This window comes from Streptomyces sp. NPDC030862 (assembly GCF_055571835.1).
In genome coordinates, this window is record NZ_JBVIEN010000015.1 from 1 (window position 1) to 55,074 (window position 55,074).

Annotated in this window: 56 protein-coding genes (1 of these 56 only partly in view); 40 read left to right on the forward strand and 16 right to left on the reverse strand. The window is 71.4% G+C overall.

From position 1 onward, the window contains the following. Positions 1-117 precede the first annotated feature (117 nt). The 8 genes from ACZ42X_RS31015 (at position 118) to ACZ42X_RS31050 (ending at position 6,963) form a co-directional block, all read left to right on the forward strand. Positions 118-762: an HAD family hydrolase gene (locus ACZ42X_RS31015; RefSeq protein ID WP_468297064.1), complete on the forward strand. Its 645-nt coding sequence runs from the start codon at positions 118-120 to the stop codon at positions 760-762. A gap of 56 nt (positions 763-818) precedes the next feature. Further along, entirely contained in the window at positions 819-1,997 is a 1,179-nt protein-coding gene (locus tag ACZ42X_RS31020; RefSeq protein WP_468297066.1) for an MFS transporter, read from the forward strand. Then, positions 1,966-3,141 carry an acetoin utilization protein AcuC gene (locus tag ACZ42X_RS31025; RefSeq protein WP_468297068.1) on the forward strand — a complete coding sequence of 392 codons (1,176 nt, stop codon included), beginning with the start codon at positions 1,966-1,968 and terminating at the stop codon, positions 3,139-3,141. Before ACZ42X_RS31020 ends, ACZ42X_RS31025 begins: the two co-directional genes overlap by 32 nt. A gap of 90 nt (positions 3,142-3,231) precedes the next feature. Then, positions 3,232-4,047, forward strand: a complete 816-nt coding sequence (locus ACZ42X_RS31030; protein WP_468297069.1) for a phosphatase — start codon at positions 3,232-3,234, stop codon at positions 4,045-4,047. 128 nt (positions 4,048-4,175) lie between these two features. Next, on the forward strand, positions 4,176-4,388 hold the full coding sequence (locus ACZ42X_RS31035; RefSeq protein WP_160159783.1) for a helix-turn-helix domain-containing protein: 213 nt from the start codon (positions 4,176-4,178) through the stop codon (positions 4,386-4,388). 151 nt (positions 4,389-4,539) lie between these two features. Beyond that, positions 4,540-4,638, forward strand: coding sequence for a 30S ribosomal protein bS22 (locus ACZ42X_RS31040; RefSeq protein WP_003948845.1), 99 nt, complete (start codon positions 4,540-4,542; stop codon positions 4,636-4,638). A gap of 162 nt (positions 4,639-4,800) precedes the next feature. Then, positions 4,801-5,895, forward strand: a complete 1,095-nt coding sequence (locus ACZ42X_RS31045; RefSeq protein WP_468297072.1) for an NAD-dependent epimerase/dehydratase family protein — start codon at positions 4,801-4,803, stop codon at positions 5,893-5,895. 15 nt (positions 5,896-5,910) lie between these two features. Beyond that, positions 5,911-6,963 (forward strand): lysophospholipid acyltransferase family protein, encoded by a 1,053-nt coding sequence (locus tag ACZ42X_RS31050; protein ID WP_468297075.1) that lies wholly within the window; start codon positions 5,911-5,913, stop codon positions 6,961-6,963. 82 nt (positions 6,964-7,045) lie between these two features. Here the strand turns inward: ACZ42X_RS31050 and ACZ42X_RS31055 are convergent, their stop codons facing one another. From ACZ42X_RS31055 to ACZ42X_RS31065, 3 genes are all read right to left on the reverse strand, one after another. After that, positions 7,046-8,233 carry a DUF5667 domain-containing protein gene (locus ACZ42X_RS31055; RefSeq protein WP_468297077.1) on the reverse strand — a complete coding sequence of 396 codons (1,188 nt, stop codon included), beginning with the start codon at positions 8,231-8,233 and terminating at the stop codon, positions 7,046-7,048. Positions 8,234-8,448: 215 nt separating this feature from the next. Then, the gene (locus tag ACZ42X_RS31060) at positions 8,449-9,228 is read right to left on the reverse strand and encodes an ECF subfamily RNA polymerase sigma factor, BldN family (RefSeq protein ID WP_468297080.1); all 780 of its coding nucleotides are present in this window, start codon (positions 9,226-9,228) and stop codon (positions 8,449-8,451) included. Between the two features lie 628 nt (positions 9,229-9,856). Next, on the reverse strand, positions 9,857-10,747 hold the full coding sequence (locus ACZ42X_RS31065; protein ID WP_468297083.1) for an HAD family hydrolase: 891 nt from the start codon (positions 10,745-10,747) through the stop codon (positions 9,857-9,859). 71 nt (positions 10,748-10,818) lie between these two features. Here ACZ42X_RS31065 and ACZ42X_RS31070 point away from each other — a divergent pair, with 71 nt between their 5' ends. From ACZ42X_RS31070 to ACZ42X_RS31100, 7 genes are all read left to right on the forward strand, one after another. Beyond that, positions 10,819-11,097 (forward strand): glutaredoxin family protein, encoded by a 279-nt coding sequence (locus tag ACZ42X_RS31070; protein ID WP_468297086.1) that lies wholly within the window; start codon positions 10,819-10,821, stop codon positions 11,095-11,097. A gap of 298 nt (positions 11,098-11,395) precedes the next feature. Then, the gene (locus ACZ42X_RS31075) at positions 11,396-12,169 is read left to right on the forward strand and encodes a redox-sensing transcriptional repressor Rex (RefSeq protein WP_468297089.1); all 774 of its coding nucleotides are present in this window, start codon (positions 11,396-11,398) and stop codon (positions 12,167-12,169) included. Next, entirely contained in the window at positions 12,166-13,524 is a 1,359-nt protein-coding gene (locus tag ACZ42X_RS31080; protein ID WP_468297091.1) for a glutamyl-tRNA reductase, read from the forward strand. Before ACZ42X_RS31075 ends, ACZ42X_RS31080 begins: the two co-directional genes overlap by 4 nt. Continuing rightward, complete coding sequence (gene hemC, locus ACZ42X_RS31085; RefSeq protein ID WP_468297095.1) at positions 13,521-14,489, forward strand: hydroxymethylbilane synthase; 969 nt, start codon at positions 13,521-13,523, stop codon at positions 14,487-14,489. The genes ACZ42X_RS31080 and hemC overlap by 4 nt, the downstream gene beginning before the upstream one ends. After that, positions 14,486-16,150: a bifunctional uroporphyrinogen-III C-methyltransferase/uroporphyrinogen-III synthase gene (locus ACZ42X_RS31090; protein WP_468297098.1), complete on the forward strand. Its 1,665-nt coding sequence runs from the start codon at positions 14,486-14,488 to the stop codon at positions 16,148-16,150. Before hemC ends, ACZ42X_RS31090 begins: the two co-directional genes overlap by 4 nt. Before the next feature lie 352 nt (positions 16,151-16,502). After that, on the forward strand, positions 16,503-17,495 hold the full coding sequence (gene hemB, locus ACZ42X_RS31095; RefSeq protein WP_468297101.1) for a porphobilinogen synthase: 993 nt from the start codon (positions 16,503-16,505) through the stop codon (positions 17,493-17,495). 285 nt (positions 17,496-17,780) lie between these two features. Next, on the forward strand, positions 17,781-19,073 hold the full coding sequence (locus ACZ42X_RS31100; RefSeq protein WP_468297104.1) for an NlpC/P60 family protein: 1,293 nt from the start codon (positions 17,781-17,783) through the stop codon (positions 19,071-19,073). A gap of 84 nt (positions 19,074-19,157) precedes the next feature. On the opposite strand, the gene argS is transcribed toward ACZ42X_RS31100, so the two are convergent. Then, positions 19,158-20,924 (reverse strand): arginine--tRNA ligase, encoded by a 1,767-nt coding sequence (gene argS, locus ACZ42X_RS31105; protein ID WP_468297107.1) that lies wholly within the window; start codon positions 20,922-20,924, stop codon positions 19,158-19,160. Between the two features lie 216 nt (positions 20,925-21,140). Here argS and lysS point away from each other — a divergent pair, with 216 nt between their 5' ends. Continuing rightward, positions 21,141-22,913 carry a lysine--tRNA ligase gene (lysS, locus tag ACZ42X_RS31110; RefSeq protein ID WP_468297110.1) on the forward strand — a complete coding sequence of 591 codons (1,773 nt, stop codon included), beginning with the start codon at positions 21,141-21,143 and terminating at the stop codon, positions 22,911-22,913. A gap of 100 nt (positions 22,914-23,013) precedes the next feature. Here the strand turns inward: lysS and ACZ42X_RS31115 are convergent, their stop codons facing one another. The 3 genes from ACZ42X_RS31115 to ACZ42X_RS31125 all read right to left on the reverse strand — a co-directional run bounded on the left by ACZ42X_RS31115 (position 23,014) and on the right by ACZ42X_RS31125 (position 26,200). Then, entirely contained in the window at positions 23,014-24,351 is a 1,338-nt protein-coding gene (locus ACZ42X_RS31115) for a DUF2637 domain-containing protein (protein WP_468297112.1), read from the reverse strand. A 118-nt stretch (positions 24,352-24,469) separates the two neighbouring features. Next, positions 24,470-25,207, reverse strand: coding sequence for a DUF3558 family protein (locus ACZ42X_RS31120; protein WP_468297115.1), 738 nt, complete (start codon positions 25,205-25,207; stop codon positions 24,470-24,472). Between the two features lie 132 nt (positions 25,208-25,339). Further along, positions 25,340-26,200 carry a DUF3558 domain-containing protein gene (locus ACZ42X_RS31125; protein WP_468297118.1) on the reverse strand — a complete coding sequence of 287 codons (861 nt, stop codon included), beginning with the start codon at positions 26,198-26,200 and terminating at the stop codon, positions 25,340-25,342. Between the two features lie 175 nt (positions 26,201-26,375). On the opposite strand from ACZ42X_RS31125, the gene ACZ42X_RS31130 reads away from it, so the two are divergent. After that, positions 26,376-27,569: an RtcB family protein gene (locus tag ACZ42X_RS31130; RefSeq protein WP_468297121.1), complete on the forward strand. Its 1,194-nt coding sequence runs from the start codon at positions 26,376-26,378 to the stop codon at positions 27,567-27,569. 74 nt (positions 27,570-27,643) lie between these two features. On the opposite strand, the gene ACZ42X_RS31135 is transcribed toward ACZ42X_RS31130, so the two are convergent. Both ACZ42X_RS31135 and ACZ42X_RS31140 read right to left on the reverse strand, forming a co-directional pair. Further along, a complete protein-coding gene (locus ACZ42X_RS31135) occupies positions 27,644-28,414 on the reverse strand; it encodes an SDR family NAD(P)-dependent oxidoreductase (RefSeq protein WP_468297123.1) in 771 nt (256 codons plus the stop codon). A 72-nt stretch (positions 28,415-28,486) separates the two neighbouring features. Continuing rightward, a complete protein-coding gene (locus tag ACZ42X_RS31140; protein ID WP_468297126.1) occupies positions 28,487-28,822 on the reverse strand; it encodes a YnfA family protein in 336 nt (111 codons plus the stop codon). 42 nt (positions 28,823-28,864) lie between these two features. Here ACZ42X_RS31140 and ACZ42X_RS31145 point away from each other — a divergent pair, with 42 nt between their 5' ends. Next, complete coding sequence (locus ACZ42X_RS31145) at positions 28,865-29,377, forward strand: hypothetical protein (protein WP_468297129.1); 513 nt, start codon at positions 28,865-28,867, stop codon at positions 29,375-29,377. Between the two features lies 1 nt (position 29,378). Here ACZ42X_RS31145 and ACZ42X_RS31150 read toward each other — a convergent pair whose 3' ends face one another. Next, a complete protein-coding gene (locus ACZ42X_RS31150; protein ID WP_468297132.1) occupies positions 29,379-30,803 on the reverse strand; it encodes an FAD-dependent oxidoreductase in 1,425 nt (474 codons plus the stop codon). Positions 30,804-30,924: 121 nt separating this feature from the next. On the opposite strand from ACZ42X_RS31150, the gene ACZ42X_RS31155 reads away from it, so the two are divergent. Then, a complete protein-coding gene (locus tag ACZ42X_RS31155) occupies positions 30,925-31,518 on the forward strand; it encodes a TetR/AcrR family transcriptional regulator (RefSeq protein WP_468297134.1) in 594 nt (197 codons plus the stop codon). Positions 31,519-31,591: 73 nt separating this feature from the next. On the opposite strand, the gene ACZ42X_RS31160 is transcribed toward ACZ42X_RS31155, so the two are convergent. From ACZ42X_RS31160 to ACZ42X_RS31170, 3 genes are all read right to left on the reverse strand, one after another. Next, entirely contained in the window at positions 31,592-32,326 is a 735-nt protein-coding gene (locus ACZ42X_RS31160; protein WP_468297137.1) for a Mut7-C RNAse domain-containing protein, read from the reverse strand. 88 nt (positions 32,327-32,414) lie between these two features. Then, positions 32,415-32,945 carry a GNAT family N-acetyltransferase gene (locus tag ACZ42X_RS31165; protein ID WP_468297140.1) on the reverse strand — a complete coding sequence of 177 codons (531 nt, stop codon included), beginning with the start codon at positions 32,943-32,945 and terminating at the stop codon, positions 32,415-32,417. 22 nt (positions 32,946-32,967) lie between these two features. Then, entirely contained in the window at positions 32,968-33,627 is a 660-nt protein-coding gene (locus ACZ42X_RS31170) for a hypothetical protein (protein WP_468297142.1), read from the reverse strand. A 324-nt stretch (positions 33,628-33,951) separates the two neighbouring features. Here ACZ42X_RS31170 and hemL point away from each other — a divergent pair, with 324 nt between their 5' ends. From hemL to ACZ42X_RS31210, 8 genes are all read left to right on the forward strand, one after another. Further along, positions 33,952-35,259 (forward strand): glutamate-1-semialdehyde 2,1-aminomutase, encoded by a 1,308-nt coding sequence (gene hemL / locus ACZ42X_RS31175; RefSeq protein WP_468297145.1) that lies wholly within the window; start codon positions 33,952-33,954, stop codon positions 35,257-35,259. Further along, positions 35,256-35,972: a histidine phosphatase family protein gene (locus tag ACZ42X_RS31180; protein WP_468297148.1), complete on the forward strand. Its 717-nt coding sequence runs from the start codon at positions 35,256-35,258 to the stop codon at positions 35,970-35,972. Before hemL ends, ACZ42X_RS31180 begins: the two co-directional genes overlap by 4 nt. A 129-nt stretch (positions 35,973-36,101) precedes the next feature. After that, positions 36,102-37,343 (forward strand): polysaccharide deacetylase family protein, encoded by a 1,242-nt coding sequence (locus tag ACZ42X_RS31185; protein WP_468297151.1) that lies wholly within the window; start codon positions 36,102-36,104, stop codon positions 37,341-37,343. Positions 37,344-37,442: 99 nt separating this feature from the next. Then, the gene (locus tag ACZ42X_RS31190) at positions 37,443-38,048 is read left to right on the forward strand and encodes a TlpA family protein disulfide reductase (protein ID WP_468297154.1); all 606 of its coding nucleotides are present in this window, start codon (positions 37,443-37,445) and stop codon (positions 38,046-38,048) included. Between the two features lie 3 nt (positions 38,049-38,051). Further along, positions 38,052-38,789: a cytochrome c biogenesis CcdA family protein gene (locus tag ACZ42X_RS31195; RefSeq protein WP_468297156.1), complete on the forward strand. Its 738-nt coding sequence runs from the start codon at positions 38,052-38,054 to the stop codon at positions 38,787-38,789. A 4-nt stretch (positions 38,790-38,793) separates the two neighbouring features. After that, positions 38,794-40,563, forward strand: coding sequence for a cytochrome c biogenesis protein ResB (gene resB, locus ACZ42X_RS31200; RefSeq protein WP_468297158.1), 1,770 nt, complete (start codon positions 38,794-38,796; stop codon positions 40,561-40,563). Continuing rightward, complete coding sequence (gene ccsB / locus ACZ42X_RS31205) at positions 40,560-41,639, forward strand: c-type cytochrome biogenesis protein CcsB (protein ID WP_468297160.1); 1,080 nt, start codon at positions 40,560-40,562, stop codon at positions 41,637-41,639. Before resB ends, ccsB begins: the two co-directional genes overlap by 4 nt. A 49-nt stretch (positions 41,640-41,688) precedes the next feature. Continuing rightward, positions 41,689-42,201 carry an SRPBCC family protein gene (locus ACZ42X_RS31210; protein ID WP_468297163.1) on the forward strand — a complete coding sequence of 171 codons (513 nt, stop codon included), beginning with the start codon at positions 41,689-41,691 and terminating at the stop codon, positions 42,199-42,201. Position 42,202: 1 nt separating this feature from the next. Here the strand turns inward: ACZ42X_RS31210 and ACZ42X_RS31215 are convergent, their stop codons facing one another. Then, positions 42,203-42,598 carry a PLD nuclease N-terminal domain-containing protein gene (locus ACZ42X_RS31215; RefSeq protein WP_468297166.1) on the reverse strand — a complete coding sequence of 132 codons (396 nt, stop codon included), beginning with the start codon at positions 42,596-42,598 and terminating at the stop codon, positions 42,203-42,205. Positions 42,599-42,686: 88 nt separating this feature from the next. On the opposite strand from ACZ42X_RS31215, the gene ACZ42X_RS31220 reads away from it, so the two are divergent. From ACZ42X_RS31220 to mqnP, 3 genes are read left to right on the forward strand one after another with little or no spacing between them, the layout of a single operon-like run. Next, complete coding sequence (locus tag ACZ42X_RS31220) at positions 42,687-44,138, forward strand: menaquinone biosynthesis decarboxylase (RefSeq protein ID WP_361428243.1); 1,452 nt, start codon at positions 42,687-42,689, stop codon at positions 44,136-44,138. Next, entirely contained in the window at positions 44,135-44,608 is a 474-nt protein-coding gene (locus tag ACZ42X_RS31225) for a hypothetical protein (RefSeq protein WP_468297168.1), read from the forward strand. The genes ACZ42X_RS31220 and ACZ42X_RS31225 overlap by 4 nt, the downstream gene beginning before the upstream one ends. Next, on the forward strand, positions 44,608-45,504 hold the full coding sequence (gene mqnP, locus ACZ42X_RS31230) for a menaquinone biosynthesis prenyltransferase MqnP (protein ID WP_468297171.1): 897 nt from the start codon (positions 44,608-44,610) through the stop codon (positions 45,502-45,504). Before ACZ42X_RS31225 ends, mqnP begins: the two co-directional genes overlap by 1 nt. Here the strand turns inward: mqnP and ACZ42X_RS31235 are convergent. Next, entirely contained in the window at positions 45,494-46,132 is a 639-nt protein-coding gene (locus tag ACZ42X_RS31235; protein ID WP_468297174.1) for a rhomboid family intramembrane serine protease, read from the reverse strand. The two genes, mqnP and ACZ42X_RS31235, sit on opposite strands and share 11 nt — an antisense overlap. A 95-nt stretch (positions 46,133-46,227) precedes the next feature. Here ACZ42X_RS31235 and ACZ42X_RS31240 point away from each other — a divergent pair, with 95 nt between their 5' ends. From ACZ42X_RS31240 to ACZ42X_RS31285, 10 genes are all read left to right on the forward strand, one after another. Beyond that, positions 46,228-46,902 carry a UbiX family flavin prenyltransferase gene (locus ACZ42X_RS31240; protein ID WP_361428251.1) on the forward strand — a complete coding sequence of 225 codons (675 nt, stop codon included), beginning with the start codon at positions 46,228-46,230 and terminating at the stop codon, positions 46,900-46,902. Between the two features lie 105 nt (positions 46,903-47,007). Beyond that, the gene (locus ACZ42X_RS31245; RefSeq protein ID WP_468297177.1) at positions 47,008-47,463 is read left to right on the forward strand and encodes an Lrp/AsnC family transcriptional regulator; all 456 of its coding nucleotides are present in this window, start codon (positions 47,008-47,010) and stop codon (positions 47,461-47,463) included. A gap of 90 nt (positions 47,464-47,553) precedes the next feature. After that, positions 47,554-48,717 (forward strand): aminofutalosine synthase MqnE, encoded by a 1,164-nt coding sequence (gene mqnE / locus ACZ42X_RS31250; protein WP_403556413.1) that lies wholly within the window; start codon positions 47,554-47,556, stop codon positions 48,715-48,717. A 28-nt stretch (positions 48,718-48,745) separates the two neighbouring features. Continuing rightward, on the forward strand, positions 48,746-49,393 hold the full coding sequence (locus ACZ42X_RS31255; protein ID WP_468297180.1) for a UdgX family uracil-DNA binding protein: 648 nt from the start codon (positions 48,746-48,748) through the stop codon (positions 49,391-49,393). A gap of 19 nt (positions 49,394-49,412) precedes the next feature. Next, complete coding sequence (locus tag ACZ42X_RS31260) at positions 49,413-49,970, forward strand: GNAT family N-acetyltransferase (protein WP_468297183.1); 558 nt, start codon at positions 49,413-49,415, stop codon at positions 49,968-49,970. 122 nt (positions 49,971-50,092) lie between these two features. Beyond that, positions 50,093-50,347 carry a DUF4229 domain-containing protein gene (locus ACZ42X_RS31265; protein WP_468297276.1) on the forward strand — a complete coding sequence of 85 codons (255 nt, stop codon included), beginning with the start codon at positions 50,093-50,095 and terminating at the stop codon, positions 50,345-50,347. 360 nt (positions 50,348-50,707) lie between these two features. Next, on the forward strand, positions 50,708-52,048 hold the full coding sequence (locus tag ACZ42X_RS31270; RefSeq protein ID WP_468297185.1) for a dicarboxylate/amino acid:cation symporter: 1,341 nt from the start codon (positions 50,708-50,710) through the stop codon (positions 52,046-52,048). 119 nt (positions 52,049-52,167) lie between these two features. Next, complete coding sequence (locus ACZ42X_RS31275) at positions 52,168-52,785, forward strand: TetR/AcrR family transcriptional regulator (RefSeq protein ID WP_468297279.1); 618 nt, start codon at positions 52,168-52,170, stop codon at positions 52,783-52,785. A gap of 302 nt (positions 52,786-53,087) precedes the next feature. Continuing rightward, positions 53,088-53,660: an AMIN-like domain-containing (lipo)protein gene (locus ACZ42X_RS31280; protein ID WP_468297187.1), complete on the forward strand. Its 573-nt coding sequence runs from the start codon at positions 53,088-53,090 to the stop codon at positions 53,658-53,660. A gap of 180 nt (positions 53,661-53,840) precedes the next feature. Continuing rightward, the gene (locus tag ACZ42X_RS31285) at positions 53,841-54,455 is read left to right on the forward strand and encodes an antibiotic biosynthesis monooxygenase (RefSeq protein ID WP_468297189.1); all 615 of its coding nucleotides are present in this window, start codon (positions 53,841-53,843) and stop codon (positions 54,453-54,455) included. A 14-nt stretch (positions 54,456-54,469) separates the two neighbouring features. Here ACZ42X_RS31285 and ACZ42X_RS31290 read toward each other — a convergent pair whose 3' ends face one another. After that, positions 54,470-55,074: the 3' portion of a class I SAM-dependent methyltransferase gene (locus ACZ42X_RS31290; protein WP_468297282.1), read on the reverse strand. It continues 139 nt past the right edge of the window; only the last 605 of its 744 coding nucleotides appear in the window; the start codon falls outside the window, past its right edge — the gene reads right to left on this strand; its stop codon occupies positions 54,470-54,472.

Sequence of the window (55,074 nt, forward strand, 5' to 3'; positions counted from 1 at the left end):
TGGTACTGCAGGGGGGACCCTGTGGGAGAGTAGGACGCCGCCGAACAATTTTTGGGGAAAGCCCCGCACCTTCTGGTGCGGGGCTTTTCTGCGTTTACGGCCTTCTAAGGTGGCTCCATGCGCTATGAACTGGTCATCTTCGACAACGACGGTGTACTCGTCGACAGTGAGTACCTCTCCAACACCATCCTCGCCGGCTACCTGACCGAGCTCGGGCACCCGACCTCCTACGAGGACTCGCTCAGGGACTACATGGGGGCCGCCGTGCACCGCGTGCATGACGTGATCCTGGAGCGGACCGGACAGCAGCTGCCGGAAGAGTTCGACGCGACGTTGCATGCCCGCGTCTTCGCGGCCTTCGAGCGCGAGTTGGAGGCGGTCGCCGGTGTGACGGAGGTGCTGGGGAAGCTCGTGGCGGACGGGGTGCGGTACTGCGTGGCATCGTCCGGGAGCCATGAGCGGATCCGGGTCGGGCACCGGAAGACGGGGCTGGACCTCTGGTTCCCGGAGGACAGCGTCTTCAGCGCGCAGGACGTGGGACAGGGCAAGCCGGCGCCGGACCTCTTCCTGTACGCCGCCGAGCGGATGGGTGTCGCCCCCGAGCGGTGCGTCGTGGTGGAGGACAGCCCCCTCGGAGTGCAGGCGGCGCTTGCGGCCGGGATGGACGTGTACGGGTTCACCGCGATGACCCCCGCGGAGCGGCTGGCGGGGGTCAAGGGCTGCTTCGACGACATGAGCCGGCTGCCCGCGCTCCTCGTATGACCTCCTGGTGTGCGCGATCTACCCAGCGGTAGGAGGGCGCCCTAGGCTGTGCCGCCATGGCGGACAGGGGATCGACGCGGTTACGGCGCGGGCGCGGCTCGCTCGCGGTCTGCTTCTTCGTGCAGGGAGTGACCTTCGCGCTGCTGGTGACGCGTATCCCCGCCATCCAGGACCGGTACGGGATATCCGACGCCCTGCTCCCGCTCTTCCTGGCGGCCGTCCCCGTCCTCGCCGGGGTGGGCAGCGTGGCCACGGGCGCGCTGGTGCGGCGCGCGGCGACGCCGGCCGTCGTGCTCCGGTGGGTGCAGCCGGTGGTGCTGTCGGCGCTCGTCGCCGTCGGGGCCGGGGACCGGATGTGGCACGTCGCCGTCGCGCTCGGGGTGTTCGGGCTGGCGGTCGGCGCGTTGGACGCCTCCATGAACATGCTGGGCGTCAGCCTCCAGCGCGCGTACGGCCGCAGCATCATGCTCGGCTTCCACGCGGCGTACAGCCTCGGCGGGATCGTGGGCGCCTCGCTCGCGTGGGTCTCGGTGCGCCGGGGGCTGGAGCTGGGGCCAGCGTACGGGTCCGTGGTGGCCGTGCTGCTGCCCGCGGCGCTGACGGCGAGCCGGTGGTACGTGGACGGGAAGCGGCAGGCCGACAGCGGCGCGACAGGCCGGCCGACGGGGCTCCTGGTGCCGCTGTGCCTGGTGATGACGTTCGCGTACATCGGGGACGCCACGGTGGCGAACTGGAGCGCCAAGTATCTGACGGACGTGCTGGGTGGTTCGGAGGCGCTGGCGACCGTTCCGTACAACGCCTACATGGTGACGACGCTGCTCGGACGGGCGGTCGGGGACCTCGGGGTGCGGCGGTTCGGGGCCGTGGGCGTGGTGCGGGGCGGCGTGCTGCTCGCGGCGGTCGGCTTCGGGCTGGTGGCCGGGGCGCCCGGTGCGTGGGCCGGGGTGGCCGGGTTCACGGTGCTGGGGCTGGGCCTGAGCGTGGTGGTGCCGCAGACGTTCGCGGCCGCGCGGGGGGACGCGGAGGTGGCGCGGCTCAACGTCTTCAACTACGTAGGGTTCCTGGTCGGTTCGCCGCTGGTCGGGGCCCTCGGCGAGGCCTGGACGTACCGCGGGGCGATGCTGGTGCCGATGGTGTTGGTGCTGGTGACGCTCCGGTATGCCCGGTCGTTCGGCGTTGAACGGGACCGATACGGTGGCGGGCATGAGCGGCCGCGCACTGTTGATGTGGGATGACGCAGTAACCCGTTACGACTTCGGGCCGAGCCACCCGATGGACCCGGTGCGGCTCGCGCTGACCATGGGCCTGGTGCGGGCGTACGGCCTGGACCGGGCAGCGGACGTGGTGGCGGCCAAGCCGGCCGGGGACTCCACGCTGCGGCTGGTGCACCGCGAGGACTACGTGGCGGCCGTACGGGCGGCGTCGGCGGACCCGAAGGCGGCGGACCAGGCGTACGGGCTCGGCACCATGGACGATCCGGCGTTCGCGGGGATGCACGAGGCGTCGGCGCTGATCGCCGGCCAGTCGGTGGGCGCGGCGGAGGCGGTGTGGCGGGGCGAGGCCGCGCACGCGGTGAACTTCGCGGGCGGCCTGCACCACGCGATGCCGGGCTCCGCGGCGGGTTTCTGCATCTACAACGACGCGTCGCTCGCCATCGCCCGGCTGCTGGAGCTGGGGGCGGAGCGGGTCGCGTACGTGGACGTGGACGTGCATCACGGGGACGGCGTACAGGCCGCCTTCCGGGACGACCCGCGGGTGCTGACCATCTCGCTGCACGAGCACCCGCGGACGCTGTTCCCGGGGACCGGATGGCCTGAGGAGACCGGTGGGACCGGCGAGGCGGAGGGGACCGCGGTGAACGTGGCGCTGCCGGCCGGGACCGGGGACGCGGGCTGGCTGCGGGCCTTCCACGCGGTGGTGCCGGAGCTGCTGGCGGACTTCCGGCCGCAGGTGCTGGTGACGCAGCACGGGGCCGATACGCACTTCGAGGACCCGCTGGCGCACCTGGCGGTGTCGCTGGACGCGCAGCGGGCGGTGCAGGCCGCCTGCCACGACCTGGCGCACGCGTACGCCGAGGGGCGGTGGGTCGCGCTCGGCGGAGGCGGTTACGCGGTGGTGGACGTGGTGCCGCGGTCGTGGACGCACCTGGTGGGCATCGCGGCGGGGACGCCGGTGGAGCCGGAGTCGGTCATCCCGTCGTCGTGGCGGGACGAGGTGTACGCGCGGACGCGTCAGTTGGCGCCGGGGCGGATGACGGACGGCCGGTGGCCGGTGGAGTGGCGCTCCTGGGACGAGGGGTACGACCCGGCGGACCGGCTGGACCAGGCGGTGCTGGCGACGCGGCGCGCGGTGTTCCCGCTGCGGGGGCTGCTGGCGTAGGAGCGCCTCGGCGTGGCGGGGTTACGCCAACGGTGGGAGCCCGGGTGCTTTTCGGTGCTCGGGTGACCGGGGTGCGGCAGCATCGGGAGGGTGCTGAGTGTGGAGGCGCTCCAGGCGCATCTGGTGGCTTCGGGGCTGGCCGGGACGGTGGCCACCGCGCGGGAGCGGAGTCTGCGCAACTACCGGCTGTTCGCGGCCCGGGACCCGCGCGTCACGCTTGGGCTCGACCCCGACGGCGGGTGGAGCGAGCGCGAGGTGCTGCGGCTCATGGCGGACAGGTGCGGGGTCTCCGCGGATCCTGCTCACCGGTCCGGGCTCGACGTCATCGATCCGGAGCGGACGCTGAGCGCGCTGGACGCGTTCGCGGCGCGGATCGCGGAGGTGGCCGCCCGGCGGGGCGCGGTGCTGTTCGGGACCGGGCACCCACACCGTCTGCTCGGGTTCTACGCCGGGTTGGCAGACGCTTTGTCGGCGGCGGGATGCACCGTTCTCACCCCCGCGCAGGGGAGATGTGTCGACATAACGACCCGGTTTGGCGTACGTACGTGCACCGTGGACTACGTACGGGGAGTCGGGCTGGTGCGGGAACCCGGGGCCGAAGGCGCCGGTTGTGAGACCGGCGCACACACGCACTCCCCCCTCCCCGTCAGGGCCGCTCTGGAGGCCGCGGCGGACGGCGGAAGGGGGCTGCCGGACCTGGTCGTCGGGGACCACGGATGGGTCTGCGGAGCAGGTCAGCTGGGGTTCGAGGCCATCGGCCTGGCCGATACGGACGACCCCGCGCTGTTCGTCGGAGAAGCGGAGGGACGGGTGTCCGTGACCGTTCCGCTCGATGACGGTGTGCGGTCCGCTTACTACCGGCCGCTTACTCGCTATGTACTCAATCGGGCGTGTCTGTCACAGTAGGGGACCGATGGCAGCTCCTCTTCCCCACTCGCATCACCCGCCCCTACTCTGGGGAGTGAGCGCACAACGACGAAGAGTCACCGGAGGGGAAGCCGGTGGGCGTCGTGTGCGGAAGGTACAGGTGGGTCATGGCTGCTGCTGGCGAAAGGCCTCTCAACGAGGTCAAGTTCCTGACCGTGGCGGAAGTCGCCGCGGTGATGCGAGTGTCGAAGATGACCGTGTACCGCTTGGTGCACAGCGGTCATCTGCCGGCCATCCGGGTGGGCAGGTCTTTCCGGGTGCCGGAGCAAGCGGTTCACGAGTACCTGCGAGAGTCTTTCGTGGGGGTGGAAACCGCGTAGCGGGGCGCGAGAGGCATTCCACGAGCCCTCGGATTACAAGCTCGTCGCTCGGCCGGGTAGGCTAGGCCGACGTAGGTCGTGTGGGCCCAGACGCCCCGCACCGAGATCCCCGCTGGCGCGGGGGTGTTCCGAGAAGTGAGCGAGGGTAGTCGTGGGCTCTGTTATCAAGAAGCGGCGTAAGCGGATGGCCAAGAAGAAGCACCGCAAGCTGCTCAAGCGCACCCGCGTTCAGCGTCGCAACAAGAAGTAAGCGACGGCTGTACGTGCGGCATTCGCGGCCCTCCCACCGGTTCCGGTGGGAGGGCCGCGGTGTTTTCGGCCGTGGGCGGGAGAGTGCGGCGGTCGTCACACCGCGAGGGTGAAACGCTACGGTGGCGCGTAGGCGAACAGGACCGAACGGAAGGCGCTGATCTTGGGGAAGGTCGTGCTCGTCACCGGGGTGGCCCGGAAGCTCGGCGGCCGCTTCGTACGGCGCATCCAGCAGGACCCCGGCGTGGAGCGGGTGATCGGCGTCGACGCCGTGGATCCTCCGCACCGGCTGGGCGCGGCGGAGTTCGTCCGCGCCGACATCCGGCAGCCCGGCATCGGGCGCGTACTGGCCGAGCACGCGGTCGACACCGTCGTCCATCTGGACGTCACGGGCCAACCGCTGGGCAGTGGGGGTCGGACGGCGGTCAAGGAGACCAACGTCATCGGCACGATGCAGCTGCTCGGCGCGTGCCAGAAGTCGCCGACGATCCGTCGGCTGGTGGTGAAGTCCAGCACGAGCGTGTACGGCTCGGCGCCCCGCGACCCGGCGGTCTTCACCGAGACGACGCCGCCGAAGTCGCTCCCGAGCGGAGGCTTCGCCAAGGACGTCGTCGAGGTCGAGGGGTACGTGCGCGGCTTCGCGCGGCGGCGCCCGGACGTGGCGGTGTGCGTGCTGCGCTTCGCGAACATCCTGGGTCCCGGCGCGGACTCGCCGCTCGCCGAGTACTTCTCGCTGCCCGTCCTGCCCACGGTCTTCGGTTACGACCCGAGGCTCCAGTTCGTCCACGAGGAGGACGTCATCGACGTCCTGCGGATCGCCTCGCACGAGCCGCGGCGGGCCACGCTGAACAGCGGGACGTTCAACATCGCCGGCGACGGCGTACTGACGCTCTCTCAGTGCTCGCGGCGGCTGGGGCGGCCCACCGTGCCGGTACTGCTGCCTGCCGTCAGGTGGGTCGGTACGGCGCTGCGCACGGTGGGTGTGACGGACTTCTCACCGGAGCAGATCCGGCTGCTGACGCACGGCAGGGTGGTCAGTACGGCGCAGATGCGCGAGACGCTCGGGTTCGAGCCCGCGTACACCACCGCCCAGGCCTTCGCGGACTTCGCGCGCAGCCGGGGCCCTGGGCTGCTGCCGCCGGAGGCCGTGGCCGGTGCGGTGGACCGGATCGCCGCGTCGCCGCTCCTGAGCGGTGCGCGGACGGGGACGCAGACGCAGACGCAGAAGCAGACGACGACAAGCGCCGAGGCCGAATAAGGAGCGCGAGCAACCATGGCGGACGCCAAGGTCATTCCCTTCGACGACGACCGGCCGCGCGCGGGTGCGGCCCCCCGGCCGGCGCGCCGCCGGCCGCTGCTGGGCAGTGGCGCCCGGGGGAGGGGCGAGCCGGCCCCGGTGAGCCCGCTGCCGGGGTCGTACGGGCCAGAGGCAGCCGGCGAGGCAGCCGAGGAGGCGGCTACGGCTCCGGGGGGCTCGGCGGCCGGTGGCGACTGGGAGCGGCGGCTCGCGGGCGGGCTGGCCTTCCTGCGGCGGCGCATCACCGGTGAGTACGAGGTCGACGAGTTCGGTTTCGACGAGGAGCTGACGGACCAGGTCCTGATGTCGCTTCTCCGGCCGCTGTACGAGAAGTACTTCCGCGTCGAGGTGAAGGGCGTGGAGAACATCCCGGCCGAAGGCGGAGCCCTGGTGGTGGCGAACCACTCGGGGGTGCTCCCGCTGGACGGTCTGATGATGCAGGTCGCCGTCCACGACCACCACCCGGCCGGGCGCCATCTGCGGCTGCTCGCCGCCGACCTGGTGTTCGTGCTGCCGGTCGTGAACGAGCTGGCCCGGAAGGCCGGGCACACGCTGGCGTGCGCGGAGGACGCCGAGCGGCTGCTGCGGCGCGGCGAGGTCGTCGGGGTGATGCCGGAGGGCTTCAAGGGCATCGGGAAGCCCTTCGGCGAGCGGTACAAGCTGCAGCGGTTCGGGCGGGGCGGCTTCGTGTCGACGGCACTGCGGGCCGGGGTGCCGATCGTGCCGTGCTCGATCGTGGGCGCGGAGGAGATCTACCCGATGATCGGCAACGCGAAGACGCTCGCGCGGCTGCTCGGCTTCCCGTACTTCCCGCTCACGCCGACGTTCCCCTGGCTGGGGCCGCTGGGTGCGCTGCCCCTGCCGACGAAGTGGACGATCCAGTTCGGCGAGCCGATCCCGACCGACGGCTATCCCCCGGAGGCGGCGGAGGACCCGATGCTGATGTTCAACCTGACGGACCAGGTCCGGGAGCAGATCCAGCACACGCTGTACAAGCTCCTGGTGCAGCGGCGGTCGGTGTTCTTCTAGCGCGTACGCGCGTACGCGCGTACGTACGAGAGTGGGGCGCCTCGTGTCCGAGAGGCGCCCCACCTTCGTCCTATCGCGCGTCCTAACGCGCGCCCTCCTCGTCGATGCCGAGGCCCGGGAGGATGCCTGGCAGCAGCGGGGGGATGGTGACGTCGGGAGCCGGTGCGGGTGGCTCCTGGCTCGCGTCGGGTGGCGGTGTCGTCGGGTCGGGATCCAGGAGCCCGCCCGTGTTGCCGCCGAGCAGGCCGTCGTCCTGCGCGGAGCCCGAGCCGGAGCCCGACGGACCCGGCTTGCCGGGGCTGCCCGAGGGGCGGGATTCCGGCGCGGACGGGGACTCGTGCGACGGGCTGCCGGGGCGGGTCGAGTCCTGGGGGCCGCTTTGGGTGCCCGAGGGAGCGCGGCCGTCCTTCTCCTCCGGGACGCGCGGCAGCTTGGACTGCAGCGGGCCGACCTCTTCGTCTATGGCGGCGAAGACCGAACTCACCTGGTCGCGTACGTCGGTGAGCTGGGGAGGGAGCCGGTCGCGCAGGCCGTGCCACGCCTCGCGGTGGTTGCGGGCGAACGAGTCGAGCGTGGCCATCGGCGCGATGGTGCCGTCCCGTTCGTACGCGATGCGCAGCAGGCGGTGGCCCTCGGCGGCGTCGTGCTGCATGCCGTTGAGGGCGCGGCGGATCTCGTTCAGCGACTCGTGGTCCAGGACGCCGGAGCGGCCCCGCTCCATGAGGCGGCGGGCCTCGCTGAGGCGGGTGGACGCCTGGTCCAGGTAGAGCTCGCCGCGGTCGGCCTCGTCGTCGGCGAGGCCGAGCTTGAGGTCCTCCATGCCACGCTTCAGCCCGTACAGCGAATCACCGGGGAGGGCGTCGGAACTGGCAGCGGCGACCCCGCTGAAGGCCCCCGCGGCCACTCCGACCGTGAGGCCGCCGGCGGCGAGCCCCTTCGACCAGCGGGAGCGCGGGCGCAACTTCCGGAGCGCGGTGGCCCGGTGGGCCCCCCGCCCCGACGACGTCCGCTGCTCCGGCACGGTAGGGCCCGCGGACGCACCCCCCTCGGCGACCATCGCCTCCATGGCGGCGACCAGCTGGGCTCGCTGCACGGTTTTGACTTCGGGGTCCAACTCCGGCTTCGGCAGCTTGCCGAGACCGCTCGCCAGGGCCAACAGCCGCCCACGCTCGGTCGGTTCGGCCGACGCGTCGGGCTGCTCGGCCGCCTGATCTTCCAGGGCCTGGGCGAAGGCGTTCGCCCGCCGGTGCGCCGATACGTTCGCGATCACTGGCGGCACCTCCTCTCGTCATCACGGTCGACTCCCAGGAAGGGCGGGAAGGTTGCACACCTTGAGCGCATCCACACGAACGAGTGAGTGGGTGCGGTCAGGGTGTGACCACAGGGAGCCTGCATCCCGCACAACGAGCGTCGCGGCACCTGGGTTACGGACGAAAGATGATCCGACCAGTGCGTGTTCGCGCCCTCACGGAGGGTGTCGTGCGGTCAGCGGGCGTCGTCGGGGAGCAGGCGCGCGAGGGTGCGCACCGCGCGGTACTGGAGGGTCTTGATCGCGCCTTCGTTCTTGCCCATCGCGCGCGCGGTCTCGGCGACCGAGAGGCCCTGGAGGAAGCGCAGGGTGACGCATTCCTGCTGCTGGGGGTTCAGCTTACGGACGGCCTCCAGGAGCGCGGCGTTGGAGAGGGACTCCAGGACGGAGTCCTCCGGGCTGCGCTCGACCTCGTTGGCGTCGAGCATTTCGCCTGTGGTCACTTCGAGCCTGAATCGGCTCGACTTGAAGTGGTCGGCGACCAGATTGCGAGCGATGGTGACCAGCCAGGCTCCGAAGTCGCGCCCCTGCCAGGTGAAGGTCGAGATACGGCGCAGGGCGCGGAGGAACGTCTCGCTGGTCAGGTCTTCGGCCGTCGCCTTTCCGCCGACGCGGTAGTAGATGTAGCGGTAGACGGTGTCGCTGTACTGGTCGTACAGGCGGCCGAATGCCTCGGCCTCGCCGGCCTGGGCGCGTTCGACCAGGTCCATCATGCGGGCGCTGTCGCTGTCGGCGGTGGGCCGGCGCGCGGTGGTCGAGGTGCCCGCTCCGCCCCGGCCACCCCTTCTGCCGACGACGGGACCGCCGTCGGCGAGGGCATAGCAGGGGCCGGCGGGTGCCGGTGCGGCGAAGGCGGGGACGGCGTACGCGGTGGGGACGAAGCCGCGCAGGTGGTCGAGGACCGTTGCGCGGAGCGTAGCCAGGCCCGAGGCGTCAACCCCGACGTGTGGGTACACGGGACTCCCAGAGGCAGAGCTTCCATCACGTGCAGTGCGGAACCGTTCACCCGTCGTAGCGACGTGTGAGGGTCCCGTATGCGTCTGAGGAGAATAACGCTTCGTGCAGGGAGCGCTACACCGAGTTGCTCAAATCATCGATTCAGTCGCTTCTGTGACGTCTAGGGGGCTGATCAAGTCGCACTTGGTGACCGTTAATTGATCGGATCGGTTTCGGATGTGGGTGGGGTGGGGGTGTGTTGTGGTCGAGTGCGGGGGTGGGGGACTGGGGTGGGGGCGGCGGGGGTAAGACCCCGGTTTGGCCGCGACTCGCGCGGCCCCGGGGGTCGGCGCCCCGGCGCCCTCGCCGGCGGACGTTCGCTTCGCGCCGCCGGAGGGCCGCACCTCGCGCCCGGTAGCCGGCAGCTCCGGGCCGCCGGGGTCGGGGGCAGGGGGGCATCCGGTAGCCGGCGGCTCCGCGCCGCCGGGGTCAGGGGCACGGGGGCATCCGGTAGCCGGCGGCTTCGCGCCGCTGGGGTCGGGCCGGGGGCATCCGGCAGGCGGGCGTGTCTCGGGCACCTGGCAGGTGGCGGCTTCGCGCCGCCAGGTCAGGGGGTGCGGGTCCCGCCGCGCCGGGGCGGGCGGTGGGTCAGCGGCGGCGGCGGCTCAGGGCCACCGCGGCGGCGGTGCCGCCGGCGAGGGCGCCGACGCCCGCGGCCGCGGGGATGCCGACCTTCGCGGCCTTGCGGCCCGTGCGGTAGTCGCGCAGGCGCCACTCGCGCTCGCGCGCGTACCTGCGCAGCTTGGTGTCGGGGTTGATCGCGTACGGGTGCCCGACCAGCGAGAGCATCGGGATGTCGTTGTGGCTGTCGCTGTACGCGGCGCAGCGCGAGAGGTCCAGGCCCTCCGCGGCGGCCAGGGCGCGGACCGCCTCGGCCTTGGCGGGGCCGTGGAGGGGCTCGCCGACGAGCTTGCCGGTGTAGACGCCGTCGACGGACTCGGCGACCGTGCCGAGCGCGCCGGTCAGGCCCAGGCGGCGGGCGATGATCGTCGCCGTTTCGACGGGGGCGGCCGTGACCAGCCAGACCTTCTGGCCGGCGTCGAGGTGCGCCTGGGCCAGGGCGCGGGTGCCGGGCCAGATGCGGTCGGCCATGTACTCGTCGTAGATCTCCTCGCCGATGGTCATCAGCTCGGAGACGCGGTGGCCCTTGACGATGGACAGCGCGCTGTCGCGGGCGTCCTGCATGTGCTCGGGGTCCTCGACCCCGGCGAGCCGGAACCAGGCCTGCTGCCAGGCGAACCGGGCCAGCTCGCGGCGCTGGAAGAACTTGCGCTTGTACAGGCCCCGGCCGAAGTGGAAGAGGGCGGCGCCCTGCATCACGGTGTTGTCGAGGTCGAAGAAGGCCGCCGCGTGCACGTCCCCGTGGACGGGGAACTCCTGTGAGGTCTTACGGGCGGCCTCGGCCGACGCTTCGCCTGCCAGCACACTGCGCGCGGTGGCGGAGCGCCTGCGAGGGGTGAGCCATCCCAGTGCGGCCATGCCGTGAGCATAGCCACTGTGTTCGGTCCTTCCCGCCTTGTGGGGGCCGCCACGGAGTGAACGGAAGGAGAATGGGGGGCATGTTCGGGCGACGTACGAAGAAGGCCGGCGGTCCGCGGACGGTGACGCTGATCGGGAAGCCCGGGTGTCATCTCTGTGATGACGCGCGGGCGGTGATCGAGCGGGTCTGCGCCGAGACGGGCGCCGTGTGGGAGGAGAAGGACATCCTCCAGGACGAGGAGCTCCACCGCGCCTACTGGGAGCAGATCCCGGTGGTGCTGGTGGACGGTGAGCAGCACACCTTCTGGAAGGTGGACGCGGCGCGGCTGCGGCGCGAGCTCGAAGGGTGACGGAAGGTGAAGCACGGGGGGTGACCGGAAAGGGCGGTTACCATCGTGTGCGTTTTGTTGGGTTTCGGGGGCGGAGCCGTGAGGAGTGTGAACCGTCTTGCCCCCTTCGTGTTCCCAACGGGCTGAGCGCGCCCTCGGTTCCGGGGCGGCGCGATCGGATCGCGTGACCCCGGTCACTTTGGCCGGACAAAAGGGACACCATCTTTGTGCACGCGTTCACAAAGACATAGCCTGCTGTCGACGGGGCGGCCTCGGTACGCATGGCCGCCTGCAGCCCCGCTCATCCCGCAGGAGCACCGTGGCAACTGGCCGAACACACCGACCGGCGACCCGTAGCCGAGGAATCCCCGAGGCCACCGTCGCCAGGCTTCCGCTGTATCTGCGGGCGCTCACCGCACTGTCGGAGCGCTCCGTACCGACGGTCTCCTCCGAGGAGCTCGCGGCGGCGGCGGGGGTCAATTCCGCGAAGCTGCGCAAGGACTTCTCCTACCTCGGTTCGTACGGGACGCGCGGTGTCGGGTACGACGTCGAGTACCTCGTCTACCAGATCTCCCGCGAGCTCGGGCTCACCCAGGACTGGCCGATCGTCATGGTCGGCATCGGTAACCTCGGCGCCGCCCTCGCCAACTACGGCGGCTTCGCCTCCCGTGGCTTCCGCGTCGCCGCGCTGATCGACGCCGACCCGGCCATGGTCGGCAAGCCGGTCGCGGGCATCGCCGTGCAGCACATCGACGACCTGGAGAAGATCGTCGACGAGAACGGCGTGTCGATCGGTGTCATCGCCACGCCCGCGGGCGCGGCCCAGCAGGTCTGCGACCGGCTCGTCGCGGCCGGGGTGACCTCCATCCTGAACTTCGCGCCGACCGTGCTGTCGGTGCCCGACGGCGTGGACGTGCGCAAGGTGGACCTCTCCATCGAGCTGCAGATCCTCGCCTTCCACGAGCAGCGCAAGGCCGGCGAGGAGCCGGGCGCGCCGGTGCCCCCCGTGGTGCGCGGTGCCGCCGGCGCCACCGCCGCGGCCGACGGACGCAAGGGACCTGACGGGGACATGCCCGCCGTGATGCCGGCATGAGCCTCCTCGTCGTCGGACTCAGCCACCGCAGCGCGCCCGTCAGCGTGCTGGAGCGGGCCGCCCTGGCCCCCGACACGCAGAGCAAGCTGCTCCAGGACACCCTCGCCGCCGAACCGGCCGTCGAGGCCGCGGTCCTGGCCACCTGCAACCGCATCGAGCTCTACGCCGACGTGGACAAGTTCCACGCGGGCGTCGCCGAGCTGTCCACGCTGCTCGCCCAGCACAGCGGGGTGGGGCTGGAGGAGCTCACCCCCTACCTGTACGTGCACTACGAGGACCGGGCCGTCCACCACCTCTTCTCGGTGGCGTGCGGGCTGGACTCCATGGTCGTCGGCGAGGGGCAGATCCTCGGCCAGATCAAGGACGCCCTCGCGCGCGGCCAGGAGCTGCACACCGCCGGGCGGCTGCTGAACGACCTGTTCCAGCAGGCGCTGCGGGTCGGCAAGCGGGCGCACAGCGAGACCGGTATCGACCGGGCGGGGCAGTCGCTCGTCACCTTCGGCCTCGAGCAGCTGGCGGCCGGCACTCCGGTGGACGCCTGGGCCAAGGGCAAGCGGGCGCTGGTCATCGGCGCCGGTTCGATGTCCTCGCTCGCCGCCGCCACGCTCGCGCGGTCCGGCGTCGACGAGATCGTCATCGCCAACCGGACGTCCGAGCGCGCCGAGCGCCTCGTGCAGATCCTCACCGAGCCCGGAGGCACGGGCGTGGCCGCGCGAGCCGTGGCCATGGCCTCCGTGAGCGACGAACTGACACGTGCCGACGTCGTCGTGTCCTGCACCGGCGCCACCGGCCTCGTGCTGACCGGCGCGGCCGTCGAGGCCGCCGTGGCCGGGCGTACGGGCGCGCCGCTCGCGCTGCTCGACCTCGCCATGCCGCGTGACATCGACGCCGCCGTGCACCGGCTCATGGGCGTCCGGCTCGTCGACATCGAGTCGCTCGCCGAGGCGTCGGCGGACGCGCCGATGGCCGCCGACGTGGACCAGGTGCGGGGCATCGTCGCCGACGAGGTCGCCGCCTTCGGCGCCGCTCAGCGGGCCGCGCACATCACCCCGACCGTCGTCGCCCTGCGCACCATGGCCGCCGACGTGGTGGCCGGGGAGATGGCCCGGCTGGAGGGGCGGCTGCCCGGTCTCGACGAGAAGCAGCGCGCCGAGATCACCCAGACCGTGCGCCGCGTGGTGGACAAGCTGCTCCACGCGCCGACCGTGCGGGTCAAGCAGCTCGCCAGCGAGCCCGGCGGCGCCGGCTACGCGGACGCGCTGCGCACACTCTTCGACCTCGACCCGGAGGCGGTCGCCTCCGTCAGCCGGGCCGACGTGAACGACGCCGATCTCAAGAACCGAGGGCGAGTATGACCGAGAGGGCCCAGAGGGCATTGAGGCTGGGGACCAGGCGCAGCAAGCTCGCCATGGCCCAGTCCGGGCAGGTCGCGGAGGCGGTGCGGCAGCTGACCGGGCGTCCCGTGGAGCTCGTGGAGATCACCACGTACGGCGACGTCTCCCGCGAGAACCTGGCGCAGATCGGCGGGACGGGCGTCTTCGTCACGGCGCTGCGCGAGGCGCTGCTCGCCGGGGACGTGGACTTCGCCGTGCACTCGCTGAAGGACCTGCCGACCGCGCAGCCGGACGACCTGGTGCTCGCCGCGATCCCGCTCCGCGAGGACCCGCGCGACGTGCTGGTCGCGCGCGACGGGCTGCGGTTCGAGCAGCTGCCGGCCGGGGCCCGCGTGGGCACCGGTTCGCCGCGGCGCATGGCGCAGCTCAACGCGTACGCGCGCGCCCACGGCATGAAGATCGAGTGTGTCGCCATTCGGGGGAACATCGACACGCGCGTCGGTTACGTGCGGAGCGGTGAGCTGGACGCGGTGGTTCTCGCCGCGGCCGGGCTGAACCGCATCGGGCGTATCGACGAGGTGACCGACTTCCTGTCGGTCGACACCGTTCTGCCCGCGCCCGGTCAGGGGGCGCTGGCGATCGAGTGCACGGCGGCTGACACCGACCTCGCCGCCGCGCTCGCCGGGCTCGACGACCCGCACACGCGGGCCGCCGTGACCGCCGAGCGGTCCCTGCTCGCCGCCCTGGAGGCCGGCTGCTCCGCACCTGTGGGTGCGCTGGCCGACCTGCTGGCCGATGGGCAGGTTGTTCATGAGATGCGCCTGCGGGGCGTCGTCGGCACGACCGACGGCTCCACGCTGGTGCAGTTGTCCACCACCGGTCCCGTACCCACGTCGCACGGCGACGCCGTCGCGCTCGGTCGCGAACTCGCGTCCGAGATGCTCGCCAAGGGTGCGGCCGGTCTTATGGGGGAGCGAGCACTTTGAGCCCCACCACTGCATCCAAGGTTTCTTCGGCGTTCTCCGCGTGCGGGCACGTCACCTTCCTGGGCGCCGGACCCGGGGATCCGGGGCTGCTGACACTGCGCGCCGTCGAGGCGCTGGCGGGTGCTGACGTACTCATCGCGGAGCCGGATGTGCTCGATGTCGTACGCGGCCATGCCCGGGCGGGCGTGAGCACGCCGGAGCTGGCGGTTGTTGACGATGCGTCAATGCCCGCCGGGGTCCCCGTGTTGAGGGATGCGACCAATCTTGTCATGGAGGCCGCGCGGGGCGGCAAGCGGGTCGTCCGTGCGGTGAGCGGCGACCCCGGACTCGACGGCAACGCGGGCGCGGAGATGCTCGCGTGCGCCGCCGAGGGCATCCCCTTCGAGGTGGTGCCGGGCGTCGCCACGGCGGTGGGCGTGCCGGCGTACGCCGGTGTGCCGCTGCGCGACGCCGAGGGCGCCGACGTGCGCTTCGTCGACGCCCGCACCGCGGGCGACCGGTGCTGGACGGAGGTGGGCGCCAGCGACGGGACGGTGGTCGTGTCGACGACGCTCGACTCCGTGGCGGCCGCCGCCGGTGAGCTGGTGTCGGCGGGCCGTAAGCCCGACACCCCGCTGACCGTCACCATCGCCGGTACGACGACGCGGCAGCGGACGTGGACGGCGACGCTGGGCTCGATCGCGCAGGTGCTCAAGCAGGCGAAGGTGCTGCCGTCGCCGGACGGCGGCCAGCCGGTCATAGCCGTGGTCGGTGAGCGCAGCGCCGCCGCCCAGCGCGACCAGCTCGCGTGGTTCGAGTCGAAGCCGCTGTTCGGCTGGAAGGTCCTCGTACCGCGTACGAAGGAGCAGGCGGCGTCGCTCTCCGACCAGCTGCGGTCCTACGGCGCGGTGCCGAGCGAGGTGCCGACCATCGCCGTCGAGCCGCCGCGCACGCCGCAGCAGATGGAGCGCGCGGTCAAGGGCCTGGTCACCGGCCGCTACGAGTGGATCGCCTTCACCTCGGTCAACGCCGTCAAGGCGGTGCGCGAGAAGTTCGAGGAGTACGGGCTCGACGCCCGCGCCTTCGCCGGGATCAAGGTCGCGGCGGTGGGCGAGCAGACCGCGAAGGCGCTGGTCGAGTTCGGTGTGAAGCCGGACCTCGTGCCGAGCGGCGAGCAGTCCGCGGCCGGGCTGCTGGAGGACTGGCCGCCGTACGACCCGGTCTTCGACCCGATCGACCGCGTCTTCCTGCCGCGCGCCGACATCGCCACCGAGACGCTGGTGGCCGGGCTGATCGAGCTCGGGTGGGAGGTCGACGACGTGACCGCGTACCGGACGGTGCGCGCGTCGCCGCCGCCGGCCGAGACGCGCGAGGCGATCAAGGGCGGTGGCTTCGACGCGGTGCTGTTCACGTCGTCGTCGACCGTGCGGAACCTGGTCGGCATCGCGGGCAAGCCGCACAACGTGACGGTGATCGCCTGCATCGGCCCGGCGACCGCGAAGACCGCGGAGGAGCACGGGCTGCGCGTGGACGTCCTGGCGCCGGAGCCGTCGGTGCACAAGCTGGCGGAGGCGCTGGCGGAGTTCGGCGTACGGCGCCGCCAGGCGGCGCTGGAGGCCGGCGACCCGGTCACGCGCCCGAGCGAGCGTCGGCCGGGCGCGCGGCGGCGGCGTACGACCTAACGGTCCGTCCCTGCGCGTACGGCCACGGCCGGGTGCGTCCCCGAGGGGGACGGGCCCGGCCGTCGGCGTTGGCGGGTGTATGCGTGGTGCGTTGCGCGACGCCGGGGGCGTGCGGGGCGGTACGGGTGGGAGGCCTGGTGGGGTGGGGCCGGTCGTCCGGCGTTGGCGGGTGTATGCGTGGTGCGTTGCGCGACGCCGGGGGCGTGCGGGGCGGTACGGGCGGGAGGCCTGTTGGGGCGGGGCCGGCCGTCCGGCGTTGGGGGCATCGGGGCAGGGGCTGCCCGGGTGGGAGGCGCGTGCGACCGGCGGGCTGTCGGCAAAAGCGCCCCCGGGGCGGGCGTAGCGTGGACGCATGACTGTGTACGGATCCTTTCCCGGTGCGCGGCCGCGGCGGCTGCGGACGACTCCCGTCATGCGGCGGATGGTCGCGGAGACGCGGCTGCATCCGGCCGATCTGATCCTGCCCGCGTTCGTACGCGAGGGCGTCACCGAGCCGGTGCCGATCGGGGCCATGCCCGGCGTCGTCCAGCACACGCGGGACACGCTGCGGAAGGCCGCCGTGGAGGCGGCCGCGGCCGGGGTCTCCGGGATCATGCTGTTCGGCGTGCCGGAGGAGTCCAAGAAGGACGGGCTCGGCACCGCCGGGACCGACCCGGACGGCATCCTCCAGGTCGCCATCCGGGACGTGCGCGCCGAGGTCGGGGACGACCTGGTGATCATGTCGGACCTGTGCCTGGACGAGTACACCGACCACGGCCACTGCGGTGTCCTGGACGCGGACGGGCGCGTCGACAACGACGCGACGCTGGAGCGGTACGCCGAGATGGCGCAGGTCCAGGCGGACGCGGGCGTCCACGTGGTGGGCCCCAGCGGGATGATGGACGGTCAGGTCGGGGTGGTTCGCGACGCGCTGGACACCATCGGCAAGGAGGACGTGGCGATCCTCGCGTACACCGCCAAGTACTCGTCGGCCTTCTACGGCCCCTTCCGGGAGGCCGTCGGCTCGTCGCTGCGCGGCGACCGCAAGACGTACCAGCAGGACCCGGCGAACGTCCGCGAGTCCCTGCGGGAGTTGGCGCTCGACCTCGAAGAGGGCGCCGACATGGTGATGGTCAAGCCGGCCGGGCCGTACCTCGACGTCCTCGCGAAGGTGGCGGACGCGGTGGACGTGCCGGTCGCGGCGTATCAGATCAGCGGTGAGTACGCGATGGTCGAGGCCGCCGCGGAGAAGGGCTGGATCGACCGCGACAAGGCGATCCTGGAGACGCTCACCGGCATCCGCCGGGCGGGCGCGCAGATGATCCTCACCTACTGGGCGACGGAGGTCGCGCAGCGGCTCCGGTAGTCCAAGCGGACCCCTATGGCGTGATGCCGCCAATTTCCCCCGCAGGATGGGGGGTTGGCGGCATTCTCGTGTGGAGGGGGCCAGGGTGGCTCAAGGGCCCTAGGGGACAGGGCCTGTTCCGCCCAGTCGATCTCTCTTCCGTACGGCTCTCCGGGCGGCGATAGTACGTGGTGTCAGCGGGCGCCACACCCGAACCAGCCACACCAGCTGCACTTGCAGGGCAGCGGGTGCCGGCCGAGGTGTGTACTCCGCGCCCCATCCTCACGACTTCGCAGGAGCCGGACTATGAAGCTCAGCCATGCCCTCCGCCGCTCGGGAGCCGCGCTCGCCATCGGCGCGATGTCCCTCGGCATGGTCACCACGGTCGGCTCCGGTACGGCCGCGGCCGCCGCAAGCTGCGGCGGGGACGTGTCGGTCTACGGCATCCTCCCCGACGGCCGGCTCACCTACACGGCGATAGCCCCGAGCACCGGCGACCGGGTGAAGACCCTGATCGGTGCCGGGCTGGGCTTCACGCCGAAGGCGATGGCCACGCTGAACTTCAACACCGTCCTGGTCACCTCCACCGCTGGTGAGCTGTACCGCGTCGACATCCAGACCAACAACACCTCCCTCGGCATCGCCGGCATCACCAAGATCTGGGACGGCGGCTGGACCTTCGACAAGCTGACGTACGACGGCGCCGGGCGCCTCTACGGCACGGTCAACGGCTACCTGCACCGCTACATCGTCACCGAGGCCAAGCCGTCCGGCCCGGCCCACATCGGCCAGCACGAGGTCATCGGCTCGGGCTTCGTCCTGAAGACGCTCGCCGCCTCCGGCAAGGACCGGCTCATCGCCTCCACGTCCGACGGCCGGCTGCTCGGCTACGAGATCAACGGCGTGGGCGACTGGAACGGCTCCCAGCTGAAGGCGAGCGGCTGGTCCGCGGTCGACTCCCTCGTCTCGCCCGGCGGCGGCCTCTACTACGGCCGTACCAACGGCGGCATGTATTGGTACCACGACGCCACCCCGTACGACGGTGACGGCAGCGACATCGCCTACCACACCGACGACCCGGTGGACGCGTCCGGCTGGACGCAGAGCCTGCTCTCCGCCTTCGGCAGCGACTGCTCGTACGTGACGCCGAGTTCCACCGCCAACGGCCAGATCACGCGCAGCGAGGTCATGTCGCGGGCCAAGAACTGGTACGACCGGAACGTCCAGTACAGCCAGACGCTCAACCAGGCGGAATGGGTGTATGGCCCGACGACCGACGTGAAGTACAGGCCCGACTGCTCCGGCTTCGTCTCCATGGCGTGGCACCTGCAGGACTCGCTGACGACGTGGAGTCTGCCCACCGTCAGCACCCAGATCTCCAAGGGCGACCTGCAACCGGGCGACATCCTCAACTACAAGGACCAGCACGTCGTCCTCTTCGCGGGCTGGAAGGACAAGGCCGCCGGCACCTTCTCCTACTACTCCGAGGGCAGCCCGAGCACGGACATGAACTACGCGACGGCCGACATCGACAGCGGCACCATCGACGGCCACGGGTACGGCAACTACGTGGCCCTGCGCTACAACAAGATCGTCTGAGGGGCGTGACAGCGCGCCGCAGCCCCCGCCGGTGTCCGGCGGGGGCTGCGGGCGTGGGCTGACGGGGCCGAGGGGCTGCGGGGGTCAGAGCCGCTCGGGCGTGCGGATGCCGAGCAGCGCCATGCCCTGGTGCAGGGTGCGGGCGGTCAGGTCGACGAGGAAGAGCCGGTTCTCCACGACCTCCGGCGCGTTCTCGTCGCTGATCACCTGGCACTGGTCGTAGAACGTGGTGAGGTGCGAGGCCAGCTGGTAGAGGTACGCCGCCAGCTTGTGCGGCTCGTACGACGCGGCGACCTCCGTCAGGACCTCACCGAACTGGTCCAGGTGCAGGCCCAGCGCCCGCTCCGCCGGGGCGAGCGGCAGCTCGGGGTGGGCGGCCGGCTTGGTGTCGCCCGCCTTGCGGATGATCGACTTGATACGGGCGTACGCGTACTGGAGGTAGACGGACGTGTCGCCGTTGAGCGACACCATCTGGTCCAGGTCGAACTTGTAGTCCCGGGACGCGGAGGTCGACAGGTCGGCGTACTTCACGGCGCCGATGCCGACGTACCGGCCGTTCTCGACGATCTCCTGCTCGCTCAGGCCCACCTTCTCGGCCTTCTCGCGGACCACGGCGGTGGCGCGGTCGATCGCCTCGTCGAGCAGGTCGACCAGCCGGACCGTCTCGCCCTCACGGGTCTTGAACGGCTTGCCGTCCTTGCCCAGGACCGTGCCGAAGGCGAGCTGCACGGCGTGCACCCGGTCGTTCAGCCAGCCGGCGCGGCGGGCGGTCTCGAAGACCATCTTGAAGTGCAGCGACTGGCGGGCGTCCACGACGTACACCAGGGTGTCCGCGCCCAGCTTCTGGACGCGGTCGCGGATCGCGGAGAGGTCGGTGGCGGCGTAGCCGTACCCGCCGTTGGACTTCTTCACGATCAGCGGGACGGGGTTGCCGTCGGGGCCCTTGACGTCGTCGAAGAACACGCACAGCGCGCCCTCGGAGCGGACCGCGACGCCGGACTCCTCCAGCAGGCGGCAGGTCTCCTCGAGCATGTCGTTGTACCCGGACTCGCCGACCACGTCCGGGTCCTTGATGTCCATGTCCAGCTTGTTGAAGACGGAGTAGAAGTAGATCTTCGACTCGTCGACGAACCGCTGCCACAGGGCGAGGGTCTCCTCGTCCCCGGACTGGAGGGCCACGACCCGGTCGCGGGAGCGGGCCTTGAACTCCTCGTCGGAGTCGAACAGCGCCCGGGCCGCCTTGTAGAGGCGGTTGAGGTTGGACATGGCCTCCTCGCCGGAGACCGCGGAGTCCTTGTGGTCCAGCTCGTGCGGGTGCTCGATCAGGTACTGGATGAGCATGCCGAACTGGGTGCCCCAGTCGCCGATGTGGTGGCGGCGGATCACCTTCTCGCCCGCGAACTCCAGGATCTTGACCACGGCGTCACCGATGACCGCCGAGCGCAGGTGGCCGACGTGCATCTCCTTGGCCACGTTCGGCTGGGCGTAGTCGATGACCGTCGTGCCCGGCTCGTCGCGGTACGGGACGCCGAGGCGGTCGTCGGCGGCGCGGGCCGCCAGCGTCTCGGCGATCGCCCGGTCCGAGATCGTGATGTTGAGGAAGCCGGGGCCCGAGACCTCGACGTCCTGGATCACGTCGTTGGCCGGGATCGCCTCGACGACCTTGGTCGCCAGCTCACGCGGGTTTCCCTTGACCTGCTTGGCCAGGGCCAGGATGCCGTTGGCCTGGAAGTCCGCCCGGTCGCTTCGTCGCAGCAGGGGGTCGCGGGAGCCGGCCTCCGGCAGAGCTGCCGAAAGGGCGTCCGCGAGGCGCTGCTGCACGGTCGAAGCGAGGGAAGGGACCGAGGCCATGAGCTTCCGTTTCTGTCTTGATCGCTGTGCTGTCGTCCGGGGTGTATTCCGGTTGTCAAGTGTCCCACGGGTGCGCAAGCTCTTATCCACCGCTGTCCACAGCCGTCCCAGCGCTGTCATACCGGCGGGCGCGGGCTGTGGACAACCTCGGACCGCGCCGTCGGCGTCTGGGAGAATGGCTTACGCCAGCCTTCGAAACCCCAAGCATTCAAGGACGTGCCGATCGTGGCTCAGAGCAGCACCGAGACCGACTGGGTCTCCCGTTTCGCGGACGAGGTCATCGCCGAGTCGGAGCGACGTGCGCCTGGCAAACCGGTCGTGGTCGCCTCGGGCCTGTCGCCGTCCGGCCCCATCCACCTGGGCAACCTCCGTGAGGTCATGACCCCGCACCTGGTCGCCGACGAGATCCGGCGCCGGGGGTACGAGGTGCGCCACCTGATCTCCTGGGACGACTACGACCGCTACCGCAAGGTGCCGGCCGGTGTCCCCGGCGTCGACGAGTCGTGGGCCGAGCACATCGGCAAGCCGCTGACCTCGGTTCCGGCCCCCGCCGGCTCCCCGTACCCGAACTGGGCCGAGCACTTCAAGGCCGCCATGGTCGAGTCGCTTGCCGAGCTGGGCGTCGAGTTCGACGGCATCAGCCAGACCGAGCAGTACACGGCGGGCGTGTACCGCGAGCAGATCCTGCACGCGATGAAGCACCGCGCCGCGATCGACGCGATCCTGGACCGCTACCGGACCAAGGACAAGGCCACCGGCCAGCCGAAGAAGCAGGGCCAGGGCCAGAAGCCGCAGCCCCAGAAGCAGCAGAAGCCGGTCGACGAGGCCGAGCTGGAGGCCGCCGAGGGCTCCGGCGCGGCGAGCGAGGACGACGGCTCCGGCGGCGCCGGCGGGTACTTCCCGTACAAGCCGTACTGCGGGCAGTGCGGCAAGGACCTCACCACCGTCACCGCGTACGACGACGAGTCGACCGAGATGACCTACAGCTGCGTCTGCGGCTTCTCCGAGACGGTGAAGCTGAGCGAGTTCAACCGCGGCAAGCTGGTCTGGAAGGTCGACTGGCCGATGCGCTGGGCGTACGAGGGCGTGATCTTCGAGCCCAGCGGCGTCGACCACTCCTCGCCCGGCTCGTCCTTCGTGGTCGGCGGGCAGATCGTGCGCGAGGTCTTCGACGGCGTCCAGCCGATCGGCCCGATGTACGCGTTCGTCGGCATCTCCGGCATGGCGAAGATGTCGTCCTCGAAGGGCGGCGTGCCGACCCCGGCCGACGCCCTGAAGATCATGGAGGCGCCGCTGCTGCGCTGGCTGTACGCGCGCCGCAAGCCCAACCAGGCCTTCAAGATCGCCTTCGACCAGGAGATCCAGCGGCTGTACGACGAGTGGGACAAGCTGGAGGCCAAGGTCGCCGACGGCAGCGTCCTGCCCGCCGACGCCGCCGCCCACTCGCGCGCCGTGCGCACGGCCGCCGGCGAGCTGCCGCGCACCCCGCGCCCGCTGCCGTACCGCACGCTCGCCTCGGTCGTCGACATCACCGCAGGGCACGACGAGCAGACGCTGCGCATCCTGAGCGACCTCGACCCGTCCCGGCCGCTGGCCTCGCTGGACGAGGTGCGCCCCCGGCTGGACCGCGCGGAGAACTGGATCTCCACGCACGTCCCGGCCGACCAGCGCACCATCGTCCGCTCCGAGCCCGACACCGAGCTGCTCGGCTCGCTGGACGACGAGGGGCGCGAGTCGCTGCGGCTGCTGCTGGAGGGCCTGGACACCCACTGGTCGCTGGACGGGCTGACCACGCTGGTGTACGGCGTGCCGAAGGTGATGGCGGGGCTGGACCCGGAGGCCAAGCCGACGCCGGAGCTGAAGGTCGCCCAGCGCAACTTCTTCGCGCTGCTGTACCGGCTGCTCGTCAGCCGCGACACCGGACCGCGGCTGCCCACGCTGCTGCTGGCCGTCGGCGCGGACCGGGTGCGCAAGCTGCTGGGCGCGTGAGGACGTAGCCACCCACGCTTAACGACGAGGCCCCCCACCGGGAGGTGGGGGGCCTCGTCCATGCCATGGGCTACGCGGGCCATGGGCTACGCGGTGTCGTTCACGCGATGTGCTCGGACGTCAGTTCCGCCTGGTAGCGCTCCTTGAACCCCGGCAGCATGCGGCGCAGCAGGACGGCGCTGAGCGGGTGCCGGATGCCGTGGCCGTCGGCGAGGTGTATGTCGAGGACCTCGGCGCTCGGCCAGACGTTGTTCTCGTCGACGTACTGCTTGAAGACCGGGTACGCGGCGTGCCGGAACTCCTCGGAGTCCGGCTCGGGGATCTCGCCCTGCGGCGGCGGCTCCTCGTCGTACGCCGGGTCGTAGGCCCCCTCGTACGCGGTCGGCGGCAGCTGCGGGGCGGCGAACCAGGGGCTGTGGTGGTTGGCCGGGAGCTGGGGCTGCGGCTGGGGTTCCGGTTCCGGCTGGTGTTGTGCCTCCGGCTGCGCCTGCGGCTCGGTGTCGTCGGGGTGCTGGGCCGGGAGCTCCTGGGCCGGGAGCTCCTGGGCCCGGGCGTCCGGGGCGGGAACGTCCGGGGTGGGGGCGTCGTCCTGCCGGGCCTGCTCCAGGCGGGGCGTGCGCTGCCGCTGCTCGGGGATCACGGCCCGCTCCTGGGCCGGAGACTGCGCCTGCGGGAGCTCGGCGGCGGGGGTCGCCGGGATCTGCTGCGGGTCGCGGGCCGGGGTGGGGGCCGGGGTCGGGTTCGGCGGCAGCAGGACCGGCTCGATGCCCGCCGCAGCCAGGCCCGCCGGCGCGGTCTCGGCGAGCGGCACACCGTACTTCGCCAGCCGCAGCGGCATCAGCGCCTCGACCGGCGCCTTGCGGCGCCAGGCCCGGCCGTACCGCGCCTGGAGGCGCGCCTGGTAGATCAGCCGGTCCTGCTCCAACTTGATGACCTGCTCGTACGAGCGCAGCTCCCACAGCTTCATCCGGCGCCAGAGCCGGAAGGTGGGCACCGGCGAGAGCAGCCAGCGGGTGAGGCGTACGCCCTCCATGTGCTTGTCGGCCGTGATGTCGGCGATCCGGCCGACCGCGTGCCGCGCCGCCTCGACGGCGACCACGAAGAGGACCGGGATCACCGCGTGCATGCCCACGCCGAGCGGGTCGGGCCAGGCGGCCGCGCCGTTGAAGGCGATCGTCGCGGCGGTCAGCAGCCACGCCGTCTGCCGCAGCAGCGGGAACGGGATGCGGATCCACGTGAGGAGCAGGTCCAGGGCGAGCAGCACGCAGATGCCCGCGTCGATGCCGATGGGGAAGAAGTACGAGAAGTCGCCGAAGCCCTTCTGGAACGCGAGCTCGCGCACCGCCGCGTACGAGCCCGCGAAACCGATGCCGGCGATGACCACCGCACCGGCGATGACGACACCTATCAGCATCCGGTGCGTCCGTGTCAGCTGCATCGCGGCCACCCGCGATCCCCTCCCCGCAGTCGAGATCTGGCGGGCACAGCCTGGCACACGTGTGCGGGGTCCGGCCCGCGGGGGAGGGCCGGACTCCGCATAGCGCCCGTGCGGGCGGCTACTTGTTGGCGGTGGCGACGGCGGCCACGGCCTCCTTGGACGCCTTGACCGCGTCCTCCATCAGGGCCCCCACATCGGGGGTCTCGGCGCCCGCGTACCCGGCGCCGTTGTAGGAGAGGATGACGACGGCGTTCTCCGTACGGGTCACGATGACCGCGTTCTTGAAGTCCTCGTCGGTCTTCTTCAGGCCGAAGCTGAAGGCCTTCGACTCGTCGCCGACGCCCGTGGCGGTCGAGGCGTGCAGACCGGTGGCGCCCTCGGTCGCCTGGACCTTGGCGACCTCCTTGGCGAAGCTCTCCTGGGCGCGCTTCTCGCCGCTGCCGAGCGTGGGGTCGGAGTCGTAGCGCAGGAGGGAGATGTCGAGCCAGCGGTAGTTGGAGCCCTTGATGCCCTTGTCCTCCAGGCCGTTCCAGGAGCAGCTGCCGCGGCTGGCGATGTCGTTGGACTTTCCGGGCGTACCGGTCTTGACCTTCGCCTCCGGGACCATCTCCGCGACCGTCTTCGCCGCGAGGGCCTTGCAGGCGTCGGGCAGCTTGGTGAAGACGGCGGGCTCGACCTTCGGCGTGGGCTCCTTGGCGGCGCCGGACGCGGCGCTGGACGAGGCGGCGGACGGGGGCGTCTGCTTCTCGGGCTCGCCCTTGCCGTCGGAGTCCGAGGAGCAGCCGGCGACGACGAGCATCACCGGTACGGCTGCGCAGGCGAGTATGCGGGTGAGTCGCGGGGCTGATCGGTGCATGGTTCCTTCAGTCGCTTGTCGTACGGTCGTCCGGCAGTTCCGACACGGTAGCCCGAGTCGTACGGGTACGGGCGAGGCGCGGGAGAGGCGCGGGCGCCGCGCGGAGCCGGGGCGGAGCCGGCGCGCGGGTGGCTACTCGTCGAACTTCTCGGCGAGCTTGCGGGCCAGTCCCTGTGCCTTTTCCTGCAGTTCCTTGCTGTCGGGCACCTCGGTGATGCGGCCGGGCTGTTCGCCGTACCGGATGGTGACGATCACGTTCGATGTGCGGAACACCACGCTGACGGTGCGGTGCTGGGCGGTCGAACCGGCGCGGGTGAGGACGTCGTCGAGGAACGCCGCGTCGCCGAGGTCGGTCAGGACGCGCGGCTCCAGGCCCTCGGGGGTGGTGCCGGGGCTGGCGGCCGGGACGGCGGCGACGCTCGGGGCGGGCGCGGCGGCGCTCGGGGCGGGGCCGCCGGTGGCCGGTGGCGGGCTGCCGGGGCCGGCGGGGGTCGTGGGGGAGGCGGGCGTGCTGGGGGTGCCGGGGGTGGGGGCGACCGCCAGGCCGGCGGCGGTCTGCTTGCCCTCGTAGACCTGCTGGGCGCGGTCGTCGTCGCTGACGGTCGGGTCGTACGAGACGACGCGCTCGAAGTCCAGGGTGAGCTGGTGCGAGGCGTCCGGCCCGTCGGCCTTCCAACTGCACCCGGCGCGGCGGTCGGTGTCGTACGTGACGGCCGAGGTGCCGCGGTAGACGCGCTCGCGCTGCTCCTGGGGGAGGAAGTCGACGCCGGGGAGCAGGTCCCTGAGCGTGGACCGCTCGATGGAACCGCAGGGTTCGAGGAGCGTGCGGTACTTGCCGGGTTCGGCGGCCGCCGCGGCGGGGCCCCCGGCCTTGGAGTCGATGGCGGAACCGGAGCCGCCGGAGCCGGCGGTGCAGCCGGTCAGGCCGGTGACGCCGGCGGTGACCGCCGCGAGAAGTGCGGCCAGGCCGGGTGCGTACGCCCTTCGCTGCACGGTCCGGGGTCCTTTCGCTCGGGTGCCTGCCATCCGAAAACTTGTTGCCGCCCGACGCCGACGGGTGGACACAATGTCTATCGCACGCGCTGCCGTCGATGCTGGTCCGCTGTCGCATACGCGGATGTTGGCGCCGGTTTTTGCGTTTCCAGACTTTTCGGGGGATCGAGGAAGTATGTCTTTTGTAGAGGTGCCCGGGGCGAAGGTCCCGATCCGGATGTGGACGGACCCGGCGGCGGTCGAGGACGTCGCGATGCAGCAGCTGCGGAACGTCGCCACGCTCCCGTGGATCAAGGGCCTTGCCGTGATGCCGGACGTGCACTACGGCAAGGGCGCGACGGTCGGCTCGGTCATCGCGATGCGGGGGGCGGTCTGCCCGGCCGCGGTGGGTGTGGACATCGGCTGCGGCATGTCCGCGGTGAAGACGTCGCTGACGGCGAACGACCTGCCGGGCGACCTCTCGCGGCTGCGCTCGAAGATCGAGCAGGCCATCCCGGTGGGCCGCGCGATGCACGACGAGGCGGTCGACCCGGCCGCGCTGCACGGCTTCCCGGCGTCGGGGTGGGACGACTTCTGGGCCCGGTTCGGCGGGGTGGCGGAAGCGGTCAAGTTCCGTCAGGACCGGGCGGTGAAGCAGATGGGAACGCTCGGAGGGGGCAACCACTTCTGGGAACTGTGTCTCGACATCGACGGTTCCGTCTGGATCATGCTGCACTCCGGGTCCCGGAACATCGGCAAGGAACTTGCCGACTTCCACATCGGAGTGGCGAGGGATCTGCCGCACAACCAGGGCCTGGTCGACCGGGATCTGGCAGTGTTCATCTCGGAGACGCCGCAGATGGCGGCCTACCGGAACGATCTTTTCTGGGCGCAGGAGTACGCGAAGCACAACCGCGCCATCATGATGGCCATCTCGCAGGACGTCGTGCGGCGCGAGTTCAAGAAGGCCAAGGTCACCTTCGAGCCGGTCATCTCCTGCCACCACAACTACGTGGCGGAGGAGCGGTACGACGGAATGGACCTGCTGGTCACGCGGAAGGGCGCGATCCGGGCGGGCTCCGGCGAGTACGGGATCATCCCCGGCTCGATGGGCACCGGCTCCTACATCGTGAAGGGGCTCGGGAACGCCGCGTCCTTCAACTCCGCCTCGCACGGCGCCGGCCGCAAGATGAGCCGGAACGCCGCGAAGAGGCGCTTCTCCACGCGGGACCTGGAGGAGCAGACGCGCGGTGTGGAGTGCCGCAAGGACGCCGGCGTGGTCGATGAGATCCCGGGCGCCTACAAGCCGATCGAGAAGGTCATCGACCAGCAGCGCGACCTCGTCGAGGTGGTCGCGAAGCTGAAGCAGGTGGTGTGTGTGAAGGGCTGAGGCGGAGGAGCACCTCGGCTCTGGGTGAGGGCCCCGGCGGGTTGGCGCCGGGGCCTTCGCATGTCCCGCCGGGTCTACTGCTCGCGGTGGACCTTGGTGTTGGAGGCCTGGGCGCGGGGGCGGACCACCAGGAGGTCGATGTTGACGTGGGCGGGGCGGGTGACGGCCCAGGTGATGGTGTCGGCGACGTCGTCGGCGGAGAGCGGGTCGGGGACGCCCGCGTAGACCTTGGCCGCCTTCTCGGTGTCGCCGCGGAAGCGGGTCGTGGCGAACTCGTCGGTCTTCACCATGCCGGGGGCGATCTCGATCACGCGGACCGGGGTGCCGACGATCTCCAGGCGGAGGGTCTCGGCGAGGACGCGGGCGCCGTTCTTGGCGGCGACGTAGCCGCCGCCGCCCTCGTAGGTGGCGTGGCCGGCGGTGGAGGAGACGATCACCACCGTGCCGGCGCCACTGGCGGTGAGGGCGGGGAGCAGGGCCTGGGTCATGTTGAGGGCGCCGATGACGTTGACCTCGAACATCTGGCGCCAGTCGGCGGGATCGCCGGTGGCGACGGGGTCCGCGCCGAGTGCGCCGCCCGCGTTGTTGACGAGGACGTCGCAGCGCTCGAGGCCGGCGGCGAAGGCGTCGACGGCCGGGCGGTCGGTGACGTCCAGGGCGTACGCCGTGGCCTGGTGGCCGGCGGCGGTGAGCTCGGCGGCCAGGGTCTCGATGCGGTCCTTGCGGCGCGCGGTGAGCACGACGTGGTGGCCGGCCGCGGCGAGCTGCCGTGCGGTGGCGGCGCCGATACCGCTGCTGGCTCCGGTGACGACGGCGACGGGCGCGGTGGGGGTGGCGGCGGTCATGGGCTTCTCCTCGCGCGGCTGATCGAAAGGGTGGTCGATACGCGGTCAGGATAGGTGTGGGTGTGGTGCCGGTCAGTGGCCGCGCGGTGTGTACATGATCACGGCCATACCGGCGAGACAGATCAGCGCGCCGGTCACGTCCCAGCGGTCGGGCCGGTAGCCGTCGGCCACCATGCCCCATGCGATCGACCCGGCCACGAACACGCCGCCGTACGCGGCGAGGATCCGGCCGAAGTCGCCCTGCGGCTGGAACGTGGCGACGAAGCCGTATGCGCCGAGGGCGAGCACGCCGGCGCCGATCCAGAGCCAGCCCCGGTGCTCGCGGACGCCCTGCCAGACGAGCCAGGCGCCGCCGATCTCGCAGAGGGCGGCCAGGACGAAGAGGGCGGCGGAGCGGGCGATGAGCATGGCGTCCAGCGTAGAGGGCGGGAAAATCGGTACCTTCTGGACATGGTTGCGAGGGGCAGGGCTGGACTGGTGGTGTCGGGCGTGACGGTGCTGGCGGCGGTGGCCGCCTCGGACGCGGGCGCGGGGGTGGCCGCCGGTGCCCCCGCCGCCGGCGCCACCGGGGCGATCGCCCCCGAGGCGGATGTCGCCCACCACGGGCATGTCTCCCTCGACGGTGACCGGCTGGAGGTGCTGATGGCGAGTCAGAACCACGGCCCGTCCGGCGTGCCGACCGTCACCGTGCGCCTGGCCTTCTCGGTGCCGCCGGCCGCCGGGCCGCCGCTGCCGCCCAACTGCCTGTGGGGCGGCGACCGGGAGGTGCTGTGCTCCACCGGTCCGCTGCGGGCGGACGGCCCGGCCCGCGACACCGTGCTGGTCCTGCGGACGGCCGGCACCCCGCACGAGGTGACGGTACGGGTGGCCACCGAGTGGAACGGCGGCGCGACCGACCGGAACCCGGGGAACAACGACCACCAGGTGCTGGTCCCCGCGACGGGCGACTGGTACGTCTTCTGAGTCAGCTCCCGCTTCCGGCCCAGGCGATGTAGCCGTCGGGGCGGATGAGAAGCGTGTCCCGGCGGGCGGCGTTGGCCCAGCTCGCCCGTATGACCCGGCCCGGCGCGGCGGGCGCGTCCGGTGCGGCGGCACCACCCCGCGGGGCGACGAGGACGAACGCTCCCTGCCGCAGCAGTTCGTAGAGCCGGCCCTCCGTCAGGGCGAGGTCGGGGGCGCGCCGACCGGTGAGGCGGTGGGCGCCGCGCCCGGCGCCGTACGCGATGCCGATGCCGCTGATCATGCGCATCGCCTTGGCGGCCGCGGGAGGGAACCGGTTGAGCAGCCCGGTGCCGAGGGCGCGGGCCGCCAGCGTGGGCGGGGTGTGGACCATGGCCAGGCGGATGAGCGCGCCGCTGCTGCGCAGCACCGTCGTGCCGACGGGGTGGCGCTCGTCGTGGTAGCTGTCGAGCAGGGCCTCGGGCTCCGGGGCCTCGCCCCGCAGCACGGCGGCGAGCTTCCAGGAGAGGTTGGCGGCGTCCTGGAGGCCGGTGTTCATGCCCTGGCCGCCGGCGGGTGAGTGGACGTGCGCGGCGTCACCGGCGAGGAAGACCCGCCCCTTGCGGTACTCCGGTACCTGGCGTTCGTCGCTGTGGAAGCGGGAGAGCCAGCGGGGGTCGTGCATCCCGAAGTCGGTGCCGAGGGCGGTGCGGGTGAGGGCGCGGATCTCGTCGAAGTCGACGGGCTCGCTGTCGGGCGACTGGCGGTGGCGGCTCCAGCCGCCCACCCGGTACCAGCCGTCACCGAAGGGCACGACGAACGCGAAGGCGTCAGGGGTGCCGCTCGCCGTGAGGGCACTGCCGGGCTCCTCGGAGAGCCGGACGTCGGCGAGCACGACGGAGCGGATCACCGACTCGCCGGGGAACGGCACGCCGAGCCCGTCGCGCACGGCGCTGCGCACGCCGTCCGCGCCCACGAGATAGCGGGCGCGCAGCTCGCCGGGCGCGCCGTCCGGGCCGGTGACCTCGACGGTGACGGAGTCGGCGTCCTGGCGCAGGCTCCGCAGCTCCGTTTCGTAATGGAAGTGCACGCCGGCGGAGACGGCGCGGCGCTCCAGCAGCTGCTCGACCTCGTACTGGGGTGTGATCAGCACGAAGGGGAAGCGGGAGCGCAGCCGGGAGAGGTCGAGCGACAGCTTGCTGAAGAGGTTCAGCCGGGTGAGGGGGGTGCCTCGCTTCACCAGTTCGTCCGCGAGGTCGCGGGCGTCGAGCAGCTCCAGCGTCCGGGCGTGCACGGCGAAGGCGCGTGCGAGGTTGCTGGTCTCGTGGGGGCGGCGCTCGACGAGTGCCACCTCCAGGCCCGCGGCGGCGAGGTCGCCGGCGAGCAGTAGTCCCGTGGGTCCCGCGCCCACGACGATGACGTCGAACTCCGTGCCCGGCGTGCCAGTCATGGCTGCCTCCTGCCCGTGGAATGCCAACGGATGTTGGTCAACGGTTGTTGGTCAACGCTCGTTGGCAAATGTATGCCCGCGCTGATGGCGCGTCAACACCTGTTGGCCTACAGTTGTTGGCATGAAGACGGAAACCCCCGCCCCCGCCGACCCCCCGAGCCCCCCCCGTCGCTCGGACGCCACCCGCGCAGCGATCCTCCACGCCGCCCGCGAGCGGTTCGCGACCGACGGGTACGAGCGCGCCACCATCCGCGCCATCGCCCGCGATGCCGGGATCGACCCGTCGATGGTGATGCGCTACTACGGCAACAAGGAGGGGCTCTTCGCCGCCGCCTGCGCGGTCGACCTGCGCATTCCGGAGGTCGGGGCGCTGCCCACCAAGCACGTCGGCGCGGTCCTCGCCGCCCACTTCTTCGACCGGTGGGAGCAGGACGAGGTGCTCACGGCCGTGCTCCGGGTCGCCGTCACCAACGCCGCGGGTGCCGAGCGGATACGCGCGATGTTCCCGGCACAGCTGGGCCCCGTCGTGGCCGGCATCTGCCCCGACCCGGCCGACGCCCCGCGCCGCGCGGCCCTGGTGGCCTCGCAGTTCCTCGGCATGGCGCTGGCCCGCTACGTGCTGCACCTGCCGCCCGCCGTCGAGATGTCGCGGGACGAGGTGATCGCCTGGCTGGCGCCGACGGTGCAGCGGTACCTGACGGCCGAATCCCCCTGACCCGGCCGGGCCGCGTCGTCCGCCGGCCGAGTCCCCCTGACCCGGGCGGCCGGGGCGCGCAGGCTCGCCGCGCCTACGCGGCCGCGCCGCCGAACTCGCGCAGGGCGTTCTCGACGATCGCCTCCAGGCGGGCGTGGTGGGCGCCGCGCCAGTACACCCGCCGGCACGCCGTGCACTGCGCGAACACGTCGTACGAGCGCTGCGTGCCCTGCTCCAGCTGCTCGCGCACCGCGTCCTTGTCCGCGTCCGTCAGCGTGCCGTTGCAGGCGGTGCACCGCGTCCACGGCGCGAGCCGCGGCGCGAAGCGCTCCAGGACGTCGCGGAGCTGGTCGTCGGGCTGGTCGCTGTAGACGTACGCACCCGCCCAGAGCTCGCGGCGTCGCAGCAGCCCCCGGTCCCGCGAGAGCATCACGCGCCGCTCCCGCGCCGACCAGGTGGCCAGCGCCGCGTCGCCGATGTCCTCGCTCTCGTACGCCGCGTCCACGCCGAGCAGCCGCAGCCGGCGCGCCAGCGTGCCGAGATGCACGTCCAGCAGGAACCGCAGCGGGGCGCCCGGCACCGGCTGCGGGCGCTCGCGACCCAGCACCTCGACGTGTTCGCCATGGGCCGGGATGTGCGAGGTGGAGACCGCGCGCCCGTCCACCAGCAGCCTGCCCGCCTCGGTCAGCGGTACGCCGAGCGACTCGACGACGTGCCCGAGCGTCGAGGCGCCGTCCGTGACCACGGAGGTGCGGCCCGCGCGGCGGGGCGCCGAGACGAACAGCCCCAGTTCGGGGGCGAAGCTGATGTGGATCTCCGGTCCGTTCACGCGGCCAGCATGCCACCGGGGCCTCCGCGCCAGCCAGGCCATTTCGCCCGCCCCACCGGAACGCACGCCGCCGGAAGGCGCCGCCCTGTCACCCGCCCCAGCGCCCGAGGTCCAGGCGCCAGTCGTTGCTCCGCAGCGGGCGGCCCGGCGGGTACTCGTCGTCGTACGCCCCGAGCAGCTCGAAGCCCGCCTTCCGGCACACCGCGTTCGAGGCGGCGTTGTCCACGGCGGGAAAGGCGTGCAGATACCGGTGCTTGCGCGCCGCCCGCGCCTCCTGGATGACGGCGGCCGTCGCGGCCGTGGCGATCCCGCGCCCCTGGAAGGGCGTCAGCACCACCCACCCCGTCTCGTACACCAGGGCGTCGTCCCAGGCCCGCTCCCAGTAGCCGATCACACCCACGGGCACCTCGTCCGGCAGCAGCACGATCCGGAACATCCGCCCCGCCCCCGTGCGGTCCGCGCTGAGGTCGACGTACCGCTGGTGGCGCCTGATCAGCAGGTCCTCGGTCTCCGGACCGCCCAGGTGGGCCATCATCTCCGGGCTGTTGGCGGCCCGCAGCAGCGCGATGCCGTCCTCGGACCACGGTTCGAGGCGGACGCGTACGGTCTGCGCGCTCATCGGGCCGAGCCCCGGGCCCCGCCTACGGCCACACCAGGCAGTACGGCTGGTGCCCCGCCTCGTGGAGGCGTACCGAGAAGTCCTGCCATTCGTGGAGCAGCTGGTACACGTCGAACGCGTCCCGCGGTCCGCCGCGGTCGGGGACCGTCGACCATATGAAGGCCGCCGCGCCCACGGTCTCCTCGCCGATGCCGCGCAGGGGGTCGACCACCGTCGTCGGAAGCTTCACCACGGCGTAGTCCGGGTGCAGGACCACGAGCTCCAGGGGCGGGACCTTGTGCAGCGGCATGCCCTGGATGCCGGTGAGGACCATCGCGGCTATCGTCTCGGGCTTGATCTTGGTGAACATGCCGCCCATGCCGAGCTCGTCGCCGCCGAGCTCCTCGGGCCGCATCGAGATCGGGACGCGCGCGGCGGTGGCGCCGTTGGGCGCGCCGAAGTACTTGTACGTCACCCCCATGCCCCGGCCACTCCCGCCTCCCAGAGGAACGCTCCCCATGTGCTCGTGCCCCAGGGGGTTCCCGGAGGTCTGTTCCCCGGAAGTCCGGGAAGGCTGGTTCCCGGAGGACCGGGAGGGCTGGTTCCCCGGGGGAATGTCCCGTTCTCGCCGGTGCTTCCCCCGCCGGGCGGGCTCAGGACCCAGGTCGTCGGTCCCTTCACCCAGTCCGCCACCGCGATGCATATCTCCACCCGACTGCTTTTAGGTAACACGGCCCCAACCGCGCAACCCGATCATCGTGACAGTGACCTCCCCCACGCGCGTGCGGTGAAACACCTGTCCGCAAGAACGTCCGGGCCTCTGACACCATGGTTTCCGTGAGCTTTCCCAATGACGCCCCAGTTTCGCAGACGCGGAGCCCTGCCGCCCGGTCGTAAAACAAGGTCGTCGGCAAGATCCGCAACAAGATCATCAACAGATTGTCAACAGGTCAACAGATCGTCGCCGTCCGGCGGCCGTGCCCGCGCATTGCCGCCCCTCCACTCGTTCTCGCAGGTCAGGACCAAAGTGCCGTATTCATACGAAGCCCCAGTCTCACAGACGCTTTTCGACCGTGCGTCCCTCGTGACGCCCGGCGGCGTGAACTCTCCCGTGCGCGCCTTCCGCGCGGTGGGCGGAACGCCCCGGTTCATGGTGTCCGGTACGGGTCCGTACCTCAATGACGCGGACGGGCGCGAGTACGTCGACCTCGTCTGCTCGTGGGGGCCGATGATCCTCGGTCACGCGCACCCCGAGGTGATCGCCGCCGTGCAGGAGGCCGTCGCGCGCGGAACCTCCTTCGGTACGCCGGGTGAGGGCGAGGTCGCGCTCGCCGAGGAGATCGTGGCCCGGGTCGAGCCGGTCGAGCAGGTGCGGCTCGTGTCGTCGGGCACCGAGGCCACGATGTCCGCGATCCGGCTCGCCCGCGGCTTCACCGGCCGCGCCAAGGTCGTCAAGTTCGCCGGGTGCTACCACGGGCACGTGGACGCGCTGCTGGCCGCGGCCGGCTCCGGCGTCGCGACCTTCGGGCTGCCCGACACGCCCGGCGTCACCGGTGCGCAGGCCGGCGACACCATCGTCCTGCCGTACAACGACCTCGACGCCGTACGCGAGGCCTTCGCCGCGCACCCCGGCGAGATCGCCTGTGTGATCACCGAGGCGTCGCCGGGCAACATGGGCGTCGTCCCGCCCCGCGACGGCTTCAACGCCGGGCTGAAGGAGCTGTGCGCCGCCAACGGCGCGCTGTACATCTCCGACGAGGTCATGACCGGTTTCCGCACCTCGAAGGCCGGCTGGTACGGCGTCGACGGCGTGGTCCCCGACCTGATGACGTTCGGCAAGGTCATGGGCGGCGGCTTCCCGGCCGCGGCGTTCGGCGGCCGCGCCGACGTGATGGCGCACCTGGCACCCGCCGGGCCCGTCTACCAGGCCGGAACCCTCTCCGGGAACCCGATCGCCACGGCCGCCGGCCTCGCGCAGCTGCGGCTGCTCGACGACGCGGCGTACGAGAAGGTCGACGCCGTGTCGCGCGAGATCCAGGCGCTGGTGACGGACGCGCTGAGCAAGGAGGGCGTGGCCCACCGGCTGCAGACCGCGAGCAACATGTTCTCCGTCTTCTTCACCGACGCCGAGGTCGTGAACTACGACGACGCGAAGAAGCAGGAGGCGTTCCGCTTCACCGCGTTCTTCCACTCGATGCTGGCGCAGGGCGTCTACCTGCCGCCGTCCGCCTTCGAGTCGTGGTTCGTCTCCACGGCGCACGACGAGCGCGCCGTCGAGCGGATCGCCGCCGCGCTGCCGGCCGCCGCCCGCGCCGCAGCGGAGGCGACGGCATGACCACGCGGCAGGGCGGAGGCGCAGGCGGCGGCGACATCACCGTCGTCCACCTGATGCGCCACGGCGAGGTGCACAACCCGGACGGCATCCTGTACGGGCGCCGCGCCGGCTACCACCTCTCCGAGCTCGGCCGGAAGATGGCCGACCGGGTCGCCGAGCACCTGGCGGAGCGCGACATCACCCATGTCGTGGCTTCGCCGCTGGAGCGCGCCCAGGAGACGGCCCAGCCCATCGCCGCCTCCCACGGTCTGGAGCTGGCCACCGACGAGCGGCTCATCGAGGCGGGGAACGTCTTCGAGGGCAAGACCTTCGGCGTGGGTGACGGCGCGCTGCGCAGGCCGGCCAACTGGAGGCACCTGACCAACCCGTTCCGGCCGTCCTGGGGCGAGCCGTACGTCGACCAGGTCGTACGGATGATGGGCGCGCTGAACGCGGCGCGTGACGCGGCCCGCGGGCACGAGGCGGTGTGCGTCAGCCACCAGCTGCCGATCTGGATCGTGCGCAGCTTCGTCGAGCGGCGCCGGCTGTGGCACGACCCGCGGCGGCGGCAGTGCACGCTCGCGTCCCTGACCACGTTCACGTACCAGGGCGACACGATCGTGTCGGTGGGCTACAGCGAGCCGGCCCGCGATCTCGTCCCGGCGCACCTGCTGGCCGGTGCGAAGCCGGTGAAGGGCAGGGACAAGGGCGCGTCCAAGGCCTTCGGCGCGTAACTACCCTGTCACAGAGCAGATTATGTGATTAATTCGGGAACCCGTGCGTTCCTCACCGCATCTCTCCCCTTGTCAGACCGGTCGTGACTTTCCGGTCGAAAAGCAGGCGCGAATGCGGATGGGGACGAGATGCGCGGGATCAGCCGAAGGGGTTTGCTGGGAGCCGGAGTCGGGGCCGCGGCCGCGATCGGAATCGCGGGCTGCGGCCCCGGCGGCGGTAACGACGGTACGGGCAAAGGCGGCGCACAGCCCGGCGGCGCCGGTAAGCCCGACGCGGGCGGCGCGCCGAAGGGACGGCTGATAGGCGACGGCTCCACCTCCGACACCGGTAAGCAGCCGAACCAGCCCGACAAGCCCGTCCCCCTGGAGCCCGGTCAGACCCCGCCCCAGTTCGTGGTGTTCTCCTGGGACGGCGCCGGAGAGGTCGGCAACGGCCTCTTCCCCCGCTTCCTCGAGCTGGCCAAGGACCACGGCGCGGCCATGACCTTCTTCCTCTCCGGGCTCTATCTCCTCCCGGAATCGAAGAAGACCCTCTACCGCCCGCCCAACAACCCCGTCGGGGCCTCCGACATCGGTTACCTCACCGATGACCACATCAAGGAGACGCTGAAATACGTCCGCCAGGCCTGGCTCGACGGACACGAGATAGGCACCCACTTCAACGGGCATTTCTGCGCGGGCTCCGGTTCGGTCGGCAAATGGACCCCGGCGCAGTGGCAGAGCGAGATCGACCAGGCCGTGAAATTCGTCACCGAATGGAAGACGAACAGCGGCTGGACGACCCTCGACCCGCTCCCCTTCGACTACCGCAAGGAACTCGTCGGCGCCCGCACCCCCTGCCTCCTCGGCCAGGACAACCTGCTGCCCACGGCGAAGAAGCTCGGCTGGCGCTACGACGCCAGCTCGCCCGGCGGCCGCCAGAAGTGGCCCGTCAAGCGCCAGGGCATCTGGGATCTGCCGCTGCAGCAGGTGCCGTTCCCCGGCCGCGCCTTCGAGGTCCTGTCCATGGACTACAACATGCTCGCCAACCAGTCGCAGAACACGACCAAGGGCAACCCGGCCCGCTATCCCGACTGGAAGAAGCAGGCCGCCGGGGCGTACCTCGCCGGTTTCCGGCGCGCCTACGAATCGAATCGCGCTCCCTTCTTCATCGGCAACCACTTCGAGCAGTGGAACGGCGGCATCTACATGGACGCCGTCGAAGAGGCGCTCAAGGGCATGGCCGGAAAGAAGGACGTCCGGCTGGTCTCCTTCAAGCAGTTCACCGACTGGCTCGACGTCCAGGACCCGAAGATCCTCGACAAGCTCCGCACGCTGGAGGTCGGGCAATCGCCGACCGGTGGCTGGAACACCTTCCTCAAGGCCGCTTAGACCGTCCTGACATCGGGCTTTACGGTCACCGGAGAAGTGCGGAGGGAGTACGGAGGGGGGCGCGGAAGATCCCCGGAAGGCCCATGCGAAACTTTTCACATGACCTTTAGCCGCGCTCCTCGAAGCATCATGCTCGCCGCCGGCACCCTGGCGGCCGCGCTCGCGCTGACCGCGTGCACCGGTGGCCCCAAGGGCGTCTCCGGCGGGGGCGGTGACACCAACTTCGTCGCCGGAAACGGCGGCATCGTGACGGTCCCCAAGAGTGAGCGCAAGGCCGTCGGCGAGATCGCCGGCAAGACCCTGCACGGCGAGCGGCTGGACGTCGCCGACTTCAAGGGCAAGGTCGTCGTCCTCAACGTGTGGGGCTCGTGGTGCGGGCCGTGCCGGACCGAAGCCAAGCACCTCGTCAAGGTCTCCACGGATCTCAAGGCACAGGGCGTGCAGTTCGTCGGCCTCAACACCCGCGACATCGCCACGGAGCCCCCCATCAAGTTCGAGAAGGACCACGGCGTCACGTACCCGAGCCTGCACGACCCGGCCGGTGAGCTCATCCTCAACGGCTTCCCCAAGGGCACGCTGACCCCCCAGTCCATTCCTTCCGTCATCGTGCTCGACCGCGACGGCAAGATCGCCGCACGCCTGATCGGCGGGGTGAACGAGGAACAGCTCCGCTCGATGATCGACCCGGTCCTCGCGGAGAAGTAACCCATGAACGAGACGGTATTCAGCGGGGCCCTCCTGCTCGCCCTGCCCATCGCGGTGCTCGGCGGGCTGGTCTCCTTCTTCTCGCCCTGCGTCCTGCCGCTCGTACCCGGCTACCTCTCGTACGTGACCGGCGTCACCGGCACCGACCTCGCCGAGGCCCGCCGCGGCCGGATGGCCGCCGGCGCCGCCCTCTTCGTCCTCGGCTTCACCGCCGTCTTCGTCTCCGGCGGCGCCCTCTTCGGCTACTTCGGCTGGACCCTGCAGCAGCACCGCCAGACGCTGACCGTCATCCTCGGCGTGCTGATGATCCTCATGGGCGTCTTCTTCATGGGGCTGATGCCGTGGTTCACGCAGCGCGAGTTCCGCTTCCACAAGCGGCCGGTGACCGGTCTCGTCGGAGCGCCGGTGCTCGGCGCGCTGTTCGGCATCGGCTGGACGCCGTGCATCGGCCCGACGCTCGCGTCCGTCACCGCCCTCGCCGCCGACCAGGCCAGCGCGGGGCGCGGGGCGCTGCTGACGTTCGCGTACTGCCTCGGTCTCGGTGTGCCGTTCGTGCTCGCCGCGATCGCGTTCCGCAAGGCGCTCGGCGCGTTCGCCTGGGTGAAGCGGCACTATGCGTGGGTGATGCGCATCGGCGGCGGGATGATGATCCTGACCGGCCTGCTGCTCCTCACAGGCGCGTGGGACATCCTCGTGCAGCAGATGCAGGTCTGGTCCAGCGGTTTCCAGGTGGGGATCTAGTTCCATGAGCAAGGCAGCAGAGACGACGGACGCGGCCGAGTCGGCACGGACGGCCGGGGCGGCGGCGGAGGCCGACGCGGACGCCGCGGCCGGGGCGCACCTGTCGACGGCGCCCGCCGAGGACTCCGCGGAGTCCGGCGGGCCGGCCGACGGGCTCACCGGCGGCCCCACCCTCGGCGTGTTCGGCTGGGTCCGCTGGTTCTGGCGCCAGCTGACCTCCATGCGGGTCGCGCTGATCCTGCTGTTCCTGCTGTCGCTCGGCGCCATCCCGGGCTCGCTCATCCCGCAGAACAGCGCCGACGAGCTGAAGGTCCGCACCTTCAAGGAAGCCCACGAGACGCTCGCGCCGATCTACGACCGGCTCCAGCTCTTCGACGTCTACAGCTCGGTGTGGTTCTCGGCGATCTACATCCTGCTGTTCGTCTCGCTCATCGGCTGCATCGTCCCCCGCACCTGGCAGTTCGTCGGCCAGCTGCGCAGCCGTCCGCCCGCCGCCCCCCGCCGCCTCACCCGCATGCCCGCGTACGCCACCTGGCGCACCGAGGCCGCGCCCGAGGACGTACGCGAGGCGGCGCTCGCGCTGCTGAAGAGGCGGCGCTTCCGCGCGCACACCGCCGGGGACGCGGTCGCCGCCGAGAAGGGCTACCTCCGCGAGGCCGGCAACCTCCTCTTCCACGTGGCGCTCATCGTCATGCTGGTGGCCTTCGCCGCCGGACAGCTCTTCAAGTCCGAGGGCGGCAAGCTCATCGTCGAGGGCGACGGCTTCTCGAACATCCTCCCGCAGTACGACGACTTCAAGTCGGGCTCGCTCTTCGACACCGACGAGCTCGCGCGGTTCAGCTTCAAGCTGGACCGGTTCACCGGCACGTACGAGACGAGCGGCCCGCAGCGCGGCACCCCCCGCACCTTCGAGGCGGACGTCACGTACGGCAGGGCGGGCGAGGAGAAGAGGAAGGGCGTCATCCGGGTCAACGAGCCGCTGGAGGTCGACGGCTCGAAGGTCTATCTGATCTCGCACGGGTACGCGCCCGTCCTCACCGTCCGCGACGGCAAGGGCGAGGTCGTCTACCGGGCCGCCGTTCCGCTGCTCCCCATCGACAACAACGTCACCTCCACCGGCGTCCTCAAGGTGATGGACGGCTACAAGGACAAGAACGGCAAGAAGGACCAGCTCGGCTTCCCGCTCTTCTTCGTCCCGACGTACGCGGGCAAGGGCAGCGGTCAGATGTTCAGCCAGTTCCCCGGCCTGGTCTTCCCGGCGCTCAACATCAGCGCGTACCACGGCGACCTGCGCGTCGACAGCGGCCTGCCGCAGAACGTGTACCAGCTGAACACCAGCAAGATGACGCCGTTCAAGGACGCGAACGGCGAGATCTACAAGAAGACCCTGCGGCCCGGCGAGCGCATGGAACTGCCGGGCGGGGCCGGCTCGGTCACCTTCGAGAAGGGGATCAAGGAGTGGGCCAGCTTCCAGATCTCCCAGCAGCCCGGCAACGGTCTCGCCCTCGCCGGAGCCATCGCCGCCATCGCCGGACTGGTCGGCTCCCTCTTCATCCAGCGCCGCCGCGTGTGGGTCCGGGCGGTCCGCGGTGACGACGGCGTGACCGTCGTCGAGCTGGCGGGGCTCGGCCGCAGCGAGTCCACGAAGCTTCCCGAGGAACTGGCCGACCTGGCCGCCACCCTCCACTCCCAGGCACCGACCGCGCCCGCGCCCACCCCTGCGCCCGCACCCGAGGCCGAGGCCGACCACGCCGACGAAAGGGCTGAGAAGTGAATCTCGCCGCCGCGACCAACGAGAGCCTGGCGGAGCTGAGCAATCTGCTCATCTACTCCTCCATGGCCGTCTACACCCTGGCCTTCCTCGCGCACATCGCCGAGTGGGTCCTCGGCAGCCGCAGCAAGGTCGGCCGTACGGCGGCGGCCCTCACGGAGTCCTCGGCGGGCGCGCAGGTGCGGGTCCAGGTCACGCGGCAGGGCGGCGGCACCGCCGTCCTGGACAAGCCGCAGGTCGTCACCCGGGCCGCCGCCGGCGCCCGTGACGTACCCGACGGCCCGGGCGCGGCCGGCGGCGACGAGAAGGGCGACCTCTACGGGCGGATCGCCGTCTCCCTCACCACGCTCGCCTTCCTCATCGAGGCCGCCGGTGTCGTCACCCGGGCGCTGTCCGTGGAGCGGGCGCCCTGGGGCAACATGTACGAGTTCTCCACCACCTTCTCGACGGTGGCGGTCGGCGCGTACCTCGGCTTCCTCCTCGCGAAGAAGAACGTCCGATGGATGGGCCTGCCGCTGGTCACCACCGTGCTGATCGACCTCGGTATCGCCACGACCTGGCTCTACACCGAGAGCGACCAGCTGGTCCCGGCCCTGCACTCGTACTGGCTGTGGATCCACGTCTCCACCGCGATCTTCTGCGGCGCGGTCCTGTACCTCGGCGCGGTCGCCACGCTGCTCTACCTCTTCCGCGACAGCTACGAGGCCAAGCTGGCGGCCGGCGGCACGCCGAGCGCCTTCGCCCGCTCGGTGCTGGAGCGGCTGCCGGCGGCGGCGAGCCTGGACAAGTTCGCGTACCGCGTCAACGCGGCGATCTTCCCGCTGTGGACCTTCACGATCATCGCGGGCGCCATCTGGGCCGGTGACGCGTGGGGCCGCTACTGGGGCTGGGACGCCAAGGAGGTCTGGTCCTTCATCACGTGGGTCGGATACGCCGCGTACCTGCACGCCCGCGCGACGGCCGGCTGGAAGGGCCGCAAGGCCGCGTACATCGCGCTGATCGCCTTCGCGTGCTTCCTCTTCAACTACTACGGCGTCAACATCTTCGTGAGCAGCAAGCACTCCTACGCGGGCGTGTGAGCCGGGGTGTGAGGTAGCGCCCGTACGCCGCCCGCGCGAGGCTGGAGGTATGGCTGATCCCATACCTCCTGGTACGAGCGAGACCCATGGCGACACCCACACCGTGCGGTTCACGATTCCGCTGCCGCACCCCGTGGAGCGCGTCTGGCCGGCCATCTCCACCCCGGGCGGCCTGCGCGGCTGGCTGGCCGAGCCCAAGGCGCTGGAGCCGCACCTCGGCGGCACGGCCATCCTGCGCTGGCCCACCAGCGACACCGTCGCCACCGGCACGGTCACCGCGTGGGACGTCGAGCGCATCGTCGAGTACACGCTCGACGTGTACGGCCGCGTCCGCCTGCACCTGGAGCGGGGGGAGGCGCCCGACACGACGGTGCTGCGGTTCCTGAACGAGTTCCGCGGCACGGACGACCGGCGGATCGACCGCCTGGCCGGCTGGCACGACCGCTTCGCGTACCTCGTCGGCGCGCTGGACGGCAGGCCGGCCGACTGGTCCTCCTGGTCGCGCGAGCGCTGGCAGGACCTGCGCGACCGGTACGAGGCCCGCGACTACGGCGCGACCTAGATCAGGACTTCTTCGGGTCGTCGTCCTCGTCCTGCTCGCCCTTCTTGAGCTCCTCCTCGCGGCGGCGCAGGTCGGCCTCCCAGTCCTTCAGGAGCGCCTCGTCCTTTTTGTTCTCGTCGCGCAGGGACTTCAGGAACTCGGGGTTGTCGTCCGGGGCGACCCACTGGGTGCGGTGGTTCCGGTGCCACTCGGAGGGGGTGCGTCCGCCGGCCGGGGCGTGGCGCATCTTTCCGGCGGCGAACCAGACGATGGGGCCGACGATCCAGAAGAGCAGGATGATGAAGATCCAGGCCACCTTGGGGAGGTGCTTCGCCTCGTCCTCCGGCGTGTTCAGGCAGTCGATGAACGCGTAGATCGTCAACGCCAGCGGCAGGATGTACAGCAGTGCCCTGAGCATGGGGGACAGCTCCCTGGAAGCATCGGCGGGCCGGTTTCGACAGCCCCGGTGACAGGCCCAGAGTAGCCGGTGACCGATACTTGACCCCATGGCTTACGACGATCTCCGCTCGCTGCTCAGGGCTCTGGAGCGCGAAGGCGACCTCAAGCGCATCAAGGCCGAAGTCGACCCCCACCTGGAGGTCGGGGAGATCGTGGACCGGGTCCAGAAGTCCGGCGGCCCGGCGCTGCTCTTCGAGAACGTGCGCGGGTCCGCGATGCCGCTCGCGATGAACGTCTTCGGGACCGACCGCCGGCTGCTGAAGGCGCTGGGCCTGACGTCGTACGACGAGATCAGCGCGAAGATCGGCGGCCTGCTGCGGCCCGAGCTCCCGCACGGCTTCGTGGGCGTGCGCGAGGCGTTCGGCAAGCTCGGCGCGATGGCGCACGTGCCGCCGAAGAAGGTCAAGGACGCGCCCGTGCAGGAGGTCGTGCTGCGCGGGGACGACGTGGACCTGGACATGCTCCCGGCGCTCTTCACCTGGCCCAAGGACGGCGGGTCCTTCTTCAACCTGGGGCTCACGCACACCAAGCACCCCGAGAACGGCATCCGCAACCTCGGCCTGTACCGGCTCCAGCGCCACGACAAGCGCACCATCGGCATGCACTGGCAGATCCACAAGGACAGCCGCAACCACTACCAGGTCGCCGCGCGGCGCGGTGAGCGGCTGCCGGTCGCGATCGCGTTCGGGGCGCCCCCGGCGGTGACGTACGCCTCGACGGCGCCGCTGCCGGAGGACATCGACGAGTACCTGTTCGCGGGCTTCCTCCAGGGCAAGCGGATCGAGATGGTGGACTGCAAGACGGTGCCGCTGCAGGTCCCGGCGCAGGCGGAGGTGGTCCTGGAGGGCTGGCTGGAGCCGGGCGAGATGCTCCCCGAGGGGCCGTTCGGCGACCACACCGGCTTCTACACCCCGCAGGAGCCGTTCCCGGCCCTGAAGATCGACTGCGTGACGATGCGGAAGCGGCCGCTGCTGCAGTCCATCGTGGTGGGCCGGCCGCCGACGGAGGACGGGCCGCTGGGGCGCGCGACGGAGCGTTTCTTCCTGCCCCTGCTCAAGATCATCGTGCCGGACATCGTGGACTACCACCTGCCGGAGTCGGGCGGCTTCCACAACTGCGCCATCGTCTCGATCGAGAAGAAGTACCCGAAGCACGCGCAGAAGGTCATGCACGCCATCTGGGGCGCGCACATGATGTCGCTGACCAAGCTCATCGTGATCGTCGACGCCGACTGCGACGTCCGCAACATGCACGAGGTGTCGTGGCGGGCGCTCGGCAACACCGACTACGCCCGCGACCTCACGGTCGTCGAGGGCCCGGTCGACCATCTCGACCATGCCTCGTACCAGCAGTTCTGGGGCGGCAAGGCGGGCATCGACGCCACGAAGAAGTGGCCCGAGGAGGGCTACACGCGCGACGGCGGCTGGCCGGACATGGTGGAGTCCGACCCGGCGACGGCGGCGCTGGTGGACCGCCGCTGGAAGGAGTACGGGCTGTGAGCCCCCTCGCCATGGGCGGTCCCGCCCTCTTCCTCGGCACCGACACCGACTACGTGGCGCTGGTGCGCCCGGAGCTCGACCCGGCGGACGCCGGGGTCCAGCGGGCCGCCGCCGAGGCGGGCGTCGCGCCCGAGGAGTTCGCGGGCGCCGGCGACCTCTGGGCCGTCCTCGTGGAGAGCGGCGGCGAGGGCGACGGCTTCGAGCTGCCCGGCGTACGCGACGCCGAGCCCGCCGACTTCGCGGAGCGGCTGCGCGCCGAGCTGGCGGCGGCGACCGGGGAGCCGTTCACGGTCGACGGCGGCGCGGTCCTGCGCCTCGACGCCCGCCCGGCGGGCTCGGACGCGTACGCCTTCACGGTGCACGTCACACCGCCCGACGACCCCGAGACCACGCTGACCGTGGAGACCGGGCCGCTGCCCGTGGCCGCGCTGCTGGCCGACCTCGACGCGTTCCTCGGGAGCCTCGCGTGATGACGACCACCACGCCGAAGCCGGCCGGCGGCATCAAGGCCTTCCTGCGGTTGGTGATGATCGAGCACTCGGTCTTCGCGCTGCCCTTCGCGTACATCGCCTCCCTCACCGCGATGTACGAGGACGACCGGAGCGTCCACTGGGTCGAGCTGCTGCTCGTCACGGTCGCGATGGTGGGCCTGCGCACCTTCGCCATGGCCTGCAACCGGATCATCGACCGCGAGATCGACGCCCGCAATCCGCGCACGGCGGGCCGCGAGCTGGTCACCGGCGCGGTGTCCGTCCGCTCCGCCTGGACCGGCGCGCTGGTGGCCCTGGTGGTCTTCCTGGGCGCGGCGGCGCTGCTCAACCCGCTGTGCCTGGCGCTGGCGCCCCTCGCCGTCGTGCCGATGGTCGTCTATCCGTACGGCAAGCGCTTCACGAACTTCCCGCACGCCATCCTGGGCCTGGCCCAGGCCATCGGCCCGGTCGGCGCGTGGCTCGCGGTCACCGGGGCGTGGTCGTGGGACGCCGTGATCCTCGGCCTCGCCGTCGGCGTCTGGATCGGCGGCTTCGACCTGATCTTCGCCTGCCAGGACGTCCAGGCCGACCGCGCCCACGGCGTCATGTCCGTCCCGGCCCGCTTCGGCATCCCGGCGGCCCTCCACGGCGCCCGCGCCTGCCACGCCGTCACGACGGCCCTGCTCGTCTGGTACGCCCTGGCCACCGACGCGGGCCTCTTCTTCTGGCTGGGCCTGGTCGTGGTGGCCGTCGCCTTCGTGTACGAGCACACGATCGTGCGCCCGCACGACCTGTCGCGGCTGAACCGGGCCTTCTTCACGACGAACGGGTTCATCGGGGTCGTGCTCTTCGTGTGCGCGCTGGTGGACCTGGTGGTGCGCGGGCTCAGGGGGTGAGCGCCGCCGTCCGGCGCGGGCGGCGGCGGAAGACGAAGGCCGCCGCCACGCCCGCCAGGAGGCCGAAGAGGTGGCCCTGCCAGCTGACGCCGGACTGGGTGGGGGATATGCCCAGCAGGATCGAGCTGCCCCAGACGGCGCCGATCAGCAGGCCGACGCCGATGTCCAGCGGCTTGCGGTCCACGAAGCCGCGCACCAGCAGGTAGCCGAAGAGGCCGAAGATCAGGCCGGAGGCGCCCGCCGTGACGCTGTACGACGGGGAGACGAGCCACACGCCGAGCCCGTCGACGACCACGATGAGCGCGGCGACGGCCAGGAAGCGGCGGATGCCGCCGAGCGCGGCGAGGAAGCCGAAGACCAGCAGCGGCACGGTGTTCGCCGCGACGTGGGCGAAGCCGAAGTGGAGGAACGCCGCCGGGACGAGGTCGCGCAGCTCGGCGGCCTCGCGGGGCGTGATGCCGTAGGCGTCGAGGGCGTGACCGGTCGCCACGTCCACGGCTTCGAGGATCCACAGCAGCGCCACCCAGGCGACCATCAGCCTCGCGGCCGCCCCGGCCCGGCCGGCGCGGCTCCAGCCGGTGCCGTCGCGGCCGGTCCGGCTCCCCGTCCCACTCGTCGTACCCGCCATGGCGGCCCCCTGCGGTCTCGCACGCTTCCACCTCGGCAAACGTCCGGGGGACCTTACCCGGTTCCCCACCCGCCGGGCCGGATAGGCTCAGGCGCATGACTGTCGGCAAGCGCGTTCCCTGGGTCGTCGGGGTGTCCGGGGCCTCGGGGACCCCGTACGCCGCCGCCGTGCTGCGTGGGCTGCTGGCGGCCGGGGAGAGCGTGGACCTGGTGGTGTCCCGGGCGTCCCGGCTGACGCTGCTGGACGAGACGGGGATCGCGTTCCGCGACGCGCACTGGCGCGAGGACCTGGCCCAGTGGCTGGCGCGGGGCGCGGACGGGAAGCCGGGCGCGTTCCGGGACGTCGACGTGGCGGACGTACGCCACTGGGCGGCCGGTGACCTGGCCGCGGGGCCGTCGTCGGGCTCGTACCCCGTCAAGGGGATGCTGATCGTGCCCGCGTCGACCGCCTGCGTGGCCGGGGTGGCGCTGGGCCTGTCGAAGGACCTGCTGCAGCGGGCGGCGAGCGTGACGCTGAAGGAGCGGCGCAGGCTCGTGGTCGCGGTGCGCGAGACCCCGCTGAACGGCCAGACGCTGAAGCACCTGGTGGCGCTGGACGAGGCGGGCGCGGTCGTGCTGCCGGCCTCCCCGGCGTTCTACGCGGGGGCGACGCACATCCAGGACCTGGTGGACTTCGTCGCGGGGCGGGTGCTGGACGCGGCGGGGGTACCGCACGCGCTGTACCGCCGCTGGAAGGGCGAGCTCGGTGGTGGCTCGCGTGATGGTGATTAGGGCTCTCGAGAGCCAGGGGAAGATCCGTACGGGGCGCCGACCCCGCATGCCTTAGATTGACACTCAAACGCGCGGTTTCGCTGACCAATGGAAGGCTTCAGGCATATGGACGCCGTGGATAGGCAGCTCATCCAGGCCCTGCGGGAGAACGGCAGGGCCTCGTACGCCGAGCTCGGCCGGCTCGTCGGGCTCTCCGGGCCCTCCGTCACCGACCGCATCAACCGCCTGGAGGCGGCGGGCGTCATCACCGGCTACCGCGCCACCGTCGACTCCGCCTCGCTCGGCCTCGGCGTCACGGCGCTGATCGGCATCTCGCTCTCCGACGCCGCCGACCACGAGGACGTGGCCCGCCGGCTGAAGGACCTGGCCGAGATCGAGGACTGCTGGTTCATCGCGGGCGACGACTCGTACATGCTCAAGGTGCGGGCGACGGACGTCGACGGCCTGGAGAAGACCATCCGCCGCCTGTCCGGCACGAAGGGCGTCTCCCGTACGCGGACGACGATCGTGCTGTCGACGAAGTGGGAGAACCGGGTCGGCGACCTGCCGGAGGAGGAGTGACGCGAAGCCCCGGTGGGGGTCCCCCCGGCTGAAAAGTACGGGGGAGTACGGTGGTGGAGCCCGATTGACACACGTATGGGAGGCATCCGCATGGACGCGGGGCTCAAGCGCGAGCTGGAGGAGAAGGTCCGGTCCGGGGAGCGGTTGACCCGCGAGGACGGCATCGCCCTCTACGAGTCGGACGATCTGGCCTGGCTCGGCGGCCTCGCCCACGAGGTGCGCACGCGCAAGAACGGTGACGTGGTCCACTTCAACGTCAACCGGCACCTCAACATGACGAACGTGTGCACGGCGTCGTGTGCGTACTGCTCGTTCCAGCGCAAGCCGGGCGAGAAGGACGCGTACACCATGCGCATCGAGGAGGCCGTCCGCCTCGCCAAGGCGATGGAGAACGACAACCTCACCGAGCTGCACATCGTCAACGGGCTCCACCCCAACCTGCCGTGGCGCTACTACCCGCGGTCGCTCAGCGAGCTGAAGAAGGCCCTGCCGAACGTCTCCCTCAAGGCCTTCACGGCGACCGAGATCCACCACTTCGAGACCATCTCCGGGCTGTCCGCCTCCGAGATCCTCGACGAGCTGATCGACGCCGGGCTGGAGTCCCTGACCGGCGGCGGCGCGGAGATCTTCGACTGGGAGGTCCGCCAGCACATCGTGGACCACCGCACCCACTGGGAGGACTGGTCCCGCATCCACCGCCTCGCGCACGAGAAGGGGCTCAAGACCCCGTGCACGATGCTGTACGGCCACATCGAGGAGCCGCGCCACCGCGTGGACCACGTGCTGCGGCTGCGGGAGCTCCAGGACGAGACCGGCGGCTTCCAGGTCTTCATCCCGCTGCGCTACCAGCACGACTTCGTGGACATGAAGGACGGCAAGATCCGCAACCGCCTCCAGGCGCGGACCACCATGGCGACGGGCGCCGAGGCGCTGAAGACCTTCGCGGTCTCGCGGCTGCTGTTCGACAACGTGCCGCACGTCAAGGTCTTCTGGGTCATGCACGGCGTGCAGACGGCGCAGCTGGCGCTCCAGCACGGCGCGGACGACATGGACGGCTCGGTCGTCGAGTACAAGATCACGCACGATGCGGACAACTACGGCACGCCGAACAAGCTGAGCCGTGAGGACCTGCTGGAGCTGATCCGGGACGCGGGCTTCCGCCCGGTGGAGCGCAACACGCGGTACGAGATCATCCGCGAGTACCCGGGCCCGGACGCGGACCGCCGCGAGTCGCCGCAGCCCATGCGCGTCTGACGCACCGCTCCACGGGTACCCGGGGGCCATGGCGCACACCAAGGCCCCCGAGGACGCGTACGACGCCCGGCCGTTCGTGCCCGTCGGCGCGGACCTCGACGAGGTGCGCGCGGCGGCTGCCGGGTGCCGCGGCTGCCCGTTGCACCGCGACGCCACGCAGACCGTGTTCGGCGCCGGGAACCCGCACGCGCGCGTGATGCTCGTCGGCGAGCAGCCGGGCGACCAGGAGGACCGGCAGGGCGCGCCCTTCGTGGGGCCCGCCGGGAAGCTCCTGGACCGGGCGCTGGACGAGGCGGGGATCGACCCCGACGACACGTACACCACCAACGCCGTCAAGCACTTCAAGTTCGAGCTCGTCCCCGAGCGCGGCAAGCGCCGCATCCACAAGTCGCCCGGCCTGCGCGAGATGACCGCCTGCAAGCCGTGGCTCGACGCCGAGATGCGGCTCGTCGACCCCGAGGTGATCGTGGTCCTCGGCGCGACCGCCGGGAAGGCGCTGCTGGGCTCCGGTTTCCGGGTGACCAGGCAGCGCGGCATGCTCCTGCCGTACGAGGACCGGGGCGAGAGCCTGCTCGCCACCATCCACCCGTCCGCCGTGCTGCGTGCCGACGACCGGGAGGCGGTCTACGAGGGCCTGGTGTCCGACCTGCGGATCGCCGCCCGGGCCCTGCGCTGAGTCTCTTATCGTCGAGGGCATGCCGCTGACCTTCGCCCTCGACCCGCGCATCGACCCCGCCCTCCGTGACGGCGTCCTCGCCCTGTGGGCGGACGTCACCAACGCCGGCGGCGCCGTCGGCTTCGTACCGCCCGTGACGCCCGGCGACATCCTGCCCCAGTGGGTCAGCCACCTCGCCGCGATCGAGGACGGCCGCATGCGGCTGCTGGCGGGGTACGACGAGGACGGGGCCGTCGCCGCCACCGCCTTCATCGCGTACAACACGCACCGGCTGATGCGCCACTGGGTGTGGCTCTACACGGTGATGGTGCACCCCCGCCACCAGGGCAAGGGGTACGGACGCGCGCTGATGGCGGCCGCCGAGGAGGCGGTGCGCGGCTTCGACGGCATCGACGCGATACGGCTGACGTGCCGCGGCGGCACCGGCGCCGACCGGTTCTACGCCGCCTGCGGGTACAAGGAGGTCGGGCGCGTGCCGGGGGCGATCCGGGTCGCGGACGGCGACGACCGCGACGACGTCATCATGTACCTGCCGTTGCAGCGCGTCGCCGGAGCGCCCGCTTCCCTCACCCCCTGAAATGATCCAAAGGGCGCATGCTTCACTTGATGCGCACGTAAGCGAAGAGAGCAGAGCAGGAAGAAGGAAGGCCCGCCGTGTCCGCTGCCGCCTGGACGAGCGCCACCATCCGCTACACCCTGATGCGCTTCGGCATCTTCGTCGGTTGCTTCCTCGCCCTGTGGGGCCTGGTGTACGTCGGTGTGCTGCCGCGCGGGCTCGGTGACTCGAACCTGCTGTGGGTGCTCCTGCTGTCGATCGTGATCTCCGCGCCGCTCAGCTTCGTGCTGCTGCGCAAGCAGCGGGACGCGATGTCCGAGCAGATCGCCCCGAAGGTCGACACCATGAAGGCGCGGCTGGAGTCCAGCCGGTCCCAGGAGGACGCCACCGCCCAGTGACGCATGTGCCGTGAGGTAGCTCATACTCCGCACGCGCCCGTACCCGCCCCCGTGCCGAAGCCGCGCTTCGGACGGGGGCGTTGGCGTTTTCCGGCCCCGCCCGCCCCACGGAGACCCAAAGAACTGCTTTGAGGACCTCAAAGTACAAGTGTTAACGTGTTCGGCGTGAAGACAGCTGTGCGCCCCCGTGAAGCCATGAGCCCCCCGCTCGTGGCGCGCCTGCATGTCGACCTCTGCCGCTGTATGTCCGCGGTCTGTTGCCGCGAAATCTGACCCGGCATCATGCAGCGGCGCCGCCGGAAGGCGTGTGCGCCGCACCCCCGTCCCGTATTGCCCGATACGCCCTACTGGAGTGTGTCCGTGTCCGCGTCCGCGAGCACCGAATCCCCCGCCCAGCGCGCCTCCCGCATACCCAAGGTCCCCTTCTGGGTCCAGATCGTCGCCGGTCTGGTCCTCGGCGTCGCCCTCGGCTGGCTCACCCGCAGCTACGACGTGCAGTGGCTGCACACCACCCTCGACAAGGTCGGCCACATCTTCGTCCAGCTGCTGAAGCTGGCCGTCGCGCCGCTGGTCTTCTTCGCGATCCTGGTGTCCATCACCAACCTGCGGAAGGTCAACAACGCCGCGCGCCTGGCCACCCGCACCCTGCTCTGGTTCATGATCACGTCGCTGATCGCCGTGGCCATCGGCCTGGTGATCGGCCTGCTCACCAACCCGGGCGCGGGCACCGGCCTGACCCCGAAGGACGGCAAGCTGCCCGAGAAGGCCGGCTCCTGGCTGGACTTCCTCACCGGCATCATCCCGACGGACGTCATCACGCCCTTCACCGAGCTGAACGTCCTGCAGATCGTCTTCATGGCCGCCGTCGCCGGTATCGCCGCGCTCAAGCTCGGTGAGAAGGCCCAGCCGATCCTCACCCTCAGCGAGTCCGTCCTGGAGCTGCTCCAGAAGGCGCTGTGGTGGGTCATCCGCCTCGCGCCGGTCGGCACCGTCGGCCTCATCGGGTACGCCATCGCCGAGTACGGCTGGGACCTCATCGGCAAGTACGCCACCTTCACCGCCGACATCTACGTCGGTTGCGCGCTGGTGCTCTTCGGTGTGTACCCGCTGCTGCTGGCGACCGTCGCCAAGGTGAACCCGCTCCAGTTCTTCAAGGGCGCCTGGCCCGCCATCCAGCTGGCCTTCGTCTCCCGCTCCTCCGTCGGCACCATGCCGGTCACGGTCAAGGTCACCGAGCGCCTGGGCGTGCCGAAGGAGTACACCTCCTTCGCCGTGCCGTTCGGCGCCACGACCAAGATGGACGGCTGCGCCGCGATCTACCCGGCGCTCGCGGCGATCTTCATCGCGCAGATCTTCGACGTCCAGCTGGGCATCCAGGACTACCTGATGATCGCGTTCGTCTCGGTCGTCGGCTCCGCCGCCACCGCGGGCCTCACCGGCGCGACGGTCATGCTGACGCTGACCCTCTCCACGCTGGGCCTGCCGCTGGAGGGCGTGGGCCTGCTGATGGCCATCGACCCGGTCCTCGACATGATGCGTACGGCCACGAACGTCGCCGGCCAGGCGCTCGTCCCGGTCATCGTCGCCGCCCGCGAGAAGATCCTCGACCTCGACGCGTACAACTCCGCCTCGGGTTCGCCCGTGGAGGAGCGCGAGGTGCGCGAGGCCGAGCAGAAGGTGGCCGTGCCGGTCGCCGCGTAACCCTCCCCGCCCGCCGACAGTGCCCCCGGTCCGCCTCTGGACCGGGGGCACTTAGGCTGTGCGCCACCGGAAAACAGGAGGTGGGGGCCGTGAGAGGCACAGGTGCGAAGCCGACGCGGATGCCGCGGGCCGTACGCGAACGGCAGATGATGGACGCGGCGGTACGGACCTTCGGGCAGCGCGGCTACCGGGCGGCCTCCATGGACGAGATAGCCGAACTGGCCGGCGTGTCCAAGCCCTTGGTGTACCTCTACCTGAACTCCAAGGAGGATCTCTTCACGGCGTGCATCCGCCGTGAGGCCGCCGCGCTGACCGCGGCCGTCCGCGCCGCCGTACGGCCCGGGCTGCCGGCGGACCGCCAACTGTGGTCGGGGCTCACGGCGTTCTTCACCCACACCGCCGAGAACCCGGACGGCTGGGCGATCCTGCACCGGCAGGCGCGTACGCACGGGGAGCCGTTCGCGGGGGAGGTGGCCGCGCTGCGTGACGACATCACGGCCTTCGTGACGGGCCTGATCGAGGCGGCGGCGCGCGAGGCGCGCCAGGAACCGTCGTTCGGCGAGCGGGACGCGGCGGGCCTCGCCCAGGCGCTGGTCGGCGCGGCCGAGTCGCTCGCCGGGTGGGCCAACGAGACACCGGGCGTCTGCGCGAAGGAGGCGGCGGCGACGCTGATGAACTTCGCCTGGACCGGGCTCGGGAGCCTCATGGACGGGGAACGCTGGTCACCGTCCCGCTGACGCGAGCGGCTGAGGACGCCGGTTGCTGTACGTCGTGTCCCGCAGCACGTTTCCGGTCAGCTGCGGGCATGTTCCTCCTTCGGAGGAGCACCCGTCCGGTGGCAGGATTTTTCGGACTTCCTCGAAACCACAGCCTCACCCGCACCAGGAGGAAGCTGCCCTTCCTCCTCCGGAGGGCTCCGCGCTCCTCACCCTCCGGCCGTTCACGGTCGGCTGGCTGGCCGGTTGACGTCACCGGGTTTGCCGGGACGATTCGCCACCTGGTCGCATGGTGTACATCAAACATGTCTGGGAGGAAGCTCATGGGAGCGTTGAAGACCGCTGCGATGTTCCTCCTCACGGCCGCGACGGTGGCGGGCGTGACGGGGACGGCCGAGGCCCGCGAGAGCGTGAGCGCCGCGACCAGCACCACGACGACCTGCCCGACCGGCTGGGGAAGCATCGCGAAGTCGGCCGGGACGGAGGCGGCCCGGCCCCTGACGTCGATCAGGACCGGCCAGGCCCCGTGCTTCGATCGCATGGTGGTGGACACCGGCGGCGTGACCGGCAAGCTCCGCTATCACGTCGGCTACGTCGACACCCTCTACCAGGACGCGTCCGGCGAGCCCATACCGGTCAAGGGCGGCGCCATCCTGCAGATCTACGTGTCCTCGCCCAGCTACGACCCGGCCACGATGAAGCCGACCTACGGCGGCCAGGCCGGCCAACCGCTCCCGGGCGTGGACATCACCGGCTACAAGACCTTCCGGGACACCCGGTTCGCGGTGAGTTTCGAGGGGCAGACCCAGATCGGCCTCGGCGTCCGGGCGCGCCTGCCGTTCCGCGTGACGCAGTGGGACGACAAGCTGATCATCGACGTCGCGCACACCTGGTAACGGCACCCGCCACGGACGGGGTGGTTCTTCGGCCGACGCACCGCCCGGCGCTGCCGCCGGCGGCACGGCTCACCCGAACGCCCGCGCCCCCTTGCCGCCCGCCCGTACCGGCTTTCGCATGGACGGGGGAGCCTCGATCCCTTCGACTCCGCCCCCCGATCCCAGCCGAGAAAGGGCGCCATGTTCGTTCGTACGACGTATGCGACGGGAGACCCGGCCAAGCTCGACGAGGCCGTACGGAGGATGACCACGGAAGGCAGGCAGGCGCTACAGCGCGAGCCCGGCTTCCGGGGGGCGGGCCTGTTCGTGGACCGGGAGGTCGGGAAGCTGCTGACCGGTACGTGGTGGGACGACGAGGAGGCGCTGCAGGCGAGCGCCGAACGGATGGGCGAGCTGCGGACCGAGATGCTGGCGCCCTTCGCGACGACCATGACCGTCGACACCTGGGAGGCCGCGGTCGCGACGCGCCCCGAGTCGGTCGGTGAGGGAGCCCGCTTCCGGATGATCCGCATGCAGTTCGACCCGTCGCACGCGGACCTGCTGGTCGACGCCTTCGAGAACGGCGCGCTGCCCAAGCTCCAGCAGATGCCCGGCTTCCAGGGCGGGGCGCTGCTCCTCGACCGCGCCGCGGGCGAGGGACAGGTGGGCGCCATCTACGCCGACCAGGACAGCTTCGCGTCCTCCCGGGGGCCCGTCGCCGTGCTGCGCGGCCAGGCGGCGAGCAAGACGGGCGCCAGGGTGCGGTCGGTCGAGGAGTTCGAGGCGGTCATGGTGATGGCGCTTCCGCCGTCCTGAGCCGGGCGCACGCGTCACCGCTCCCGGGCGAGCGCGATGAGCCGGTAGCGCGGGTCCGGCCGCGGGGCCTCCTGCTCCGGGAGCGCGGCCAGCCCGCGGCACACCCCGGCCGCGTCGGCCGGCTCCGCCGCGGCGCTCCACGGGATGTGGCCCCCGGTGATCCGCTCCCGCCAGGTGCGGGGGCTGCGGCCCTGGCCCGTACCGGGGAACGTGGTCTCGCCCACGAGGCGCAGGCCATGCCGGGCGGCCCAGCCCAGGACGCGGCCGGAGTGGTCCGGCACGCGCGGCGCGTACGCCCGCCGCAGCGGGGCCGTCACCTCGGCGATGTCGCTGTCCTCCGTGAAGTACGCGTCGTCCTTGTCCACCGTCGTGATGAGGACGCCGCCGGGCCGCAGCACCCGCCGCGCCTCGGCGAGCACGGGCGTCGCGTCGGGCAGCAGGTGCAGCAGCCAGACGAGCGTCACGGCGTCGACGGCGCCCGTGCCCACGGGCAGGCGGGTGGCGTCGCCGAGGGCGACACGGCCCGGCTGCCGGCGGGCGGCGAGCCGCAGCATGCCGGGGGAGCGGTCCACGCCGAGCACCGTGCGGCCGGGGCGGGCCAGCCTGCGGGTGACGATGC

Bases quoted from the DNA above. Each gene is read 5' to 3' on its own strand.
- ACZ42X_RS31015 (WP_468297064.1), top strand. From the start codon at position 118: ATGCGCTATGAACTGGTCATCTTCGACAACGACGGTGTACTCGTCGAC.
- ACZ42X_RS31020 (WP_468297066.1), top strand. From the start codon at position 819: ATGGCGGACAGGGGATCGACGCGGTTACGGCGCGGGCGCGGCTCGCTC.
- ACZ42X_RS31025 (WP_468297068.1), top strand. From the start codon at position 1,966: ATGAGCGGCCGCGCACTGTTGATGTGGGATGACGCAGTAACCCGTTAC.
- ACZ42X_RS31035 (WP_160159783.1), top strand. From the start codon at position 4,176: ATGGCTGCTGCTGGCGAAAGGCCTCTCAACGAGGTCAAGTTCCTGACC.
- ACZ42X_RS31050 (WP_468297075.1), top strand. From the start codon at position 5,911: ATGGCGGACGCCAAGGTCATTCCCTTCGACGACGACCGGCCGCGCGCG.
- ACZ42X_RS31065 (WP_468297083.1), bottom strand. From the start codon at position 10,747: ATGGCCGCACTGGGATGGCTCACCCCTCGCAGGCGCTCCGCCACCGCG.
- ACZ42X_RS31070 (WP_468297086.1), top strand. From the start codon at position 10,819: ATGGGGGGCATGTTCGGGCGACGTACGAAGAAGGCCGGCGGTCCGCGG.
- ACZ42X_RS31080 (WP_468297091.1), top strand. From the start codon at position 12,166: ATGAGCCTCCTCGTCGTCGGACTCAGCCACCGCAGCGCGCCCGTCAGC.
- hemC (WP_468297095.1), top strand. From the start codon at position 13,521: ATGACCGAGAGGGCCCAGAGGGCATTGAGGCTGGGGACCAGGCGCAGC.
- hemB (WP_468297101.1), top strand. From the start codon at position 16,503: ATGACTGTGTACGGATCCTTTCCCGGTGCGCGGCCGCGGCGGCTGCGG.
- ACZ42X_RS31100 (WP_468297104.1), top strand. From the start codon at position 17,781: ATGAAGCTCAGCCATGCCCTCCGCCGCTCGGGAGCCGCGCTCGCCATC.
- argS (WP_468297107.1), bottom strand. From the start codon at position 20,924: ATGGCCTCGGTCCCTTCCCTCGCTTCGACCGTGCAGCAGCGCCTCGCG.
- ACZ42X_RS31115 (WP_468297112.1), bottom strand. From the start codon at position 24,351: ATGCAGCTGACACGGACGCACCGGATGCTGATAGGTGTCGTCATCGCC.
- ACZ42X_RS31120 (WP_468297115.1), bottom strand. From the start codon at position 25,207: ATGCACCGATCAGCCCCGCGACTCACCCGCATACTCGCCTGCGCAGCC.
- ACZ42X_RS31130 (WP_468297121.1), top strand. From the start codon at position 26,376: ATGTCTTTTGTAGAGGTGCCCGGGGCGAAGGTCCCGATCCGGATGTGG.
- ACZ42X_RS31135 (WP_468297123.1), bottom strand. From the start codon at position 28,414: ATGACCGCCGCCACCCCCACCGCGCCCGTCGCCGTCGTCACCGGAGCC.
- ACZ42X_RS31140 (WP_468297126.1), bottom strand. From the start codon at position 28,822: ATGCTCATCGCCCGCTCCGCCGCCCTCTTCGTCCTGGCCGCCCTCTGC.
- ACZ42X_RS31145 (WP_468297129.1), top strand. From the start codon at position 28,865: ATGGTTGCGAGGGGCAGGGCTGGACTGGTGGTGTCGGGCGTGACGGTG.
- ACZ42X_RS31150 (WP_468297132.1), bottom strand. From the start codon at position 30,803: ATGACTGGCACGCCGGGCACGGAGTTCGACGTCATCGTCGTGGGCGCG.
- ACZ42X_RS31155 (WP_468297134.1), top strand. From the start codon at position 30,925: ATGAAGACGGAAACCCCCGCCCCCGCCGACCCCCCGAGCCCCCCCCGT.
- ACZ42X_RS31165 (WP_468297140.1), bottom strand. From the start codon at position 32,945: ATGAGCGCGCAGACCGTACGCGTCCGCCTCGAACCGTGGTCCGAGGAC.
- ACZ42X_RS31170 (WP_468297142.1), bottom strand. From the start codon at position 33,627: ATGCATCGCGGTGGCGGACTGGGTGAAGGGACCGACGACCTGGGTCCT.
- ACZ42X_RS31180 (WP_468297148.1), top strand. From the start codon at position 35,256: ATGACCACGCGGCAGGGCGGAGGCGCAGGCGGCGGCGACATCACCGTC.
- ACZ42X_RS31185 (WP_468297151.1), top strand. From the start codon at position 36,102: ATGCGCGGGATCAGCCGAAGGGGTTTGCTGGGAGCCGGAGTCGGGGCC.
- ACZ42X_RS31190 (WP_468297154.1), top strand. From the start codon at position 37,443: ATGACCTTTAGCCGCGCTCCTCGAAGCATCATGCTCGCCGCCGGCACC.
- ACZ42X_RS31195 (WP_468297156.1), top strand. From the start codon at position 38,052: ATGAACGAGACGGTATTCAGCGGGGCCCTCCTGCTCGCCCTGCCCATC.
- resB (WP_468297158.1), top strand. From the start codon at position 38,794: ATGAGCAAGGCAGCAGAGACGACGGACGCGGCCGAGTCGGCACGGACG.
- ACZ42X_RS31210 (WP_468297163.1), top strand. From the start codon at position 41,689: ATGGCTGATCCCATACCTCCTGGTACGAGCGAGACCCATGGCGACACC.
- ACZ42X_RS31215 (WP_468297166.1), bottom strand. From the start codon at position 42,598: ATGCTCAGGGCACTGCTGTACATCCTGCCGCTGGCGTTGACGATCTAC.
- ACZ42X_RS31220 (WP_361428243.1), top strand. From the start codon at position 42,687: ATGGCTTACGACGATCTCCGCTCGCTGCTCAGGGCTCTGGAGCGCGAA.
- mqnP (WP_468297171.1), top strand. From the start codon at position 44,608: ATGACGACCACCACGCCGAAGCCGGCCGGCGGCATCAAGGCCTTCCTG.
- ACZ42X_RS31235 (WP_468297174.1), bottom strand. From the start codon at position 46,132: ATGGCGGGTACGACGAGTGGGACGGGGAGCCGGACCGGCCGCGACGGC.
- ACZ42X_RS31240 (WP_361428251.1), top strand. From the start codon at position 46,228: ATGACTGTCGGCAAGCGCGTTCCCTGGGTCGTCGGGGTGTCCGGGGCC.
- ACZ42X_RS31245 (WP_468297177.1), top strand. From the start codon at position 47,008: ATGGACGCCGTGGATAGGCAGCTCATCCAGGCCCTGCGGGAGAACGGC.
- mqnE (WP_403556413.1), top strand. From the start codon at position 47,554: ATGGACGCGGGGCTCAAGCGCGAGCTGGAGGAGAAGGTCCGGTCCGGG.
- ACZ42X_RS31255 (WP_468297180.1), top strand. From the start codon at position 48,746: ATGGCGCACACCAAGGCCCCCGAGGACGCGTACGACGCCCGGCCGTTC.
- ACZ42X_RS31260 (WP_468297183.1), top strand. From the start codon at position 49,413: ATGCCGCTGACCTTCGCCCTCGACCCGCGCATCGACCCCGCCCTCCGT.
- ACZ42X_RS31265 (WP_468297276.1), top strand. From the start codon at position 50,093: ATGCGCTTCGGCATCTTCGTCGGTTGCTTCCTCGCCCTGTGGGGCCTG.
- ACZ42X_RS31275 (WP_468297279.1), top strand. From the start codon at position 52,168: ATGCCGCGGGCCGTACGCGAACGGCAGATGATGGACGCGGCGGTACGG.
- ACZ42X_RS31280 (WP_468297187.1), top strand. From the start codon at position 53,088: ATGGGAGCGTTGAAGACCGCTGCGATGTTCCTCCTCACGGCCGCGACG.
- ACZ42X_RS31285 (WP_468297189.1), top strand. From the start codon at position 53,841: ATGTTCGTTCGTACGACGTATGCGACGGGAGACCCGGCCAAGCTCGAC.